The organism is Cytobacillus praedii (assembly GCF_001439605.1).
GTDB lineage: Bacteria > Bacillota > Bacilli > Bacillales > Cytobacillaceae > Cytobacillus > Cytobacillus praedii.
This window is the reverse complement of sequence record NZ_LMBX01000019.1, coordinates 1-57,671: the sequence shown is the minus strand read 5'-3', so window position 1 is coordinate 57,671 and position 57,671 is coordinate 1. Positions and strand designations below refer to the sequence as shown.

Sequence of the window (57,671 nt, the reverse complement as noted above, 5' to 3'; positions counted from 1 at the left end):
GAAAAAGTGGGATGCGCCCTACTTTCCTCTTAGTTTTATAGAATATGAAGATTTTAAAAAGGATTTTATCAAGATTCCAGACAATGAGCCCCTGCCAAGAATGGCAATAGAAGTCAATGGAAAATTGATTGGAATAGTAAGCTACTATTGGGAACACCGCGAATCGAATTGGCTGGAGGCAGGAATTGTAATCTATGACCCGCAGTATTGGAATGGCGGCTACGGAACAGATTCCTTATCCCTTTGGGTTGAGCACCTCTTTGCTTCGCTGCCGTTAGTAAGAGTTGGGATTACAACATGGTCAGGCAATAAAAGGATGATGCGCGCTGCTGAAAAAATTGGGATGCAGCTTGAAGCTCGCCTGAGAAAATGCCGTTTGTATAATGGGGAATACTATGATTCCATTCGGATGGGGATTTTGAGAGAGGAATGGGAAGAGCAAAACCGATTGATAAAGTAGATCGTTTTTACATTTCAAAAGAATTAATACATTAATTTTACATTTCCCTATGAAAATTGCATTTTTTACGGTCGCCAATTAGCTCTATTGGCGACCGTAATTTTGCTTTACCATGATTAGGTAACAGGCCAAATTTCCATTTTATCGGCCACTTACAATAATTTATAGGCCACTTTGCCTCATTTACAGGCCACTTCTCCATTTTGTGGGCCTCTTTGCCAAATTTACGGGCCACTCAGCATTTTTATAAAAAAAGAGACTTGCTCCAATTACGAGCGAGCCTACCAGCAATGAGCCATGCATCCTTCCAGCATAAGCTCTTTCTTTCCATTATGAAGCTTAACAATCGTCAGGCTTGTTCCATACATAAAAGGCGGGTCCCAGAGCCGATCAATCGGCGCATTTCGGCAGAGCAGATAAAGTGTTTTAAGAACAACCCCATGTGTAATGACAAGTACATTTCCTACCGGAGTTGTGTCTACTAATTCCTTTAAAAAGCTAGCAACCCTATCCATTACATCCATGAAACTTTCACCTTCTTGGTTTTCATACATGGAAGGATAGTTCCAATACAAATCGTACTGTGCCGGAAATAGTGCCTTAATTTCTTCCTCTGTTTTCCCTTGCCATTCCCCTAAAGCAATTTCCATTAATCTCTCATCTGTTTCTATTGGAATTTGCCTTTTCTCGCAAACATGCAATGCCGTATCTATCGTTCGCTTACTGGGAGAGGAAATAATCCGCTCGAAAACGGTATCCTTCAGCCTCTCACCCAATAACAGTGCATCATTCTTGCCCTTCTCCGTCAAATCCGAATCGAGACGCCCTTGCATTCTTTTTTCTGTATTCCATTCTGTTTCACCATGTCTAATGATATATAAATGTAGCATTTTAACCCCTTAACTCGTAAAAATAACTCCCCGCTATGGCCATCACTTCATCCTTTTTTCCCTCAGGATAAACTGCGATAAAGCAAGTTGATGGACCAGAGGACTTAAGCAGATTCAAGCTCGTATGAATCTCAGTCTCAGTAAATACTTTATTTAAAAATAAACCGTTCAATTCTGATAAAATGCCCTTCGATCCGACTGGCATGGTCACAACTTCCGGCAACGCACAAATTTGCTTAAACAATGACAGTGGGACAACTTCCTCTTCCCTCTCAACTAACTCATTTCCTACTAACGGAACACCAATTACAGCCAGCCTCGTTTGATCCGAGTAGATAGACTCACACATATTCTCCCTCGTTTTCCCGAGAACTGTAATCCCAATTGCTGACTGGTTTAAGGAAAAATTACTTTCTGTACTTCCGGTAATAGAAACTCCAGCTAGTTCAAGTTCAGCAAGCCCCTTCCTAATTCCATCTATTAATGCCTGCCATGCCTCTTCCCCGCAAAAGTTCTGTAGTGTAATAGCAAACGGATCCCCTCCTGCCGCCATACATTCCATAACCGCTACCCGAAAAGAGTAATAGGATACCATTTCATAAGAAACCCTTACAGCATCTTCCTCTTTCAGACCGATTGCCCCGCTATTATCACTCGCAATGACAACAGATTCTTCACTGTTAAAAGGAATATGCAGGACATCCCTCATTGGCTTGCACGCTCCTTAGAAATCATTATTTCAACAACTGGAGATAGCCGCGGAACAATGAGTAAGGCGATAATAGTGTTTATAACAGAGCCAATAAAAAGGGATGGGACAATTGATAAATAAAAGGCTTTACCCATTAAAAATAAAAATGGCAATGGCGCAGCAAAAGTATTTCCTAAAATAAAAAGAATTCCTGCCACCCACCTTTTCCCATTTCGATAAAAGAGTGAAAAGACGAAAGCTAAGAACGCCATTTCAACGGCTACTACAAAATGCAGCGGACCAAGCGGCATGCCGCCTAGAAGTGCAGACAGCAGATGCCCCACCCCGCCAACAATGGCTCCAGCTGGACTTCCTAAAAGGGCAGCAGCAAGCAAAGCCGGGAAAGCATCTAAGGCCACACTTCCGATGATAGCTGGAATCTTTATAGCTGCCCCAATAGCAGTCAGTGCAACGAGCAGGCTAATTAAAGCCATTTTCTTTGACTTCATTATTTATCCTCCTTGCGCTTCCCTTCACGAAAAACCTTTGCACTGCGGATGTACTCGACATCCTTTGTATTCAAACGGAAGTTAATTACTCTTGCAAGAGCAAAGAAATAATCAGATAAGCGATTAATGAATTTTAATGAGATCTCTGAAACCTCAGGATCTGCCTTCATTAGGGAAACAACTAATCTTTCCGCTCTTCTAGTAACAGTTCGTGCAATATGAATAGATGCAGATGCCGGCGTGCCGCCAGGTAAAATAAATCGTTCAACCTTTGGTGCCTCTTCAATAAAAGCATCAATTCTTGTCTCTAAATACTCCACCGCTTCCATCGTTAACTTCAGTTCACGATTTTTTGTTACATTCGCTAAGTCACCGCCGCAATCAAAAAGCTCGTGCTGGATTTTCTCCAAGTCTTCCAGTATATCTTGAAAAATTGCTGGATCTAATTGTGTCATCGCTTGCCCAACAAAGCAGTTTGCTTCATCAACAGTTCCGTATGCTTCTACCCGAATATCATCCTTGTCTACTCGTCCGCCAATAATGCTTGTTTTTCCTTTATCCCCAGTTCGTGTATAAATTTTCATTCATTCCATCCCCTTTTATTTTATTTTTTGACTGATCCCATACCAGATTATGTCTACCTTTTCTGCCATTTCAGCTATATCTTGGTAGACCCAGCCAGTCACATCCCGCCATTTACGTTCTTCGGCAAGCATAGGCACAATTCCTTTTGATAGATCCGAACCAATTAAAATTAATTCTCTATTCTCCGCTCTCTCCCATTGAGTCCAACTTCGCAATAGCATTCGCCATTTTTCCCTTACTTCATGAATGGCTAATTGACCGCTCCATTCCTGCACCCATTTCTCAATCCCTTCCAGGACCACAAAATCCAGCCAGTTTTCTGTATTCTCTGGAATTGAATGGCCATGATAGGCGGAAAGCCATAAGTGAGGAGCAGCGTTTAGCCTATAGTGTTCCTTCACCCATTTGGACTTGCCGTTAAAGGCACCTCCTGTAATAAAATGCATTGCTTCCCCCTCCTTAATCCATCCCTCGTCCAAATCAGCTCATATCCTTTGCCATGTGGAATGTGCCATTCCCAAAAGTCCTTCACATAAGGCGCATGCTTTGTTAAAAAGTATCGGATAACTCCGCCATGAGTCATCACTGCAGCCCTATGAGTATTCTCTTCCATTATTCTTTCAACTACCTTTTCCCAGCCGCTTTCCACTCTCCGTGAAAATTCTGCAAAGGACTCTCCTTTGGGTGGTTTAACTGTAAATGGAGCATCTAACCACTTCTGATAAAAGGAATCACCCTTCAAATCAGCATACGTTTTTCCTTCCCACTCCCCAAAGTGCATTTCTCTTAGTTCAGATAATTGGATTGGCTGACAGGTTGGGAACAGGATGTCTGCTGTTTTAAGACATCTATCTAAATCACTTGAAAACATAAGCTCATATTGTTCTGAAGGGCAAACTAGTTTCGCCTTTTCTATTGGGCAGAGCGGTGAATCTGTCCATCCAAGATAGGCATGACGTTTATTCGCTTCTGTTAGCCCATGGCGAAATAATGAAATAGCCACAGTATCATCCATAGCGCAAGCTCCATCCCTTCTACACTCGCACCAAGCACATCCCCTGTCATGCCGCCAAACCAGCTGATAACTTTTTTAGTTAGTATAAGCAGGACAAGTATGGATACGATCGTGAAAACAATTATTCCGACTATAATTTGATTGAATAACATGGCAGCAGCTGCAAAAAGTAGGATGACATATATCGGATAAATGAAAAGTGTTCTTTTATTCGAAGCATTTTTAAACAAAGTACCTAGCCCTTCTTTTTTAGCTGCTTTTACCTTTAAAAGTAAAACACCCATCACCATTTTGCTAAAAAAAGGGATTATTGCAATGAAGAAGAATGTTGCAGGTTGAACCTTCTGTGAAATTTCATATATAAAGAAGAATTTAGTGCTAAGCAGGACAATGATAGAAAGAACCCCGAATGCGCCTGTCCGCGGGTCCTTCATAATTTCTAGCCTTTTCTCACGATCTCTATATGAAAAAAAAGCATCGCTCGCATCCATCCAGCCATCAAGATGAATTCCTCCGGTAATAATGATTCCTGCAAGCCATAGCACCAATGCTGCAGTTAAAACAGAAAACGGAGTCCAATGAATAACCGCGTAAAACAAAAATGCATAAATTCCGCCTTGTATCAAACCTAGCAGCGGAAAGGTCTTAATCGCTTTTTCAAGATGATCTTTATCCATTGGCAGTTCGATTGGAATAGGAATGGAAGTGAAAAACTGAAAATTAATTAATAAACCTTTAAGCCATTTCATTTTCGTTTCTCCAGCTGAATATTATTTCCTTCAGCTTTTCCCAATTAAAATGTGCCACTAAGTGGTCGGCCAGTTCATCATACTTTTGATCCTTTAGCTTACTAATATGAACAGTTTCCTTTAATGGGATCCCCTTAGCTTGCCGCAGTCCATTCAGCCATCTATTTCTCCATTCATCATTATGAAAAAGGTGATGCAAATACGTACCGATGATTTTGCCATCATTCCCATAGTATCCTTCTTCATTACCATTGTTTAACAGGAGAAAACGATTTTTTTCCCCTTTATCCAGTTTCGTTTCACCTAAGTGAATTTCGTACCCTGTAATCTTCTGCTGTATGCCTGTTCTTGGGTGCAGGGCCCCCTCCGCTCTAACTGTAACCTTCTCTCTTAAAAAAGTAGTTGTTGCTGGGATTAGACCTAAGCCTTTTTCCTCCAAACCAGCAACTCCAGTATCAGAGCCCTCATGATCTAGCAATAACTGTCCAAGCATTTGATACCCGCCGCATATGCCAACAATATGCCCGCCTCCGTTCTCAAATGTGTGGAGCCAGTCATTTAGTCCTGCCTTCTTAAAAAAACGCAGGTCACGTATGGTGCTTTTTGTCCCTGGCAATATAACCGCATCTGGCTGACCAATTTCATCAAGATGGCTGACCCAACGGATTGAAACATCATCTTCATAGTAAAAGGGCTCAATATCACTATAATTTGAAATATATGGCGGCTTAAGGACGACAATATCAAGGAAATTCTTCCCCCTATTTCCCGAAGAGGCAGGCATTGATAGAGAATCTTCTCCATCAATCATATGATTATCGATATGAGGGATTACTCCAAGGACAGGGATTCCTGTTTTTTCCTCAAGCCATTGTACTCCATCCTCGAACAGTGAAAGGTCACCGCGAAACTTATTAATAACAATGCCCCTTACTCTTGCTCTTTCCTCTTCCGTTAGGAGTTCCAAAGTCCCAATGATACTGGCAAACACACCTCCCCGATCAATATCAGCAACTAAAACCACCGGAATATCAGCAAGATGTGCAACCTTCATATTCACAAGCTCTTTATCCTTTAAATTTATCTCTACCGGGCTCCCTGCACCTTCCATAACAATCACATCATATTCCTGATTTAAGTGGTGGAGGGCCGTTTGAATCGCCTTCAGTCCTTTTTCATAGAATAAATCGCGATATCCTCTTCCAGAAAATGTTTCAGTCGCTCTGCCGAATAAGACAACCTCAGACTGCTGATCCGATCTCGGCTTTAACAAAATGGGATTCATCCATACGGTCGCATTTATTTTTGCCGCCTCAGCTTGAATCCCTTGTGCCCGTCCAATTTCCTTCCCATCAATTGTTACATAAGAGTTATTGGACATATTTTGAGACTTAAACGGTGCGACTCGAATCCCTTCATTGGCAAAAGCCCTGCAAATCGCTGTCGCTATCAGGCTTTTCCCAACATCCGATGCCGTTCCTTGAATCATGACTCCCTTCATGTCCATCCACCCCTTTCATTCTTACCGGAATGCCTGCTTCCACAAGATAAGCCTCTTTGGCACTTGTCACTATATGCTGATGGAGCCTTCCAAGCATTCTTCCATATATAAAAACAAGCTCATTGTTACCGATCCTCTCATTAAGAACCTCATTACTTACTATAATAAGAGCTCGGCAGCTCTTCGCAATTTGTTCAACTCCCTCAATAATCGAACACATTATCTGTTCTTGAAAGAAAGATTCCTTCCAGAGGTCTTCGCTAGAAAAAAATTCGTTATTAAGTAATGTTGTTAAACAATCAAGAAGGACAACATCATTAGAAGTAAATACACTAGAAAGCCTCTTTAAACCCCTTGGCTGCTCCCATGTTTTCCAATTCAGCCCGCTCTTAGAGCGATCCTTTTGATGACGGACAATTCTTCTCTCCATCTCCGGGTCACTCGATTGCCCAGCGGCAATATAATGAAGATTTCCTGCTGTTTGATTCGCGATGGAAGCAGCAAGCCGCTCTGCAAACCTGCTCTTTCCGCTTCGAACACCCCCGCTTATAAAGATTAAAGATGACTGCTTCGCCATTCTTCAATCGCCTCCATCAATTGGCTATTATCTTTAGAACCTTTAATCGCAAACCTTAACCACTCGCCTCTAAGACCTGGAAAGTTCATTGTATGTCTAGGAATTATGCCTCTCTCAATTAAAAACTGAAATAACGGCAGCTGGTCATTTAAAGCCGGGTCCTTAAGCAAGTAGAAATTAACTTGGGAAGGAGAAACTTGAATGCCTCTTTCTTTATAAAATGCAAAAAGACGCTCACGCTCTTGTTTGATCATACCTCTCGTTTCATTCATATGCGATTCACTTTCAAGACACCATTCACCAGTCACTAACGCTAGTGCATTCATACTCCACTGAGGCTGAAAAGCCGATAATTCCTCAATCACTGATGGATCTGCCATTGCATACCCAAGGCGTAAGCCTGGAATCGCAAACATTTTTGTCATCGATCGAATAATAAGGAGGTTAGGAAAGGTATTTATGTATGGAACGATAGATTCATAATCAATGAGAAAATCATAAAAGGCTTCATCTACAATCAATAGACAATCATTTTTCTCACATGCTTTGATTAATTCAAACACCAGCATTTTGGGATAAAAAACACCAGTTGGATTACTTGGATTGCAAAAAAACAGCGCATCCGCCTTTTTCAGTTTAGAAGCTATTCCTTCCTGCCACTCCCAGCTGTCAGGCTCCAATTGATGGTAATCAATTGTACAGCCATTGATACGACAGGCTTCCTCATATTCCGAAAACGCAGGCTGTACAATGACAACTCTTTTCCCAGCCAGCATTCTGCCAATTAGCGAGATAATCTCAGCACCGCCGTTGCCAACTAATATCTGACTTGAATGTATTTCTTCTTTTTTGGCAAGTTTTTGTTTTAGCTGATTGCCCTTAGGATCTGGATAGTCACTCACCACATCATAAAGCTGATTCCAATTCTCTTTTAAAATCCCCGGCGGACCAAGAGGATTAATATTCGCACTAAAATCGATCCTTTGGTCAGGCAGCGGTATTTGTAATGCATCAAATAAATATTGCGGGTTAGCCCCATGTGCAGGCCATTTCAATGAGCATCCCTCCCAGCCAAAGAAGTAATAAAAAGATAGGCACTGTACGTGCAACAATACTATTCGCTTTAAGTATATGACTCTTCTCTAAATGAACAAGAGGATCACCCATCTTTGCCCGGTTAGAGACGATTCCTTTATAATAATTAATGCCTCCTAACTGAATGCCAAGGATTGCCGCAACAGCTGCTTCTCCCCAGCCGCTATTCGGACTTGGATGCCTTTTCGCATCCCGCCAAACAATTTTCCATGCCTCTCGGACCTTCATATATTCAGGCTGACTGCTGGCAAGCATACAGAGGGAAGTGATTCTGCTCGGAATCCAATTCACCGCATCATCTAGCCGAGCCGAAGCCCAGCCAAATTCCTGGTACTTTTCATTTCGATAACCAACAATGGAATCACACGTATTTATTGCCCGGTACATCAGTGCAAAAGGTGCCCCGCCAATCAGCGCCCAGAATAATGGCGCTGTAATCCCGTCACTTGTATTCTCAGCAACAGTCTCAATGGCTCCCCTGACGATTTCAGGCTCATCCAGCTGTTCTGTATCTCTCCCAACAATATAAGACAGCTTCAGTCTAGCCTCTTCCATATCTCCCTTTTTTAAAGGTGCATACACAGAAAGAGCTGCCTCTTTCAAGCTTTTCTGCGCAATAGCAGCAGAGATCAAAATTCCTTCTGCCACGATTCCAGCAAGCGGATGAACCAAATAACATAAACAAACGATTAGAAAGGAGATTCCGCCTACAGTAAGCAGAACTGTCAGCAGCATACCGATTCCTTTCCTTCTTCGAGAAGTTCCCTTGTTCCAGCTTTTCTCTAATTTATAAATCAAAGTACCAATCCAGCGAACCGGATGCGGCCAATTCTCTGGATCTCCGATTATCCGATCTACTATACAGGCAAATGTCAAAGCAAATAGATGGTAAGTAATCATTTCTTTATCCTTTTTCTAGACTTTTGGATGGCATTCAATGTGCATTCATAGACGCCTTTTCCAATCAATTTTCCTAGCGGTGTAATCGTCCCTGCATAGTCTTGTCTTTGCCCCTTTTGAATAGCCGCAATTAATATACTATCCGTTGAGGTTCCTGTAGCAATTGTCCCTGTTGCAGCATCCTTAACTTCTAGATCATGCATCGCCTTCGCCTTCGCTTCAGTAGCTGTCATAATGCTTTGAATGAAGGCTTCTTCTGAAAGTTCACCATTTACAAATACCCAGGTATTGATTGTTCCAGGTATCTTATTAAAGGTATGCTCCTCACTTCTTGCTGCATCAATAGCATTTCCTACTCCTGCTGTCACAACAATAAAGGCAGAAAAACCATCCGCCTGATAGAGTTGATAGCTAACATCCTCAGGATAAACGGCTGTCATCATCCCAACTGTTTCCCCAGGTTCAAAGTGATGAGATTTTAAATAGTTAACCATTTCTTTTCGATGATCACTGCAATCATAATCCTTATCTACATGCCTATTCACAAAAAACTGATGCCAGCCAGTTCCAGATCCAACCACTCCAGAAGACATCGTTCGAAGTGGAACCGGGCACTTAAGCGCAATATATTCCTTTGATACTTCTAATAAGGAATCATCAATTGTAAGACTCTCTTTTTCCTCAGAAATTTCTTCCGGGAGCAGCACCATTTGCGGTGCAGGTACTATCGGATGGGGATGCTTCTGAATCTTCGTCTGATACACCTCTCTAATTCGTTCCTCGCGGAGGACTTCATTTGGAGTATGGTTAATATTAATTTCACCATTTTCTAATAGCAGCAGCCGGTCACAATACAAGCCTGCTAAATTTAAATCATGAAAGATGGAGATGACGGTTAATCCCCTAACCTTGGTCCACTCCTTCAGCAAATCAAGCAATTCTTTCTGAAAGGAAAGATCAAGATGATTCGTGGGTTCATCAAGCAGCAAAATTTCCGGTTCCTGCGCAAGTGCTTGAGCAAGGTAAACACGCTGTCTTTCGCCGCCTGATAGCTCATGAATAGGATGATCTTCAAAATGAGCGACACCCGTTTGTTCCATTACCTGTCTCACCATTTTTTCATCATCACCGGACCATGTTTGAAACCAGCCCTTCTGATGTGCATATCTGCCAAGCGAAACCGTTTCCTTAACCGTATAAGAAAAGCTCTGAGATGTATGCTGAGGCAGAACAGCAACTACCTTCGCTAATTCCTTAGCCGTATACTCTTTAATTGGGATCCCTTTCAGTAGAATCGTTCCTTTGGAAAAAGGAAGAATCCCGCTGAGCATTTTTAACAATGTTGTTTTCCCGCTGCCATTAGGGCCTAAAATTCCGAACAATTCACCTTGCTCCAATTCAAAGGAAATATTTTTCAAGACTGAATCACCGGAGTATCCACCTGTTAATTGCTGTACACTTAGCATCATCTACCCTCTTCTTTCCTTTCTTCTATTCATCAATATAAGGCCAAATATAGGTGCTCCTATTAGTGCTGTAATTACACCAATCGGCAGTTCGGTAGGAGAAATAATTGTACGCGCCACTAGATCGGCAAGAATGAGAAAGCCTCCCCCTGTTAAAATAGAAAGCGGCAATAAATGCCTATGGTCTGGTCCCCATAACAACCTTGTTAAATGTGGGATAACCAGTCCAACAAACCCAATTGTCCCTGAAACCGCAACGGCAGCCCCTGTTAAGATAGAGCCCGCAATTAATATCGTCATTTTTCTTTTTTGGACATTTACCCCAATATGCTGTGCCCTCTCTTCTCCAAAAGACATCGCATTCAATTCTCTGCTGTTTATTAGCAAAAGCAGCGAACCAATAATAAAGAAAGGAAAGATAATTTTAATATACGCCCAGCCCCTCATGGAAACACTGCCAAGCAGCCAGCCGATAATTTGTCTTAATTCCTCACCTGTAAGCGCAATCATCAGGGAAATTAGCGAGCCTAAAAAAGAGCTAAATATAATACCTGTTAAGATAATTGTTTCCACTTTCATTGAGCGGTCAATTTGGCGAGCAAAAATTAATACAAGAAAAATAGTAATAAATGCGAAAAGAATACTAAATAATGGCAGGGTAAACATGCCTGCAACTGGAATGGAAATACTAAAAAACAATGTCAGTACCGCCCCAACTGATGCTCCTGAGGAAACTCCCAATGTATAAGGATCAGCAAGAGGGTTCCTTAATAAACCTTGAAAGGCGGCTCCCGCAATTGCAAGAGACGCCCCAACTAAGCCTGCTAAAATAACCCTTGGCAGACGAATATTTAAAACAATATTTGTATACATAGGATCTATATTTTCATTTGGTGCCATACGGAAAATTTCTGCACCGATAATTTTAATTATGTCTATCACCGGAACAGAAACTGTTCCTATTGATATCCCAAGCAGCACTGCAATGGTTAGAAATGCTGCGGCAATCAAGTAGGCAACGAACTTATTATTTAAATACTTCAGGGTAAACAGCTTTTGCAAGTTCCTCTACTCCTTCAACAAGCCTTGGGCCTGTGCGGGTAACCATATCAGAATCTACATCCACGACTTGCTTATTCTTCACAGCGGTAATATCCTGCCAGCCATCTCTGCTAGTTACATTTCCAACTGGGTCTTCTGTATAATATCCGTGAGTTGTGATGATTACATCCGGGTTTCTTTCAATAATTGCTTCTGGGTCCATTGGAAGCCAGCCATCTTCTGTTACAATGTTCTTCGCATGTATGGTCTGCAGCATGACATCCATGAACGTATTTTTACCAGGTGTAAAAATTTCCGGTGCAGGTGCTACTTCAACAAAAACGGTTTTCTGATCCTCTGTTTTTATTTCCTGCGCTTTTGCCTTTATTTCTTCAAGTTTTCCTTTCATCTCAGCAACAAGAGCTTCTGCTTTATCCTTTACTCCATTTGCTGTACCAATCATTTCAATGGATTGATAAACTTCATCAAAGTTCTTCGCATCATTTACAACTAGAACAGTAATTCCAGCATCTTTAAGCTGTTGGAGACCTTCTACTGAATTATGTGCACTTGATGCATGCGCTAGGACAAGATTTGGTTTTAGTGAAATTATTTTCTCTACATTAAATTCCATGCTTCCAATCTTTTCAATTTCATTTACTTCTTCAGGGTAGTTATCGTAATCATTCACTCCGACAACTTGTTCTCCTAATCCCAATCCAAACACAATCTCTGTATTACTTGGAATCAGAGAAACAATTTTTTCCGGTTTTTCTTCTATAACAACCTCATTATCAAGCGCATCTTTAATGGTCACTGGAAATGCTGACTCTTCCTTTGGCGCCTTTGTTTCCTCACCTGAGGCATTTTCATTTTCCTTTTGATTGTCTGAACTTGCCCCGCACCCAGCTAATAACCCAACTGCAAGCAAAAGTGCAAATAATAATGAATAAAGCTTCTTCATTCTATCTTTCCTCCTAAAATTAAAAAAACATCTCCACAATTGATATGGAGATGTTTGAATAGGCATATCTTCAAAAGAGGTATGAATCCAGTCAAACACCCCCTATCCTCGTAGGCTGTGGTGCAAAAAGATCAGGCAGGTCTCCTGGCTCATGGTCATTGCTTATCTGCTCCTTCCCATACATGATCGTACAGTGGTCATTGCAGTAAGCTCCCATTTACAGTGGCGGGACCGCGTTGGAATTACACCAACTTCCCTTTTAAGTCTTCAAAACATTGAAAGACACCTATCTTTAAATATGTATGAAATTTTCCGCTAATTTCGATTATACACGATATTTTTTGGTATTGGCGAATAAATTAATGATTTTGTCCAATAAAACCAAATGAACGTCGAATATAATAAAATTATGTCCAATATACTCGAGACAACGGCGAATATAATTGATCTTAGCGGCTTAAACATGAGTTAAACGGGTAATTCTTCTTCCTTATCGGCCGTAAACTTTCCATTCACGTGATTTTTTATCAAAAACAAGCTTGGCTTCACAAGGTTCTTTTACAATGTTCTCATATTCTTCATACATGTCGTCCATGTTCGAAAAATCACCAATGGTCCATATTGGTATTTCTATTCTTGTACGATTTTGCTCAATATCCTTAATGGAAAGCAGTGCTCCTTCTTTCATCAGAGGTTTCAACAGACGAAGAATATCACTTGAAATCAATGGATAAGACCTTTTCTTTTTCATCCCCAACAATGACTTTTCAACTTTAATCTGCCCCATTTTTTCTGGAATAGCTTCACCCAATAAAGAATAAAAATCACTGAAATCCCGGTAATATGTCTTATTATACCACCCATCATCATGTGCAAGATAAACATAACGATTGCTTAGATGATTATAAAAAGGCAGCTTTAAATGCTCTTTCAAATGACCAAGGTAAAGCAGTTCAGCTATCGCCTGACTAGGCAGTTCATTTAATGCCTCTTCCTCCTCAAAATCAATCCAGCAAAAGTCACCATACCCATAGACATCATCTTCCATAAGTTTTTTCAATTTTTCTTTTGGCACAAACTCATGCAAGGTATGCATATTAAAATCCCCATCTTCATAACCATGTTTCAGCAGCAGGAGATTATTTAACGTGGCAAACAACGACTGGGCAAACTGGGCAAACTCAATACCATAAGTAATTGTATAGTGTTCACGTTCATTTATATGAATATAAATAATATCACGAACCCCATGATTCCTCTTTTTCAATGGTGAAACCTCCGTACATTTAAGTAACTAATAATAATGATCATACCAAAGTTTAGCTTATTATAAATCTAATAATGAATATTTTTATTTATATTAACCATAACACATTTTATTCCGCGGTAAAATTTTTTATAATAAGCGTGGCATTATAATATAAATAAAGATCCGGCGGAAGGAGTGTGAGAAGTTTGATACAAAGCATGACTGAAAATCAGATTACTCTTCACATTATAAAAACATTAAAAGAGAATAAGAAAAAAGATTTTGAATTAATTCTCGATGAACTGCAGCCATATGATATCGCACATATTTACGAAAACCTGCCGGAAAAGCATAAAACTCGCTTTTTACTATTTATGAATATAGATCAGATTGCTGACTTACTCGAAGAGCTGAATAAGGATCGGCAGCTTGAAGTATTAAATAAACTAGGGATTGAAAAGACAGGGAAAGTCCTTGATTTAATGGACAACGATGACTTAGCTGTTCTCTTAGACGATTTATCACCAGAAAAAATCGCTTCTCTTCTTTCCGGGATGAAGAAAAGTGAATCAGACATTGTCCAGGATATTATGAAGTATCCCCCTGAAACAGCCGGACGATTAATGACAAACCGCTTTGTATGGATTAGGGATTACTATACTGTCATTGAAGCAGTTGGAAAACTGAAGTCCTTTGCTGAATTTGCGGAAACAATTAATTATTTATATGTGATCGACCAGGACAGGAAGCTTGTTGGGGTTGTTTCTTATCGAGATCTCCTCATTGCAGAACCAGATGAACCCATTCGAAATGTGATGTATGAGCGGGTGATTTCAGTAACTGTTACTACCGATCAGGAAGAAGTAGCTAGACTGGTTGAAAAATATGATTTTCTCGCTATTCCTGTTGTAAGCGACGAAAATGTCTTAATGGGGATTGCGACAGTAGATGATATTATCGATGTCGTCATCCAAGAAGCAAATGAAGATATTGAAAAACTCTCAGCTTCAGGTAAATCAATTGACTTTGAAACGAAGGCTTTTGTAGCAGCCTATCGAAGGCTGCCTTGGCTAATATTATTATTATTCATAGGAATTGTGTCCGGCAGTATTATTAGCGGGTATGAAGATACTCTGCAAAAGGTGGTTGCTCTTGCTTTCTTTATGCCAATGATTTCGGGAATGACAGGAAATACAGGTACTCAATCTCTAGCAGTTGTTGTCAGAGGGCTCGTTTCGAATGACATTAACAAACATGTCATTTTTAAACTCATTATGAGGGAGTTTCTTGTTAGTTTAATCATTGGAATTGTTTGTGGAGTTCTTATTTCTTTGATCGCATTTTTCTGGCAAGGAAGTGCTGTTTTAGGAGCAGTAGTTGGCAGCTCGCTGTTTCTGACATTAATCATCGGAACACTTGCAGGGACAATTATTCCAATCATTCTTTATCGTTTGAAGATTGACCCTGCAGTGGCATCTGGGCCGCTCATTACAACCTTGAATGATATTTTCTCACTTGTCACCTATTTTGGGATTGCCACAATGTTTATTAATCATTTGATGTAATTAATTTAGGAAACCATCTCCCTCCTTTTTACGTCTTATATTATGAGATTAATTTTACTGAAAAGGAAACCGAAATACATTGAAAGGCTATTTTTTCTTTGTTACGATGATAAGAAAAGCAGAAGTGCCTTGATCATCGCCGAACAAACTGGAAGGGCCGTGACTAAGATATAGGAAACACGAAGAGCGATAGCGCATTCGTGCTTGACTTATCGCAGGGAGGGGAACTGAAGTTTGATAGGCGATAGGCACTGGAGCTAGACAATTCTCGAGCAAAGGAATTGAACGGAAATAGGTGCATGGTAAATGAATAAGCCAAAAAAAGTTGCGGAACGATTTGATTGGACACTATGTCTGCTATTATTTTTATTTTTTCTTATTAGCTGTGTTGCTATCTACAGCGGCCAAGCATCAGGTCAATATGAAGGAAACTTTGTACTTGGACAAATCAAAAACTATGCTGTAGGTATTTTTATAGTGGCTGTTGTCATGTATTTTGACAGTGAACAAATTAAAAAACTGTCTTGGGTGTTTTATGGGTTAGGAATTTTACTCCTTATTGGGCTATTTGTCCTCCCAGATAGCATTGTTCCAGAGAAAAAGGGGGCATCCCTATGGTATGTCACTCCGTTAGGGCAAATTCAGCCATCAGAATTTGTTAAGGTCTTTTTAATTATCGCTTTAAGCAAGGTTGTCGTTAGTCATCATGAAAAATTTACAGCTAAAACGGTAAAAACGGATTTTCTCCTTCTTCTCAAACTTGGGATAGTTACACTCGTGCCTTTAGGGTTGATTATAGTTGATGATTTAGGTACAGCACTTGTCATCATTTCAATATTAGTCGGAATTATTATGGCTTCTGGCATCACTTGGAAGATTATCGTTCCGATGTTCGGAGTAGGAGGAGTTTTTGCTGGAGTCATTCTTTATTTAGTTATCTATGCCCCTAAAATTCTTGAAAAATATGTTGATACCTATCAACTTTTTCGGATTTACTCATGGCTTGACCCAGTAAGCCATAAACAAGGTGCAGGCCTGCAGCTCTATAATTCATTGCTCGCTATTGGTTCCGGGCTTATAACCGGAAAGGGATTTGGGGATAGACAGGTTTATATCCCTGACAGCCATACAGACTTTATCTTTAGTGTAATTGGCGAAGAGTACGGCTTTATTGGGGGCAGTATTGTCATTAGTTTATACTTCCTGCTTATTTATCACTTAACAAAAACAGCTCTTGATACGAAGGATCCCTTCAGTACGTATATTTGTGTAGGTATTATAAGTATGATTACCTTCCATGTTTTCCAAAATGTCGGGATGACTATACAAGTATTGCCGATCACAGGTATCCCTTTGCCTTTTATCAGCTATGGTGGGAGCTCCTTAATGGGCAATATGTTTGCCATGGGACTAATCTTCAGTATTAAGTATCATCAAAAATACTATATGTTTGAATCCGATGCAAACTATGTTGCTAAAAAAACAAGTTAATCCAAAAGGAGAAGGGACCCACCCTTCTCCTTTTGGATTTTTCATTTATTTTCAGCCATAAACCTTTTTTTGACCCTTACTTTTATCATCGATCTTATAAAAAAGATTCCAGCAAAAACCGCTAAAAGTATAAGACCGATATAGCTTAAATCCACTAGTTTCATTACAACACTGACTAATGTTGCTAAATATAATGCACCCAGCAATAAGCTTATTTCTCTGTTTTCATAATATTTAATTAGCCTAACACCAATTTGTGAACCAATTAAACCACCTGCTACTAATACAAAGCCAATTTTATAATCAATAGAAATTGTAAAAGCATAAGACATAAAACCCCACACAACAATTAACAACACAGCAAACATACTCGAGCTAACTGCTTCTTTAGGGGCAATCCCTAAAAAGGTAATAGTTAGGGGCACGATGATGAACCCTCCCCCCACTCCAAGTGTTGTTGAAATAAAACCAGCAAACAAACCGATTAAGATCATTTTAATAATGGAAGTTGAAGCTGGAGGAACCTTTACTTTTGCTTGATTTCTTTTTCCTTGCTTTAGCATCTTTAATGCAAAATAGGCAAGAAGAAAAATATAAAAAATAGGAATGGCTAATTCATCCCATCCTTTCGATTCCAGAAAAAAGACAAACGGCTTGGCAATTTGTGTAGCTGCCATCCCACTGATGCCTAAAATCATCCCTTCTTTCCAAAGAATACTTTTCATACGAATATGTGCTATGATGCTCGAAAGCGAAGTACCAATTGTAAATAATAAGCTTGTCGCAATTGCTTCAAGAGGAGAAAAGCCAATTAACATAAGCATTGGTGTTAAAATGAATCCTCCTCCTACACCAAAAAAGCCTGCTAATACACTGATGCATCCCCCTAATAAAAAAAATAAAAAAATTCCCATAAATACTCCTAACTTGATGCATTTTCTTCCTATTGTAAATTATTTTTCTCATACATGCTTTTAATATGAATGGAGAAGTAAGATTTTACTTGTATAAATAACTTATTTATAATAATTATAATTTAGTATTGATTTTAATTTTATACCTGTTATAATGTAATTAAGATAATAAGAGGAGGAATTAAGAATGGAAAAATTATATTCAGCATTAAATGTACAAGTTGCTAACTGGAGTGTCCTATATACAAAACTCCACCGTTATCACTGGTTTGTAAAAGGACCGCAGTTCTTTACATTACATGAGAAATTTGAGGAATTATACAACGAATCTGCAGGTGTTGTAGATGAAGTAGCTGAACGTCTTTTAGCAATCGGCGGCAAGCCAGCTGCCACTATGAAAGAGTACCTTAACATCGCAACCATCGAAGAAACAAAAGGTGAAACAAATGCAAACGAAATGGTTTCAAGCCTTATCGATGACTATAAACATCTAAAAACAGAAATAAAGGAACTTGCCAGCCTTACAGAACAATATGAAAATGATGTCATTAATGATCTCGCAGTTGGTTTGCTTGTCAAGCTTGATACACATATCTGGATGCTAAGTGCCTACTTAGGAGAATAATAGAAATAGCAGAAAAAGTCAGTGAATTTTGTCACTGACTTTTTCTTATGTTAAGGTAGAAAGGAATTAGCATCTTAGAAACATATAGTTAGAATTAAAGAATATAGATTATTAAATTAATATGAAAGGAGAAATAACTTATGCATTTTAAACAAACTGTTACTTGTGAGGATGAACTTCGCTCATTATTAGGCACCCCTAGTAAGACAGCAGCAAATAAAACGATTTACCATTTAGATGATCATTGTAAGGAGTTTATTTCTAAGGCTCCTATCGTGTTCATTTCTACATCAGATTCTTCAGGACATTGCGATACATCCCCGCGTGGAGATGATGCCGGTTTTGTACATTTCATCGATGATCACACCTTCATCATTCCAGAAAGACCTGGAAATAAACGAATGGATTCATTAAGAAACATCCTATCTAATCCATATATTGGCATCCTTTTTGTTATTCCAGGATTAGAGGAAACGTTAAGAATCAATGGGACGGCAAAGATTATAAGGGATACCGATATCCTTGAAGAAATGACTTCTCATGGAAAAACGCCCTTACTTGGCATCGCTGTACAAGTGGAAGAATGCTACATTCATTGTGCAAAAGCATTTAAACGCTCAAAACTATGGCAGCCAGATTCTTGGCCGCAAAAGTCCGATCTTCCCTATCCGCCGAAAATCCTTGCTGATCATATCAATATGCCTGATATTAACAGCGAAACGATAAAAGCAGCGCTAGAAGAAAGCTATACCAAGCGACTATATTAAATTAGAAAAGCGCAAGCGCCTTGATCATCGCCGTACAAACACGGAAGGGCTTCCTAATCCAGCTCCAGCTGCCGCCCCTAGCTTCTCTAGGGTCATAAGCTGTAGAAACGCCTTGCCCTTTAATCATAGTTTGCGGTAGCGAACCGATGTTGACGCACTCGTTGCGGAGGAGACCTGAAGTTTGCTAGGCGATAGGGCAGTTGCGCTAGACAATTCTCTAGCTTCAAGGTTTACTTTCTTATCTCAAAATAAAAAAGACCTGACTCCATACAAGTCAGGTCTTCTTATTACCTATTTTAATTCTGCTATAACTTCTTCGATTTTTGCAAGTTCAGATTGTAAACCGCCTCCACTTAAGTACCAAAGTGGACCATCTAAGTATACGATTCGATTGTTTTTGTAAGCATCTGTTTTCTTAACGATTTCATTTTCCATATCAGCCTTGATGTTAGATTCTCCACCTACTGCCGCAGTACGATCGATTACGAATAATACTTGTGGATTAAATTCTAAGATTGCTTCAAAACCGAAGTTAGAACCGTGAGAAGAAGATGCGATATCTTCTGTTACAGGTTTGAAGCCATAAATATCATAAATGTAGCCAAAACGAGAATTTGTTGAGAAACCAGATAATTTCCCTTCATTGTACATCGTAACTAATGAAGTTTCATAGTTGCCACCTAATGCTTTGATTTCTTCTAATGCTGAATCAAATTTACCTAAGTATTCTTCAGCTTCTTTTTCTTTACCGAACATTTTAGCTGCCATATCTACTGAAGTTAAAAAGGTGTTCCAATAATCTTCTTCAGATGTACCAACATATACTACAGGAGCAATTTCTTTTAATTCTTCATAGAATACAGATTGACGGCCAGAAATAAAAATTACATCCGGGTCAAGTTCAGCTAAGTCTTCAAATAGTGGTTCCTTTAAAGTACCAATGCTTACATACTTATCATCAGAATATGATTCCAATTGAGCTGGTAAAGCAGAGTCTTTAGCAACCCCTGCAATTCCTTCAACACCAAGTGCATCTAATGTATCTAAGAAGCCAAAGTCAAATACTGCGATTTTTTCTGGCATCTTCTCGAATGTAACATCTTCAAAGGTATACTTTTCACTGCTATCTCTGCCCTCAACTGAGGCAACTGTTGGAGAAATAGTCATTGGGTAAGCAGCACCTTGCTCCTCCGCTGCTGAATTATTTTCTTTCGCTTGATCTTCAGCTTGAGCAGTATCCTTCGTCTCTTCTTTTGAAGCTTCTTCTTTATTGCCGCAAGCTGTAAGCATTAGAGACAAAGCTAATAGTGCACTAGCAAACTTCCATTTTTTCATATTCGTTCTCCCCTTTTATGTATTAACACTTTCTTATCATTAATGATTATCATTATCACTGATAACAATTCTCATTATAGGGTCTTTACACACTCTCGTCAATACCATTCTATAAACTTTTTTGGAAAATTTTTATAATGATAAATATAGCTTTTTATTTACTAAAGATATTTTTCCAAAAAAACACCTAGAGAAAACAATTAATCTAGTAACCTTTCCTCTAGGCATGAACTTTATAATTTTATAATTATATGATGGGTTTACGCATGTGAATTAAAATAAACACAAATGCGGCATCCATTTTGTTCTTGAATAGGAATATCCATATCGTAAATTTCGCGCAATGCATCTGAATTAATAATCTCATGTGTTGGCCCGTTTTTGACTAGCTTACCATCCTTCAACGCGACAATACGATCTGAATAAACAGAAGCAAAGTTAATATCATGTAATACAATGACTACTGTTTTACCAAGTTCATCTACAAGCTTGCGTAAAATCTTCATAATTTGAACAGAATGCTTCATGTCTAAATTATTTAAAGGCTCATCAAGTAATACATAATCTGTATCTTGCGCAATAACCATCGCAATAAACGCACGCTGTTTCTGACCGCCAGATAATTCATCTAATAATTTATCTTGCATCTCTGTTAAGTTCATATATACTAGCGCTTGATCAACGAATTTTTCATCCTCTGCTGTCAGACGGCCTTTCGAATAAGGATAACGGCCAAAAGCAATAAGCTCACGCACCGTTAATCGTACATTCAAGTAATTTGATTGCTTCAAAATTGAAACTCTCTTCGCAAATTCAGATGATTTCCACTTTTTCACATTCCCTTGGTCCAGTAATACTTCCCCTGTATCTGCTTCTAATAATCGGCTCACCATTGAAAGAAGTGTAGATTTACCTGCCCCATTCGGTCCGATAAACGATGTGATCGTACCCGGTTCAATTGTGACAGATACGTCCTCTACAACAGGCTTTTTGCCAAATCGTTTCGTTAAACCCTTGATTTCAATCATCCTGCTGCCCTACTTTCCTTTAATAATAAGTAAATGAAGTAAATACCACCGACAAAGTTAATAATCACACTTAACGTTGTACGTAATTCAAATATATGTTCAACAAGGAACTGACCGCCTACTAATGCAATGATTGCAATTAAGCTTGCACCCAAAATCAATATAGAGTGCTTATAAGTAACTAAATATTGATAAGATAGATTCGCCACGATTAAGCCAAAGAACGTAATCGGACCAACTAAAGCAGTTGATGTCGCAATTAATACAGATGATAAAATTAATATTTTCATTACCATCCGGTCATAGTTAACACCAAGGTTCATCGCATTTTCTCGGCCGAGTGACATCACATCCAGCTTACCCATAATGCGATAACCGTAAATAAATGCTATCAGTAAAATACCAATTGAAATATATAATAAGTCAGCCTTTACGTTTGAGAAGGTCGCAAATAGGCGATTTTGCAGACTTAAATATTCAACCGGATCAATCAATACTTGTAAAAATGTTACTAAACTTCCTAAGAGCGTTCCTATAATCATCCCAATTAATAGAAGCAAATAAATAGGATGCTTATCCGCCCGGAAAAGGAAACGATATAAAATAAGTGCAAATAAAACCATTGCGAAAATTGCTGCACCAAAATTCAAATATTTATTTAACACCCATACCGACATAGAGCCTGCAAAGAAATAAATTAGCGTTTGTACAACTTCATACATCGAGTCAAGGCCCATCATAGAAGGTGTTAAGATACGGTTATGTGTAATAGTTTGGAACACGACCGTCGAATACGCGATCGCAATCGCTGTTACTACCATTGCAGTAACACGAATCATCCGCCTTGGAAAGGCGTAATCAAAACCGCCTTTTATATCATAAAATCCGTATAATAAAATACAAATAATTGCTAACACAGCTAAAAAAATCAGCTTTGTACTATTTTTTCGCATATGCTCTCCCCCTAAATAACATAATTAAGAAGATCGCACTACCGATTACTGCCACAGTCACATTAACCGGGATCTCATAAGGGTGAATAACAATGCGTCCTATAATGTCACATATTAATAGAAATACAATACCTAATACTGCTGTATGCGGAATCGTTTTGCGTAAATTATCACCTAAATAAAGAGAGACGATATTAGGTACAATTAAACCTAAAAACGGAATCACTCCGACAGTTAGGACGACAGTTGTAGAAATAATCGCTACAAGGATAAGACCTATATTCAGCACAAGTTTATAACTTAGGCCTAAGTTTTTTGCAAAATCTTCGCCCATACCTGCGACTGTAAATTTATTCGCATAAATATACGCTAAAATAACCGCCGGGACACTTACATACAACAGTTCATAACGGCCAGCAATCACTAATGTGAAGCTCCCCATTAACCAAGAAGAAATATTTTGGAGAAGATCTGCCTCGTATGCAAAAAACGTTGTAATAGATGACAAAATATTTCCGTACATAATCCCAATTAACGGAACAAAAATGACATCCTTAAATTTAATACGATCTAAAATTTGCATAAAAACAAATGTACCTGCTAAAGCAAATACGAAGCTGAAAATTATTTGCTGCGTATACGTTACATTTGTTAAGAACAGCATTGAGATTAAAATACCTAGTTTTGCGGCATCTAACGTACCAGCAGTCGTAGGCGATACAAATTTATTTCGGCTTAAAGACTGCATAATTAAACCTGCAATACTCATTCCTGCTCCCGCCAATATAATCGCCATTAAACGAGGTACTCGACTAATTAAGAAAATTTGTGTCTCATCCGAATGCCAATCGAGCAAGTCACTTACCTTAATATCAATCGCACCTATAAATAGCGATACAAATGACAGGACTATAGTTGCAATAATCAACATCCATAGTTTCATATGTAGCCCTCATAATATGTTTATTCTCAGCATGACAATAAAAAAATGATTATCATTCCAAGTGAAAAAATTCCAATGTATTCCCTAATTCTTTCCTAGGGTAATTTTAGAATCATTCTAATTAAGAATCATTCTCACTAAAGATCAAAAAAATATTGATAATGAATTTCACTATCAATCTAATTATAATTTAACTAAATTACTGGAAAAAAGTCAATAATTTATAATATATTCACTAAATGTTCATAAAACAATATTCCTAGGCGATTAAATATTGTGAGATTAATTGACCAATAGATGCTAATGTCTGCCTTCCATCCTTTGGAACTTTTAACTGATCAATTAGGACAGCAGCATATACACTTTTATTCTCGTATTCTATAATCGCACAATCATGCTCATTGCCAAATAATTCACCCGTTTTATTAGCAATCTTGAATGCATCTAAATCAATCTGATCAGAAAGCTTATTTTGAAATTGCTGATTTTCCATAATACTCCTAGCCTTACGCGCACTTTCCTTAGTTAAAATCCTATTTTGACCGATTTCCTTTAAGCAGGTAAGCATATCAGAAGCAGTTGTATAATTATCCAGCCCGTTTTTCAATGCAGTAAAATCCATCATTTTTCGATTGAGCTCCGTATGCTGCAAATTCAGCTCCCTCATGCCCTGATTAATTTGATCCATTCCGATCAGATCAATTAATAGATTTGTAGCTAAATTATCCGAAACAATGATCATTAACGTCATTACATCCATTACTTTTAATTTTAAATCACTTGATAATGCCTGCAGTACTCCTGCTCCACCTGCTTTTTCAACTGATGCAATCTGGATTGGCTGCTGCAAATTGAGGGTACCCCTGTCCGCCTGCCGAAAACATTCGATCAGGATTGGAACTTTAATTAGACTAGCCGAAGAAAACTTTCCTTCACTATTTATCTCAATCCGTTTATCCTCGGCTTCAATGATTAGACCCACTCTGCCTCTACACTTGGAAGCTTCCGTATACACGTTTTCCTTTAGCTCATCAAAATGTATCTTCTTCATTTTATTCCCATCACTTGTGTATATTTTGGACGGCCATCAATCCCTTCATTATACAAATGACAGGCCACAAAGTGATCCTCCTCTACTTCCTGCCATTCTGGCTTAACTGTTCGACACGCATCCATCACCATAGGACAGCGGGTTTTAAATACGCAGCCACTTGGGGGATTGATTGGACTTGGCAGCTCTCCTTTTAATATAATCCGTTCCCTCCTGTCCTCTACATCCGGATCAGGGATTGGAATTGCTGATAAAAGTGCCTGTGTATATGGATGAAGAGGATTTTTATAAAGGTTTGCACTTGCTGTTTGTTCAACAAGATTCCCTAGATACATGACCCCGATCCGATCGCTTATATGTTTGACCATCGATAAATCATGGGCAATAAATAGAAAGGTTAATCCCTTTCTTTTTTGTAAATTCTTAAGCAGATTAACAACTTGTGCTTGTACGGAAACATCAAGGGCAGAAATAGGCTCATCCGCAATAATAAATTCAGGATCAAGTGATAATGCACGCGCAATCCCAATCCTCTGTCTTTGGCCGCCGCTGAATTCGTGTGGGTAGCGATTGGCATGATCCCGATTTAATCCTACATCCTCTAATAATTGATATATCCGCTCCAACCGCTGCTTCTTATCTGGATATAGACCATGAACCTCCATTGGCTCAGAAATAATTTCTCTAACTGTTGAACGGGGATTTAACGAGGCATATGGGTCTTGAAATATCATTTGCATTTTTCGCTGAAAAGCAAATCGATCCTTGCCTGTCATTTGATGAACATTTTCTCCTTTATAAAGGACCTCTCCCTCAGTCCGGTCATACAATCCAATTATTGTTCGTCCTGCGGTAGACTTCCCGCATCCAGACTCACCAACAATTCCAAAAGTTTCTCCTTTCTTAATATAGAAAGAAATACCATCAACCGCCTTTAATAACCGCTCCTTCCCTAAAGAAAAATGCTTTTTTAGATTCTTTACTTCTAATAATGCATCCTTACCCATTCTATATCCTCCAATCATTTACCAAAAACGCCTTGCTGCACACAATTCCTTTTCATAAATCGTATCCTTTAACTCGATTATTTCAATGCACTTTCCTGTATTAGGCGAATGAATCAGTTTGCCTTCTCCATAATATATCCCGACATGATGAATACTTCCTTTTCCCTCTTCATACGCAAAGAACAAGAGATCCCCCGGCTCCATTTCATTTAATGCAATTCTCTTTCCCGCTTCAGCCTGGTCATGTGCATCACGTGGAATGATATAGCCATTTGCTTTACACATTGAATAGCTAAAACCTGAGCAGTCATAGCCAAAGCTGCTCATCCCGCCCCACAAGTAGGGCAATTGCAGGAATTTCTCCCCCTCCGATACAATATTTCTTCCGCTTCCCTTAGGAACTTTTTCTACAGAATCATAAATACTGACATCCTCCGCCCTCAGAAAACCCTCTCCCGCTGGTGTCTGAACTTGAATCCAGTCCCCTTCCCTGCTAATAAGCGGAAGGATTGTTTGATAGCTTAATGCAAACTGTGGTTTTCGGTAATAAGAATAAAGGGCTGCTCTTTTTTCGGAAATAACAGCGACTGGGCTTTCATCCATTGCCCAATCCTCCCGTAATATTAGTTGATTCTTAGGCATCCACCCTGGGTATCCTCTCTTATCTTTAGAGGAAGACTGACTCGGAACAATGACATGGACCCATTCTCCCTTCTCTTCGATCACCTGTAATTCTTCTCCGTATAATACTTGTGACTGCACTAGGTTTTTATTACAAAGTTCTAAACTAGTCTCGTACGTTAAGCCGCCTAGCCAGTCTTCAACATATACAGGATGGCTGATTGCATTCCTATCAATTTCTCTTGGTGAATCATACGAAGTCCACAAAGTTGCAACAGCAACATCAACTAGCCATTTAGGGTTTTTCTCCAATTGCAAGGCCTCCTTCAATGTTTACATTTCTAATTCCTAAGCCAGGCTCCTTCGGAAGAGTAATCCTTCTTCCACTGTATTTGATCCCGCCTTCGATCACTTCCCTGGCAAGCATTAAGGGAGCATCAAAGTCAAAACGTGTGATGTTCTTCTTACTGGCTGCAAAATGTGCAGCTGCGGAGATTCCAATTCGTGTTTCTATCATGCTGCCTACCATACATTCCATCCCGCAGACCTCTGCGAGCTGATTAATGATTTGGGCTTGATAGATACCGCCTGATTTCATTAATTTTATATTAATTAAATCAGCACTTTTCGACTTGATTACGTCAAATGCCTGCTTAGGAGTAAATACACTTTCATCTGCCATAATTTGTGTATCCACATTGTCTGTTACTTGCTTTAATCCTTCAATGTCCCATGCTTTCACAGGCTGTTCCACCAATTCAATATTTAGATCAAGACTTTCCATTTTTCGAATCGCCTGAATGGCTTCCTTTGGCTTCCAGCCTTGGTTGGCATCAAGCCGAATTTTTATTTCCCTGCCCACCCTGCTTCTAATTTCACGAATACGTTCAATATCAGTTTTAATATCATCCTTTCCTACTTTGACTTTTAAGACGTCAAATCCTTGCTGGACATAGGTAACTGCATCTTCGCCCATTTCCTCCGGTCCATTGACACTCACTGTAAAATCCGTTTCGATTTCATCTTTATGTCCGCCTAGAAATTGATATAATGGCAGCTTGCAAATCTTAGACAAACAATCATAAAGAGCCATATCGACCGCAGCCTTTGCACTTGAATTCCCTATCAATATCGATTGGATTCCTTGAAAAATTTCTTCATAGTTTCTTAAACTTTGGTTTTCTAAGAACGGTTTTAGCACATGATGTATAGCTGATTCTATGCTTGAAAGGCTCTCTCCTGTTATTACAATTGTTGGAGGAGCTTCCCCCCAGCCAATCGTACCGTCTTCACATGTAATTTTTACAATAATCGAATCAGCAGTATGAACAGTTCTCAATGCTGTTTTAAATGGCTTCATAAGTGGTATCGCTACCCTATACGTTTCAATTTTGTCTATTCTCATTTTCTCCCACCCTTTTTGAACACTTTCGCTTACTGGACTCCACTATCAATAATTAATCGCTTTTGAGATGTGTCCATTTCTGCATGAACACCTAAAGGAATTGAAATATGCGGGGAGCAATGACCAAATTTGAATCCCTTTAGAGCAGGTATATTTGCTAAATAAGTATAATGAGAGATTACTTCGTCAAGCTCGAGTGAAAGCTCTCTTTCAGGAACACAATTATTAAAATCTCCAATAATTAGGCCGGATGCTTCGGAAAGCTTTCCAGCCATATACAATTGATTAAGCATGCGATCGATAGAACGCGGTTCTTCATTTATATCCTCTATTAAAAGCAGCTTTCCTTTCGTATCAATCTCAAATGCTGTTCCAATCGTGCTAGCAATAAGAGATAAATTTCCTCCAGTGATCTCGCCGCCTACTTTTCCATCAATTAAAACTTCCAACTGGGAGAGGTCATTTGGATACTGAATCGAGGCTGGTTCAAACAATTGCTTAAAATATTCCTTAGATACAGGATCTGCATCGACCTTACCAATATCTGATGCAAGCATCGGCCCATGAAAGGTTATAAGCCCCGTCTGCTGCCGGATAGCCGTATGCAAAAAGGTAATATCGCTGTAGCCCCAGAATATTTTGGGGTGATTTTTAATCATCTTATAATCTATCTGTGAAGCGATTCGGCCAGTTCCATATCCCCCACCCGCACAAATAACAGCCTTTACTTCACTATCCATAAACATCGTATGTAAATCCTCTAGCCGATCCTTATCTTTTCCAGCCAAATAGCCATACTGGTCGTAAACATGCTTTCCAAGCTTTACCTTCAGTCCTAATTCCTCTAAAAATGCAAAGGAACGCAGTAAATTCTCCTGATTTGGCGGGCTAGCTGGTGCAATGATGCCAATCGTATCTCCTATCTTTAACCGCTGTGGCTTTACTCCCATGCTGTCACATCCTTCATTTTATTGATCTTTCTTTACATCCATATTCAGTGAGGGGGATAAATAAAGGTCGTCTAATGGTTTCTTTTTTTAAAAAGGGATGTTCAAGCGAACATCCCCAATCAAGATACAAGTTTTCTTAATTTTTATCTGCCCATTTCAGTTCCAAATAGCCAACTGGATGGCGTACGATACCTGTAACAGCCTCATTTTGTAAATACACTTGATTATAGAAATGAATTGGAATGATAGGCATTTCTTCAAAGAGAATCTTTTCTGCCTTATACATCATTTCGTAACGTCTCGTTTCATCCGCTTCATTTTTTGCATCTTTAATCAATTGATCATATTCCGCATTGCTCCAGCCTGTACGGTTCATCGAATGACCTGTCTGGAAGTTTTCCAGGAAGTTGATTGGGTCAGCATAATCAGCAAGGAAAGAGCTTCGAGAAAGCTGGAATTTTAGAGCTGTTTGCTCCTCAGCAAATACATTCCATTCCATATTTGCCAGCTTCACTTCAACACCTAGATTATCCTTAAACATCTGTTGAAGCGCTTCAGCAATTTTCTTATGCGTATCACTCGTACTATACGTTAATGTTACTTCTGGAAGCTTTTCATATCCTTCTTCTTCCATCCCTTTTGCAAGCAGAGCCTTTGCTTCTTCAATATCAGTTTTCACAAGATCTCCAGCTGTTTCGCGGAAGTCATTTCCTGCTGGATCATTAAAACCGTAAGCAACAAAACCGTAAGCAGGCTTTTCTTTATTTTTTGTTACAAAGTCTACAATTTGCTGTTGATCAACCGCCATTGCAAACGCCTTACGAATATTTACATTTTGGAAAGGCTCCAATGTTAAGTTAAATCGATAGAAGTAATCCCCTGCTTGATCACCAACCTGCACTTTCCCTTCTGAGAATAGCTGCTCGCTTAAATCAGCTGGTATATCAGAAACATCTAGATTGCCAGTTTGATACATTTGATATTCCGTATTTGTGTCATCCACAATCGCCCAATGGACTTTATCTAGCTTTACTGTACCCGCATCCCAGTACTGGTCATTCTTTTCCATTAAAAAGTGGCTGTCATGCTCCCATTCTGCTAAATTAAATGGGCCATTTCCAACGAAAGTTTCCGCCTCAGCAAACCACTGCGGATTCTCTGCTGCAACCTTCTCATTAATTGGAAAGAATGCCGGGTTAGTGATTACACTTAAAAAGTATGCCTGCGGACTGATTAATGTCACTTCAAACGTTTTTTCATCAACCGCTTTAACCTTTACATCATCTGCAGATCCCGCTCCGGTGTTAAATGCTTCTGCACCCTCGATAAAGTAGCCTAGGAAGGCAGCTGGAGAACCAGTTTCTGGATTTAATAGACGTTTCCATGCAAACACAAAGTCACCGGCCGTTACACTATCACCATTTGACCATTTGGCATTTTCCCGAATATGGAATGTATAGGTTTTCCCATCTTCAGACACATCCCATTTTTCCGCAGTCGCAGCTTCAGGTTCATGGTTTTGGCTTAAACGGGTTAAGCCTTCCATTAAATTATTTAATCCGCTCCATGAGACAGCATCGAAGCCAATTGGCGGATCAAACGAGGTTGGTTCCATTCCATTATTAAGATAAAGAATCTTTTCAGTCACTGCTTCTTCCTTTGTACCTTCTTCTTTATCAGTTGGTTTAGGCTCATTCCCTGTTTCCTGTTTGGCAGTACAGGCAGCCAGCACAAAAATCAATAAGCACGTTAACAACAAAGATACATACTTCTTCACGCCACTTCCCCCTCTTTTTTTATGTTTCTAGCATTTCTAATTTCAGCTATATGATAATGGCTGAAAAAAAGAACAAACTACTTGATACTAGCAAGCATTTTTATGGCGCGCTCATCCTGCAGCCAGCAATCTACATGATGTTCCTGACTTAGACGGGTCTTAAATGGGTATTTCCGATCACAAACTTCCATGGCATATGCACATCTAGCTGTAAAAGGACACCCTGTCGGAGGTGAAAACAAATCAGGAGGTGAACCGCCAATCGGCACAAGCTCTGTTTCTTCAATATCAAGACGCGGAACAGAATTTAATAACCCCTTTGTGTAAGGATGCTGAGGAGTATAAAAAATCTCCCTTCTCGATCCTGCTTCCACAATTTTTCCTGCATACATAACCACCACCCGATCCGCAACCTGTGCGACTACACCCAGATCATGGGTGATGAGAATAATGGATACGCCTGTTTTACTTTGTATTTCCTTAAATAAATCTAGTATTTGGGCTTGTATCGTGACATCCAAAGCTGTTGTTGGTTCATCAGCAATCAAAACTTCCGGCTGGCAGACGAGCGCCATCGCAATAACAATTCGCTGTCTCATCCCTCCGCTAAATTGGTGGGGATAATGCTTTAAACGTTCAACTGGGTTTGGAATCCCAACAAGATCCAGCATTTCAAGTGCTGTTTTTTTTGCTTCCTGCCTTGTAACTTGTTTATGCTGTAAAACCCCTTCAATGATTTGTTCGCCTATTGTGATTGTTGGGTTCAAAGCCGTCATCGGGTCTTGGAAAATCATCGATATGTCTGCCCCGCGGATATTTCTCATTTGCGGTTCTTTCACTGCTGTTAAATCCATCCCTTTAAAAAGTATGGAACCATGCGTAATTTTTCCAGGCGGGTTGGGAATCAGCCGCATAATACTTTGAGCGCTTACGCTTTTCCCGCAGCCTGATTCACCAACAATCGCTAATGTTTCCCCTTTATATAAATCAAAGGTAACGCCACGAACAGCCTTGACTTCTCCACCATAGGTTTTAAAAGAAACATGGAGATTTTTTACCTCAAGAATCTTTTCCATGCTGCTACCTCCTCAACTTCGGATCAAGCGCATCCTGCAGCCCATCCCCTAGTACATTAAATGAAAACATCGTCAGAGAAATGAAGAAGGCTGGAAAAAACAACCGCCACCAATGTCCTGATAGAATCGTAGACAATCCATCACTAGCCATGGAACCCCAGCTCGCCAAAGGGGGTTGGATTCCTAAGCCAAGGAAGCTTAAAAATGCTTCTGCAAAGATCGCTGAGGGGACTGTTAAAGTCATTTGGACAATAATTGGACCCATTGTATTTGGCAATAGGTTTTTCTTTATAATTCGAGAGGTTTTCGTCCCAAACGTTTTCGATGCAAGTACAAATTCGTAGTTTTTGATTTGAAGAACCTGTCCTCTAACAATTCGTGCCATCCCAACCCAGCCGGTAATAGATAGAGCAAATATGATTGTAAACAAGCCAGGGCCCATGACCACACTTATTAAAATAACGACAAGTAAATATGGGAGGCCATACAAAATTTCTACAAATCTCATCATGATATTGTCTGCTTTCCCGCCTTTATAACCAGCAATTCCTCCATAAACGACTCCAATAAGAAAATCGATTAATGCGGCAACAGTTCCGACAAACAGGGATATTCGTGCTCCAAGCCATGTCCTCGAAAAAACATCCCTGCCTAATTCATCCGTCCCAAACCAATGCTTACTGGAAGGAGGCAGATTTTGATTGACAAGCTTTTGCTCTGCAGCATCATGTGGTGAAATAATCGGTCCAAAAATGGCCATTACGATAAGGAGAATAAGAAATGTTAATCCTGCCATGGCTAACTTATTCTTCAGAAGGCGCCGCCATGCATCCTGCCAGTAGGATAAGCTTGGTCTTACAACCGCTTCTGCTTCCGTTTGATCCTTTACTTTTGGAACAAACCATTCATCAGGAATATTCGGTTCAATATGATGTTCATGCGGTTTCCTTAGTTCCATTAGCTTCCCTCCTTTTTATGCAGCTTGATCCGAGGGTCGAGGATGCCGTAAGCAATATCAACTAGAAACAGCATCATAATGAGAATCGCACTGTAAAATACCGTCGTTCCCATAATGACCGGGTAGTCGCGCTGGTTAATACTCTCTACAAAGTATTTTCCCATCCCCGGGATCGCAAAAATTTTCTCAATAACAAATGTCCCAGTTAAGATGCTTGCTGCCAGAGAACCAAGTACGGTTACGACTGGCAAAAGGGCATTCCTGAGGGCATGCTTAAAGATGATTTTCACTGGTGAGAGGCCTTTCGCCTTCGCTGTTCTTATATAATCCTGTGTAAGAACCTCAAGCATACTGGACCGGGTTAATCTTGCGATAATCGCCATCGGTCCTGTTGCGAGCGCTAATGTCGGAAGAATCATATGCTTTGGGCTCACCCATGTGGCTACAGGCAAAATTCCCCAATTTACAGCCACCTGCTGAATTAGAAGGGTAGCCATAACAAAGTTTGGGATGGATATGCCAAGCACTGCTATCGTCATCGCGGTATAATCAAGAATCCCATTATGACGAAGTGCAGCAATGATTCCAAGCGTAATTCCCGAAATAACCGCTACAATTAGAGTAACGATGCCCAGTTCGAAGGAAACCGGAAATCCCCTTCCAAGCATTTCATTAACTGTTTGAGATGATTTTTTTATGGATGGCCCAAAATCTAAAGTAACAACAGATTTCAAGTACAATCCATATTGAACAATTAGCGGTTCATCCAAATGATAGTATTTCTCCAAGTTTTTCTGAACGGTTTCATTTGTAGCTCTTTCCTCATTAAAAGGAGATCCTGGCACAGAGTGCATGAGGAAAAAGGTTAGTGTAATAATTAGCCAAAGAGTGACAAGCATGGCAATGAGGCGTTTTACAATGTAAGCTGTCATCAATTAACACTTCCTAACAGAATGATGTTCTCATCGCTAATTCAATCATCACAAGCATCGCTCGATACGCTTCTAAAATATCCTTCGCCTGGAAGCGCACAATCGTCGAATTTTCTTCTATTTCTGTACCAGGCATTAAATGAGCCCATTCTGCCTGCCCATAGTTGGCAAATTCAATTCTCAAAAGCGGATTATCCGGTGGAATCAGCGGTTTCACTAAATCTTTTTTCTTTAATGCGGCTAAAGTCTTTTCCTTTAGAAGTTCTCCTGCCTTAGCCGGCGTCAATGATTTAACAGCTGAACGAGTAATCGTTTCCTTTACAATGGCAGTTGTCACATTCGGGATAAGCTGTTCTGCTTCCAATGCTGCACGGTCGTCCCCTGCCACGAGAAGAACAGGTACACCATAGTACCCTGCGACATAAGCATTAAATCCCATTTCACCAATTGCCACATCATTGATATACATATTTCGGACACCAAAAATCATTGAATGGGACATCACACCTAACTTAGATGCCCTCGCATGATAGCCAATAAACATGGCACCTGAATAAGAAGAATCCAGCCCTTGGACCATAGAGTAAGGCTTTACATCTCCAACAATTACCTTTGCCTCCGGATGTAGCTTTTCTATTAATAGATTATTCATTTTTGAATGGCTGTCATTCACTAGAACCTCTTGACATCCTTCATTAAAGGCCGTAGAAATCACATGATTTGCCTCTTCAGTCATAATTAAACGACTTCGTTCGTAGTTATGTTTGGAAGAGTCAACATGTGTATGATCAGCAAGTCCTGTTATTCCCTCCATATCAACTGAAACATATAGCTTCATTTACATCCCCCCTGTTATTTCATATACTATTTTCCTAGATTCTATTCCTATATTTGTTGCAGTAAGAATCTATTAAATAAAAAAACCAGCTGTCAGAGAAAAACACTAATCTCTAACAGCTGGATTTCATCTGCGAACAACAGAAAAAGCAGCATATTATTTATTCTTTATTTGCAAGTATTTTATATGAGCATTTTTAAACGCAACCATTAATGCTTTTTGCGAGGATCCAAAATAGCGCTGCTCAATTTCCTCAGTTAACCTATCCACTTCCAAAATCGATTGTCCTGCAAATAATGAATGGACAAAACGAGTAGTCAAGTCAATAGTTGATGAGCATTCCGCGTCAATAATCTTATCTGTTTTCCTATCAATAACAAGACCTACGAAAAAGGCATTATACTGCTGCATGATAGGATTATTGGAAGAAGTTTTGCTATCCCCGACAACATAAACAGTGCCCTGCTGGTACATGAACGTGCCTCCTATAGAGCAAGGATATTACATGAGGTGTTCATGCGAAAAACATAAACATTCAATGTAATGCATAGCTCTTATTAGAATTGTAATATAACGGGGTAGGCTTGACAACTACTTTATTTGACTTTTCTAAATATTTTATTAATTTATTATTAAGAAGGGAGGCTTTCATCCATATATGCTAACCCTTGATTAAATAATTGCTCTGCAGTTATTAGCACTTCTCCTCCACCTTGGGCAAACAGATCATTTCCTCCGCCCTTTCCATTAATTAATAGCAAAAGTTTATTTGTTATTTCTTTCATACTTGGACTTGGGACCTTTCCTTTTGCACAAACAAATTGCAGCTTTTCTTCTGCATCATTCACGAAAAACACAACAGCCTCCTCTGATTGAGCCGTAACAAATCGAGCTAGCTTTTGTACCTCCTGAATCGGTCGATTATTAAATTGTTTACTTATCATTAATCCGTTGCCTGAAGATTTTCCGTTAGCAAGAAGGTCCTTTGCTTCATATGCGACAAGTTCATCTTTCAATTCCTCAATAGATTTTTCAAGCATCTTTTTGTCTTCGCTTAGCTTTTTCGCCGTATCTGCAAGACTTTCTGCAGGTGCATTCAATATACCAGTCAAACGTTTGATTTCCTTTTGCTTTTGGTGAAGCTGATTGAGCACACGGTCACCGCAAACAAAATGCACCCGGATCTTTTTCCGTTGTTTCTCCCAATCTAAAATTTTGATTGCCCTTACCTCTCCAGTTGAATGGGGATGAGTTCCGCCACAGCCGTTGTAATCAAAATCAGGAATAATCACAAGACGGATATTTTCATTTACTGAAAGCTCTTTTCTTAAACGATAGGAAGATAGCTCGTCCATAGTTACCCATTTCGTTTCAATGGCGCGGTTCTCAAGAATGATTCGATTGGCTAAACCCTCTGCTTCACTCGCTTGCTCGTCTGATAGCTCCTCAATATCCAGATCGATTGTTAGCACTTCATTCCCTAAATGAAAACTAACTGTAGCATAGCCAAACTGTTCTTCAAAAGCTGCAGACAAGATATGCTGACCAGCATGCTGCTGCATATGATCAAATCTTCTTTCCCAGTCAATTTCACCAGTTATTTCGCCAGGTTCACTGATCGGTTGGGCTAAATAGTGGCGGATCTCCCCATTTATTTCCTCAACATCAGTCACTTTTATTCCATTTAGCGTACCTGTATCATGAGGCTGCCCTCCACCTGTTGGGTAAAAGGCTGTTTCCTCTAAAATGGCATACACTCTTCCTTGTTCATCCTTTTGCTGATCCTTTAAATGAGTTCTAAATGATTTTATGTACGGATCTTGATAATATAATTTATTTTCCAAAGAATACATCCTCCAATTTACTAATCTTTTATTGCTTTATCTGCAATAAATATTTGAATTGCGAAGTTTATTTGGCAAACCTGAATTTGCGGAGATCCGCTTTTTTGAAAACCTGATGCTTTACTTGTAGATTCCTACCTTTTTTACAAATGCTATCTGCTGCCTCTTTCATAATATTTCTTCATCTCATCTTCAGGAACCATGCTGCCGCCAGTCCCCCAAACGATATGTGTAGCATTTATCAGAGAGTCTTCCAGCTTGTCATTCCCTCCTGCCTTCGCTTTCAATAGCTTTACAGGTCCTAAAAATCCTGCAAGAGCAGATGGTTCAAGATAGATTCCTTCCGTATCAGCTAGTATAGTCAGCAAAGTAAATAATTTATCATCATTTACTGTGTAGATCCCGCTAATTTCTTTTTCTAGGAACTTTCCAACAAAGCCCGATGGCCTGCCAACTGCAAGTCCATCTGCCTCTGTTTGATTATCTAAGCCAAAGTCTTGGACCGAAACCTGATCATGCAATCCTGTCATTAAGCCAAGGAGCATACTTGGCGAATGTGTAGGCTCCGCAAAAAAACAATGCACATGCTCTTTAAATACCTGCTTTAGTCCGAAGGTTATCCCTCCAGGTCCGCCTCCAACACCACAAGGGAGGTAGACAACTAGCGGATTTTCCTCATTAACCTGAATGTTCATATCCTCCAGCTGTTTCTTTAACCGAATGGCAGCCACAGAATATCCTAGAAAAAGATGACGGGAGCTTTCATCATCAATAAAATACATATGAGGATCCCCGGAAGCCTGTTTCCTGCCCTGTGCAACTGCCTCGCTGAAATCAGAATTATGCTCGACTACATTTACCCCTTTTGCTCTAAGCAAGTCCTTCTTCCACTTCTTTGCATCTGCTGACATATGAACATATACGTTAAAGCCTAGCTTTGCACTCATGATGCCGATGCTTAATCCCAAATTTCCTGTTGATCCAACTGCAATTGAATAACGGGAAAAGAAATCTTTAAATGCTTGTTCAGCGAAGATTGAATAGTCATCCTCCAAGGATATCATTTGATGCTTCAATGCTAGATCTTCCGCATACTTTAATACTTCATAAATACCGCCCCTTGCTTTAATAGATCCTGAGATCGGCAGATGACTATCACATTTCAGCAAAAGCCGGCCTGGTAAATCTAAATGATTAATTTGCTCCAGTTCCCTTTTCATTTGTGGAACGGAAATGAGAGGAGACTCGATCAATCCACTATTGCCTTCTGTTTCAGGAAAAACTTTTGCGATATAGGGCGCAAATCGGGATAGGCGCTTCTCGGCATCCACAATATCTTTAAATGTAAGTGAGGATGGTATAGACATTGTTTGGTACTTAGGATTTGTCCAAAAAACTTCCTGGAGATTTATTATTTCATTCATTAACGGGAGCTCTTTTTGCCATTCAACAAGTGTTCTTCCTAAAATAGCTTTCTCAGACAATATGGCCACCTCTATTCAAAAATGAAAATCTATTAATTCAAATTTGCCTGAAAGAAATTTATTTTTCAAGTAAGGATAGGTGAATAAGTTCAAGTTTTATACATGTATGCCGGCTTGAGCTTGTTATTGCGACCACCTATATATTTAGTGCATACAAAAACAAGCAAGCGATTAAATAGGTCGCTTGCTTGTTTTTCTTTATATTTTAAAACGATTGGCTAGTTTTTCCATTTGATTGGCTGTATGAACCAGCATTTGAATGGCTGCAGAGACTTCTTCCATGGACCCGGTTTGTTGCTCAGAGGAAAGAGCTACATCCTGCATTTGGCTGGATATCTCCTTTGAAATGGATGCGATATTGATAATTTGCTTATTTGCAGCACTTATCTCCTCCTGAATTTCAACTGTGGATGTAAGGACTTGCTCAACTTCTTCACTTAATCCTTTCGTTGAATCCTTTATTTCATTAAAAGAGCGGCCAGCATTTTTCACCTTTTCCATTCCAATTTGTACAATCTTATTTCCTTGCTCTGATAGTTGAACCGCTTCGGTGGTTTTGCTTTCAATCTCAAAAACAATTGATTTTATGCTTTCAATACTTTTTGATGTTTCTTCAGCTAATGTACGGATTTCCTCCGCAACAACAGAAAAGCCCTTCCCATGCTCGCCAGCCCTAGCACTTTCAATTGAAGCATTTAGAGCAAGCAGATTTGTCTGTTTAGACACATTCATGATTATATTCAATATTTCTTTTACTCTAATCGATTTATCCATTAGCTCATGCATCGTCTTTGAAACATTCGTTGAACTTAACCGAATATCGTCCATCTGTTTAATCGATTCCCCAATAATCACATTTCCATTTATTGCAAAATCAGAGACTTCTCGTGAATTTTCTGTAGTGATTTTTATTCTATCTGCAATCTCATTTGTTTGTGAAGCAATTTTTTGAAAGCTGGCTTGTATATGTTCTGCTTCTACTGCTTGATGATTAGCTGCCTCAGCAACGTTTTGAAAGGTAGTAGAAATTTCCTCAACAATATCTACCACTTCTGAAGTATTGGCGGATAGCTCTTCAGTCGATGATGCGACTTCTTTAGAGGTTGAAGCAGTTTGAATGAGGGCACTCTTTAAATTATCAACCATTATATTGAAGTTTTCATTCAGAATTCGTATTTCTCCAGTTGCTTTTATCGTGGCTGCCTCTTTGCTTAAATCACCTTCTGAAATTCTCTTCGTATATTCTGTCAGATGCTTTAATGGCAGAATTGTTTTTCTAACATACAGGATAATAATTGTTCCGGCTGCAAGCAATGAAATAATTCCAACGATAATGGTAGACGATACCATACTCCAAGTTCTTTCAGTTAGTATCTCTGCATCGAAATCAATCGCACTAATTGCAACAATTTCTCCATCCATATCATGATTTTTAAAAATAGGAGCATATCCGGTCAAGCGTTTCATCCCTGAATAGTCGTAAACATCTGAGAAAACTGGGGCACGCGTTTCGAGAAGTGCAGTTAAAATATCCTCATCAACAGGTGTCATATCTCCTGCTTTAATTCCTTGTTTGTTCGATTTTTCATCAGGAACGAGTACTTCCCCTTTGATAGACATAAGATACTGGTTTTCAAAAATTGGCTTATGCGCAATAGTCCAGTCAATTTTTTCACCAAGTTCTGCAGCCTGTGAAGGTGTTAGCGAGTTCAGACTGTCAATATCATTACTTGTTAAAAGACCAGTAGTAATATTCGCACAGCCAAACAGTTCAATGCCAGCTGATTCCTTAACCTTTAAATAGGTCATTCGATAGTTTGCAAACGAAATAACCGTTAAACTCACAAAGATAACAACAGATACAAGACCAATCAGCTTTGTTAGAATGGATCTTTTCAAAGTAACCCTCTTTTCCACATTTAACATAGTAAAAATTTCCTGCTCTGATTATAAATGATTCATTTTACCCAAACTGTAATAATAATCACTCCTTTTTAAAAACTTTGTATATTCCCATCACATTTTGTCGGATTTTCCGCTAATCGAAATAAAAAGACACGAGACTAATTTTTAGCCTCGTGTCTTTTGTGATCGCTTTATTTTTATTCAAATCGGTATACACAGCCTGTAACAAACTGTAGCCAAGCATATACACCTGTTTTGACAGTCTCTGCAACGATTGAATCCTTGCTTGGATCCAAGCAAACAAAATCAATATGCCGAACGGCAGAGTGTTTTCCTACTTCAAGCAGTACATCGAATAGCTCTATTGCGGAAAATCCTCCTGGTGTAGATGCTGGGACACCTGGTGCAACAGAAATATCAAGCACATCCATATCCACTGTGACATATATGCGATCCACCTGCTCGGCAAGTCTCTCCAATGCATCCTGAATCGTTTTTACTACACCATCTTTTCTTGCTTGCTTTAATGTCACCATTTGAATCTTGTGCTCTTTTGCATAATCAACTAATGGCTTGGCATTAAAATATCCATGTAACCCAACATTTATTACATTTTCTCCCTTGACTGCATTTCCATCTATCAATTGTCTAATTGGTGTTCCATTTGCCGGCCCTAATTCTCCTGGGTCTCTTACATCCAAATGCGTATCAAGCTGTAAAATTCCGATTGTTTCCTCAGGATAGGCATCCTTTACTCCTCTAACAGCGCAAGCAGTTGTGGAGTGATCACCGCCAATCATACATGTCAAAGCATTCGGATAGTCAGCGGCTAATGCCTTAGTTGATTCCTGAATTCGCCGGTGAGATAAAAGGATATCTGTCGTATGCATTACTACATCCCCTGCATCCCCCACCCGAATAGAGGTTAAATCGATATCCTCATCCAGATTATAAGTAGCATAGCCTTTCCACATTCTGCGGAATTCTGTGGGATAAAGAGATGCACCAGAGACACTGATTGATGAACGTGAAATCGGTGCCCCGTAAAGAATGAGGTCCGGTGATTCAGCGAATTTATCTAATGGCTGAACCCAGTGATGAACATATGTTGGTTGCTCTTCTGTTTGATTCCACGACCATTCAGGCTTTTGCAGCCAATTATTCTTCATAGTTATCCCACCACCTGAATGCCTTTTTTCCAAACCTTTTTGACATGATTAACACCGAATAAGTATTGTAATTCCTGATAATTTTTTACGTTCCATAGAACGATGTCCGCTTGTTTTCCAACCTCTAGTGAACCAACCAAATCCTGTCGGTTGATAGCACAGGCTGCATTATATGTCGCTGCTGTTAATGCTTCCGCAGGAGTTAGTCTCATCGAGATACAGGCCAAATTCATAACAAGCGGCATCGACGTTGTCGGTGAAGAGCCTGGATTGCAATCTGTAGAAATAGCTACTGCCACTCCCTCATCAACCATTTTCCTTCCAGCCGCTGCACCTTCACGCAAATAAAGAGCTGTTGCCGGGAGCAGACAAGCAATTGTTCCCGCTTCCGCCATTGCTTTAATTCCTTCATCCGATGCTTTTAATAAATGCTCAGCTGAAATTGCTCCAACCTTGGCTGCTAACTCAGCCCCACCGTATGGCTCAATTTCATCAGCATGAATTTTCGGAGTTAAACCCAGTTTCTTTCCGGCCTCTAAAATTCGCTCCGATTGCTCAGGTGTATAGACGCCTATTTCACAAAAAACATCGTTAAACTCAGCTAGCTTTTCTTCAGCGACTACTGGAAGCATGTCATTAATAATATGATCGACAAATTCATCTTCTTTGCCTTTAAATTCAGGAGGCACCGCGTGTGCACCCATAAAAGTAGGAACAAGATCAATGGCGTGAGTTTCTTGCAATCGCTTCATCATCCGCAATTGCTTAATTTCTGTCGCAAGGTTCATACCATACCCGCTTTTTCCCTCAACTGTCGTAACCCCATGCTGAAGAAAAGAATCAAGCCTGCGAGATGTCTGCTTAAACAGCTCCTCCTCTGTTGCTTCACGAGTCATACGGGTTGTAGCATGAATTCCTCCGCCGGCATTCATAATTTCCATATAGGTTGCACCTTCAAGACGCATTTCAAATTCACGCTCACGGCTTCCGCCATAAACAACATGTGTATGAGGATCAACCAAACCAGGAGTAACTAAATGTCCTGTCGCATCAATAATTTCTGCTTCATGAGCCTTTAAGGCATACTGTTTTTCTAACTCGATCGTTGTTCCCACAGCTAGAACTTTACCATCTTCAAGCCATAAACTGCCGTCTTCAATTAGCCCTAACTCAGACATCGTTTCTTTTGAACGCGGACCATTAATGTCGGAAGCAAGTGTGGCAAGCTGAGATATATGTTTAATCCAAATTGGCTTTTTCATTATTACTCATTTCCTTTATTCAGCATTGGGATGTTTACCCCTTTTTCACGAGCTGTTTTTTCTGCTAGATCATATCCTGCATCGACATGACGAACGATTCCCATACCTGGATCTGTTGTTAATACGCGTTCAAGACGTGCTCCTGCTTCCTTCGTTCCGTCAGCAACAATAACCATTCCCGCATGCATAGAGTAACCCATTCCGACACCGCCGCCATGATGCACAGATACCCATGTTGCTCCGCCAACTGCATTAATCATCGCATTCAAAATCGGCCAGTCAGCAACAACATCAGAACCATCCTTCATCGCTTCTGTTTCCCTGTTTGGAGAAGCTACTGAGCCAGAATCGAGGTGGTCACGGCCAATAACGATTGGTGCTTTCAATTCTCCGCTTGCCACCATATCATTAATGATTTTTCCAAAACGTGCCCTCTCCCCATAGCCAAGCCAGCAAATACGAGAAGGCAATCCCTGGAATTCAATTTTTTCTTGTGCCATACGAATCCAGTTGCATAAATGTTCATTGTCGCTAAATTCCCGTAAAATGACCTCGTCAGTTTTATAAATATCCATCGGGTCACCTGAAAGTGCTACCCAGCGGAAAGGTCCTTTCCCTTCACAGAATTGAGGGCGAATATACGCAGGCACAAATCCAGGGAAAGCAAAGGCATTTTCAACTCCTTCATCCTTGGCGACTTGACGGATATTATTGCCGTAATCAAATGTAACCGCACCTTTTTCCATCATATCAAGCATGGCTTCAACATGTTTTGCCATTGAAGCTTTTGAAAGCTTCACATATTCACTAGCATCCTTTTTCCTAAGCTCTGCCGCATCTTCTAGTGACATTTCAGAAGGAACATATCCATTTAGTGGATCGTGTGCAGATGTTTGATCTGTTAGGACATCTGGAATAAAGTTACGTGCGATCATTTCAGGCAGGATGTCTGAAGCATTTCCGATCAGACCGATAGATAGAGCCTTGCCAGAAAGCTTTGCTTCCTGAGCCAGACGAATCGCTTCGTCTAAAGAATCTGTTTTCACATCTGTATATCGCGTCTCAATTCGGCGATCAATCCGTGTTTCATCCACATCAATGCCAATACAAACTCCGCCATTCATCGTAACAGCAAGCGGCTGCGCTCCACCCATTCCGCCGAGGCCTGCTGTGACAGTGATTGTATGTTTAAGCGAACCATTGAAGTGCTGCTTAGCCAGCTCAGCGAAAGTTTCATAAGTTCCTTGCACAATTCCTTGCGAACCAATGTAAATCCAGCTCCCCGCTGTCATTTGTCCGTACATCATCAAGCCTTTTTTATCAAGTTCATGGAATGTCTCCCAATTCGCATAGGCAGGGACAATATTCGAATTCGCAAGCAGGACGCGTGGGGCATCTGCGTGTGATTTAAAGATCGCTACTGGTTTTCCAGATTGAACAAGCAGCGTTTCATCATTTTCCAATTCTTTCAATGATTTCACAATCGCATCAAAGCATTCCCAGTTGCGTGCAGCCTTCCCAATTCCTCCATAAACAACAAGATCTTCTGGGCGCTCAGCCACATCTGCGTCCAAATTGTTCATTAACATGCGAAGTGCAGCTTCCTGCAGCCATCCCTTCGTATTCAAATCTGTTCCACGGTAACGTACAACCTTTTCACTTGAAATCGTTTTCATATCTAATTCCCTCCCTTTTCTATATTTTTATTTTATAATGAAATTTCGGATAATTAATTATAAATTATGGCTATTTTTATAATATATTTCACAAAAAGATATCAAAACGTCTTTTTTTATGAAACGATTCATTTTCTTTTCAATTATATCGATAGATATGAAGGATCATATTCTCCGTTCTTTCGTGGCAACAGATTATTCTCTTTTTGAGGGAAACGGGATGTATAAGGCTTCATGGCAATTAACTCCACTTTTTTAAACTTCTTTAATATTTAAATATAATATAGAGCAGCACGAATACAGCTCACCTCGATAAAAAAATGATTATTCACCTCTTAACCCCTGTCCGAAATGCCAAGGGTGTACTGCCTACATACTGTTTAAATTTCGCATTGAAATACGTCTGATGGGCATAGCCGATTAATCGTGCCACTTCATCTAATGAAATATCTGTTTCTTGCAGCAATCGCTTTGCTTCACGAATTCTTACTTGATGAAGATGAGTGCGGAAGGTTTGTCCTGATTCAGCTGAAAAGCGTCTGCTTAGCGTACTTTTGTTCATGCGCAGTCCTTCAGCACATGCAGCTAAATTCCATCCAGCATCCCAATAATTCGATTCAATCATTTCCAGTACTTTCTCTACAAGTGTTCGGGGACCGTCTTGTATTTGCTCCTGAACCTGAAGAAGCAATTTTTGGATAAATGTTAGAAGCTCTTGAACAATTTGATAAATAACAGACTGATGAACAATTTGCTTAAAAACCTCATGATAACTTGCTTCAAGAGATAAACTTTGAAGATTATATGCTTTCATATGTCTGCGAATTTGAGCGAGTACACTCGTTAATCGGATTCTAACCATTTCTGGGTCTGGATAAGGACGGTCATAGGTTAGAAATTCGCGTTCAACCCATTCCCTTATTGCTTTTATATTCCTTGTTTCAAGCATCTCAATCCATTGGCGCTGTTCAAGAGGCGTAAGAAAGGGATCCATTTCTAAAGGGTCTAATTGCTTATTCTCCTCCAAAATAATATCGTAGCCCTCAAAAAAGACCCTTTTCGTTAATTGCCTTGTTTGCTGATACGTTTTCTTTAATGGCCCTTTTGAAGAATCTATGTTAATGAGTATAGCTAGCGGTTCATCCATTCGATCTTTCCACCTTGATAGGAAAGAATGATAAATCTCCCTAATCGATTCGATTCTTTCATTTTCCTGTACACATAAGATAAAATCAGATAATGCAAAAAGCTTATGCGTACCTGGAATGGAATATCGCTGTAGAGCATCATAGACAAGCGGCAGCGCCTCTGGGTTCGGTGTCAAAAAGGCAACCATTGTTATTGGATAGGATCTGTTCTTATCTAGCAAAAATAAATCTGGATAATCAATTGTATATGCAGCTACTTTATTTCCGGTCTGATTTGAGAAGAATTTATGGTCATTTCGTGTTTGATAACGGATTTGTTGAATGTGTTTTTTTAAATCCTCAGGTGATATCGGACGGAATATAACATCTTCGGCACGAAAACGGAGTGCCCGATAGGCTGTTTGAAAAATTCGCTCAGAGGATAGGCCTAACCAGCGAATTCTATAGCGCTGAAGCAGTTCACAGAATCCTTCGCTGTTCTTCGTCCAACTGTCCATATCTAAAATGACAAGGTCCGGCCGCTCATTTTGCACTGCTTCTGAAAACTCCTCCATTGAATCCCATACCATTAACTGAATACCAGGCAGATGCGATTCGATCATCCACCGAACTCCTTGAGCTTCTAATGTATCTTTTGCCATCACATGAATATTCAAATGTATCTCACCTCTATAGTTCAGCATAACTAATCAAACGTTTGTTTAATAGATATGTTCGCATTTTTTCTTAATCAATCGTTTGATTAAGGAGTATGTTCGTATTATCCACTACTCAATCCTATGATTAAGAAGCATGTTCGCAGTAAATCGGATATCAAATTAGAAAAAAGCACTTCACCTAGTGGTGAGTGCCTTTTTTCAATAACTTAATAGTTTACATATCTAAGAGGGTTTACAGAGTTCGATCTGCTTCCATTCCAAGGTCCATGATGGATCTCAAAGTGTAAATGCGGCCCAGTGGAATTACCTGTATTCCCCATATAGCCTAACAGCTGACCTTTTTCAACACTTGCTCCATTGGATACAGAAAGAGATTCCATATGACCGTAAACGGTTGTCATGACTTGTCCATCAATTACGTGTGTAATCATGACAACATTTCCGTAGCTGCGATCAAAATTTGCTTTGATCACCGAACCCGATGCAGCAGCAACAATTGGAACTGCCTCTGTTCGGCCACCTTTACCAATATCGATGCCTGAATGCAATCTTCCCCATCTTTGTCCATAATGGGATGTCAATCTGCCTGTTGCAGGATTCATAAATACTCCATTTGTAATTTCCGGAGCTGAACCAACCTTGTTTCCTTGTGCATTGGCTTGTTTTTTCCTTTGCTCTTCTAATTCACGCTGTCTCTTATTCCACGCTTCAATTTCACGTTTAATTGCCTTTTCCTGTGCTGCAAGAATCGCTGCTTCATCTTCAAATACAAGAAGTTCTTCATGCATGTCTTTTTCCTGCTCTTTTAACTCTTCTAACAGCTTATTCTTTTTAACTTGTTGACCATTAAGGGTCTTCTTCATCCCTTCAAGATCAGCCAATTTTTTGTTAAGTTCTTCTAATTGTTTCTGTGCTTCTGCTTCTTTTTTATCAAGCAATGCCTTATCTTCTTGGTGCATGCGAAGCAAATCGCGGTCTGCTTCCATGAATGAAGTAACCGCACTTACACGGTTAATAAAGTCACTAAAGCTTTGCGCACCTAATAATACGTCTAGGTAGTTAATGACGCCGCCATTTTCTTGAATTGAACGAATACGTTCCTTTAATAGCTCGTCTCTCTTTTTAATCTGTTCCTTTAGAACCGCAATCTCCTGTTGGAGTTTATTAATCTCCTCTTTAGCAGATGCAATTTGCGCTTCTTTTTCTTTAATTTTATTTTCCGTGTCTGCAATTGTAAGTTCTAATTTATCCAGTTCTTTCTGAACTGCTGATTTTTCTTCCCCAATTTGCACTAAGTCATCTTTCTTTTGACTAATCTCTGATTGAACGTTTGAACGTTTTTCTTGTATATCTTTCTTTTTTTCCTCTAGCTGCTTATTTGTTACTGCATAAGCAGTGCTTGACATAGGCATGAGTAAACTGCCACTGCCTAAAATGATACCTATTCCTAGAGCGAGAAATTTTCGTTTCAATTTGATCCATGTCTCCTCTCTATTACTATAAAATAATCTATGTACTTTAAGATTCTATTACTATAGAAAAGTAATCCTCATTTGTCTAGTTTTGGCGAAATTTTACGGATGATTTATGAGGTAGTATGTAGAATGTTGTATATTATTTTGGGAAAACGAGTCATATTTTGTTGTATATTCACATCTTTTATATTATAGCATTGTCATTTATAAATTTAATCCCCAAAATTATTACATTTATATTTCAGTAGAACCCAGCTCTTGTAAAAAAAGGTAATATTTCATAGAATGATTGTAAATCTTGATAGGAGGAGGATGCCTATGGTTATTAACCCCCGGAGTGAATCAAAAGAATTAAAGCTTTACCGAATGTTGAATAGGCGCATGGATTTATCAGATGAAGAGGTGCAGTATTATTGGAGCCTTGAAAAAGGGTTTGAGGGAGAAATTCAGTTTGATGCGTGGCTGAACGATCTGCCAGGTTCAGAGAATTGGCTGATCCTGAATGATTTATTGCTTGAATACAATCGTACTACTTTTCAAATAGATTCGCTGCTGCTAGCAGATGAAACTCTCTATTTTTTCGAGATAAAAAATTTTGAAGGAGATTTCTTTATTGATGAAAACGGAAGATGGCTTACTTTAACAAAGAAGGAAATAAAGAATCCCTTACTACAATTGGAACGAAGTAAATCCTTACTCAGGCAATTGCTTCAAAGCCTTGGATTGAAAGTAGCTATCAAATCTAAAATAATTTTCATTAACCCCCACTTTCAACTCTATCAAGCTCCTCTCTGTCAGCCTATTATATTTCCCACTCAGTTGAAACGATTTTCGAAACAGTTGCCAAAACCATTAATGATAAAAAATCAAAACATTAAGTTTGCTAATCAAATAGCCGCACTTCATATAGAAGAATCTCCTTACAAAAGATTACCTAAATATACTTACGACAATATTAAAAAGGGAATTAGTTGCGGTTCCTGTAAATCATTGAATGTTATTTACAAGATAGATACACTAATATGTATTAATTGTGCTTACAAAGAAGAAGTGGAGACTGGTGTTTTACGAAGTATAATCGAGTTTAAACTTCTTTACCCTGATAATAAAATAACCACGACTTCTATTCATGAATGGTGCAGAATAATTGAATCTAAGAAAACTATTCGACGAATCCTCTCAAAGCATTTTACACTTGTGCCTCAGGGAAGAACTTCTTATTATGCTGATCCTCATTTTATTTAAACTTTGTTTTCCCAAAGTATGATTTTCGTTACCATGACTTCAATTTTTCTCTAGTGAAGGGCACGTTTCTTGTTTTTCGTTACCATACCTTCATTTTTTCTCTGGTGGCGGGCACGTTTCTTTGTTTTTCGTTACCATGACTTCACTTTTTCTCTGGTGAAGGGCACGTTTCTCTACTTTTCGTTACCACACATTCACTTTTTCTCTGGTGACGGGCACGTTTCTTTGTTTTTCGTTACCATACCTTCACTTTTTCTCTGGTGAAGGGCACGTTTCTCTACTTTTCGTTACCACGACTTCTCTTTTTCTCTGATGACGGGCACGTTTCTTTGCCTTTCGTTACCATAACTTTTGTTAGCAAAAAACATTTCCTTGCCACTTTGATAATTCACTTTTTTAAAAAAACAAGCCGCTCAGCATCCCAAGCGGCTTGTTTCCGAGTTATTTACTTTTATCAATCTTCATCGTTCTTCTAAGGATTTCTATTTCCTGTTTAAGCCTCAGGTTTTCTTGTTGGATTGCTGTGATTTCATCCTGATTGTCTTTCTTAGTTGGAGGTAGGAGTGTTACCTTGTACCAGTTTTTTCCGTCTGAAGTTTCCTTTTGAAAGCTTTTATTAAATACGGCTTTAGGATAGGTCTTTTTAATATATTCTGTTTCTTCATTAGATAAGCGTAATTCTCTTATGTGTACGCCATCGCCAAAGGACTCTGACAAAAACGCCTCGAATTTCTCAACTTCATTCAGCTTCAAAACATACCCCTCCCTCAAAATGACTTCAATCAGCTTTTCGCTTTCTTCACAACTCCACCGGAATACTCAATCGACCTCTCGACAAGTACATCCATTGCATCTACACAGTATGGAATTACTTCATCACTTAGTTTCAAACATGACAGCTCTGTGCATGCTAGGATGACACAGCTGCAGCCTTCATTATGAATGAGGTCCTTTATAATGTTTTCAATTACATTCACATCAATGTCCAAATCACTCTTTACATTATAAATTGTATTCATAATTTGTTCTTGATAGACCTTGTTCGGTTTATACAGCTGCATATTATAAGCATTACATCCCTTTTCATAAATGCCGCTGCTTACCGTACCATTTGTTGCTAAGATTCCGATCTTGCTATTATCACCATATGATTGATGAATTTCTTTACACGTTTCATCAATCATATGGATAATATTGACTCCGGTCATTTCCTGCATCTTGTCATAGAAATAATGTGACGTATTGCATGGAATTGCAATATTTGCTACACCAGCACGTTCAAGCAGTTTTATATCTTCTTCAACCGCATCTAAAAAAGTATTTTCCTCTTTATTCAAAATCACACTTGTTCGATCAGGTAATGTAGCATGATTAAGAATAATCATATTAATATGATCTTGATCAGCGCCAGCTACTGTATTTTCAATTACTTTTTCAAAAAAAACAGATGTTGCCATCGGTCCCATTCCGCCGATAACACCTAAGCTCTTCTTTCCCATAACTCAACCTTCTCAATTAACAATTTTTATACTACGATCTATTCAAGTATTTCAATACGAAGTTCATTTTTTTCCCGAAGCAATTGCAAAGCAATCTCTGCTCCGTGATCCATTCCTTGGCAGCCAGCTAGAAGAACTAAATCCCCTTCTTCAGCCTTATTCAATGCACGGGCAATGGCATCTGGCAATTCATCATATAAATCAACTTGGATACGAGCTTCAGCCATTACCTTTTCAAAGACACGCTGTTCCTCATCTGTCACTTTATCCTTAGCAGTCACATGAGAAATGCTCTTCGTCGCAATGATTTCATTCAAACCAAGCTTCGCTGCCCATTCAACAATCGCTTCCGCATTTTCCTGGTTAACTGTTGGTCCGCGTTCCCCACGAATGGCATATACTATATGAAGCTTTTTGTAATCCATATACTTTAAGGTTTGCAGTGTTACGTTGATATTTCCTGTATTTGCAAAATGATCATCAATTATTTTAATATCTTCTTCATAAATAAATTCAAATCGTCTTTCTACACCAGCAAAGTTTTTCAATGTATACTGGATCGTTGACACAGCTACACCAGAAAGCAGCGCTACCGTAATCGCAACCATTGAATTGTACACAGAATGAAGACCAGGAACTGACAGCTCGATATCAAATTCTCCAGGGATGTATTCTGCCCCATTCGCTTTAAATGCTTTCAAAATCTCAACTGTAAACTTTGCTCTTCCCGTTGTTAAATCTAAATTTTTGCAATGGATATGCCCTTCTTTGCTATTTACGCCAAATGTAATCACCTTTGCTTTAGTTTGATTAACAAGTGATGCAGAATAAGGGTCATCCAGGTTTAAAACAGCAATGCTTCTTTCACTTGCATTTCGAATGAGACTGGATTTCGCTTCGAAATATTGTTCAAATGAACCGTGTGAATCAATATGTTCACGGCTGACATTGTTTAAACTCACAATATCATAATCAACTGTCTCCACTCGATGAGTCTCTAATGCAGCTGAAGATACCTCCATACAAACATGCGAAACATTTTTCTCAACCATTTGATTTAAGTAGTCTTGTAAATCCAATGATTCTGGTGTTGTTAGCTCCGCAGGGATTGACATATCATCAATTTTGATTGAAACCGTTCCGATTAATCCTGTTTTAAAGCCTTCATTTTCAAGAATGGCATTGATCATATAAGATGTAGTTGTTTTCCCATTTGTCGCTGTAACACCAATCATCTTCATTTTTTTCGAAGGATGATCATAGAAGGCATCCCCTAATTGTGCGAGAGCAATTCTGCTGTTCTTCACAACAAATTGCGGGATATCAAATGCCTCCTGCACTTCTTCCACGACCGCAGCGACTGCTCCATTAGCTACTGCCTGAGCAAGGTATTTGTGTCCATCCGTTTTATATCCGCGAACGCAAACAAAAAGATGTCCATTAGAAACCTTTTGTGAATGGTAAGAAACACCGTTAATCCTCATATCTTTGTCATTATAAACACGCTCAACCTTTATCGAACGTAGAAGTTCCTCTAACTGCATCGTTTACTACCTCTTTTCTGCATCTATCGATTATTTTCTTTTGAGCATCTTTCCAGCCGTTTTCTTGAAGTAGATCATCCCTGGCTTCGGATCTTGCCAATCCCAGATGGCATAGGCTTTTTTCTTGAATAGTGATTTAAACACTTCGCCTCTTGTCAGTTGACCCGTTCGAATATAACCCTTTATCGCTAACATATCCTCATAAGCGTACCAAAATACGCGATTTTTATCTTCTTTCACCGCTTTTGGCGGAAGTGGAGAACCAGTCAATTCGCGGTAAGTAATATAAGGGAAATTGATGCCGACCTTATACAACAGGTTGTTTAGGTTTGTAATTCTTGCATTAATTTCGATTAAATAATACTTCCCTGTTTCCGCATCCTTCTTAAACTCAATTTCGGCAAACCCTTTATAACCGATTTCTTCTAAAAATTTTGCTCCAATTTCATAAAGTTCAGGAACATATTTTTGCTCTGTATATACTGAAGCACCAAAATTAATTGGATATTGACGATGCTTTTGGCATGTTACCCAGTGCGTAACCTTTGCATCCTGATTTAGATACGCATCAAATGTATACATATGATCATCAAACCCAGGGATAATCCGCTGTACAATTACCTCTAAGCCAGCTTTTTCTGCTTTCGCCAGAGCCTCTTCTAACTCTTCTTTATTGTGAACCTTAAAAATCTTTCTTCTAAAAGTAGCTACAAAAGTAGGAGAATCGGTCGGCTTTACAATGCACGGATATTTAATGATCGAGTCGATTTTTTCAAAAAAGTTCTCCTCATTGACTCGAACCGTTTCAGGCACAAGCATTCCCTTTTCCACTGCCAGTGCATGAAGAGCTTCCTTATTCATGACTTGTGAATACAAACCTTTCTTGGTTTGAGGAATCAGATAGTTTTCCCTTAGTTCATCTAAATACTCATCAATTACTTCTACATATGAATCATGACAAGGGATAAGAACTGGCTTTTCATTTTGCTTGCTCGCATATTCGATTAAAAATTCCACAAAAGCTTTTGTTTCTTTTTTATAATGGGGAGCAATTAGACGCTCCGAACAATATTTCGATTCTGCACCATATGTATCAGCTCCAGCATAATCAACTGCAACTGTATGTATTCCATTTACACCCAGACATCGGATGGTACTCAAACCTATATAATAATTACAACCTAAAATAACTGCTTTATTCAACTTATTCATCTCCTCGAATATCTATTATAACGACATTCATCAATATATAGATATTGACACAGAAATACGTAACCATGCAAGAGATAATAAGGAATTTCAGACAAATAGCACAGGTATTTTATGGTTTTATTCACATTCCTTTCATAGACAAAATTAACTACATTTTCGGTCAATTTAAGAAAAGCACGAGTTCCTTAATCATCACTGTACAATCTGAAAAAGACCTGGAGTTCGTACGATGATCGTTCGATTGTGCTTGACGTCTCTTTGAATCAACATTTATACTTTTTTCTTTGAAAAAGAGCACACCCATTATGGATATGCCCTAACTTCCTGAAGAGGCAGCAGCCGCAGCAGCTGCAGTGGCTGCTGCAGCCGATGCCTGCTGTGCCTGAATCATCGCATGAATGGCTGTTGTCAGTTCCGCGGATGCGTCAATATAATCCTGCGAGACAAAGGTTGCTGCTACAGTAATAGCCATCTCTTTATACCATTTAAATTCTTTCATTTCTGATAGCTTAACAGCAATGCTGGCAGCTTCCTTTACTCTTCCTGTAAGTGCAATGACGCCAAGTGCAGGATAATGAATGTCCTTCACCTTTAAACCGCGCCGGATAAGCTCTTCTTTCGCATAGATTACGTCCCTCACTAATTCGTGCTGAAAATCCCCGCACATTACAAGCATATTAGCCAAGAATTGCAGATTGTTCCCCTTCCATAATCCCTTATCGTTCAGCCCGCGGTAATAACGCTCGGAAATCTCTATTAGTTCATTTACCCTTCCATCCCGTTTAGCTATTATCACAGCAGCTGGGTAATCATCATAAGAAGTAAGGAAACGGTGATGCTTTTTCATTTCTTCATATATAGCACTAATCCGTCTCGCATCCATATCATCATCTAATAAAAATGCTGCAATATATGTGAACGCAGATGAGCGCATATTTGCCTTACGCAATATTTGATAATTTTGATGTAAACGGCTAATTTCCACTTCTGGATGGCTATCCTTCGCCATAATCAGACCAGTCATTGGAAAATGTATTCCTCTTAGCGGTGAGAACATGGATGCACTGCTTTTAACAAGATCAGAGACTTTAATAAAGGCTTGACCATCGATTTTCTTCCCCTTTGCAGCGAATTGAGCAGCTGTCATAAGCACCAGGCGGCGATCCATCCAATTTCCAGCAGCCCTACGCAGTACCTCTATATTCTCCTCAAGTAATCTTTTCTCCAATGTTTATCACTCCGATCCCGCTATAGTTACTCTTATTTACGAAATGTCAGAAAAAAAGTTTCCTTATTTTGAATCTTTTTGCTGCACATTTTCGTCATAATGGATGTAACCCATTATTTCTCAGACATTTATAAATTGCATAGCAAATAGACATACTTACAGGTATACTTTTGTTTGCAAGGTAAGAAAATTGAATTCTTTGGTTAGAGGTGCTTTTGTATGCAAAAGTGGAATATGAATCTAAAAAACCATATTTCCTGCCCTTTTATACTCATTATGTTTGTATTATTAATCAAAATTACAGCATTTCAAATGATTATTTTTGATAACAAGTCTATTTTCCATATTGTTCTCATTGAGTTTCCCATGTGGGCACTCATGCTAACTGGTCTTCTTCTTATTTTCAAAAAGCGAAGATGGCTTTCTATCTGGCTTTTTAATCTCTGTTTGTCTGCGCTTTTTATCGTTATTATGTATTACACAAGGTATTTCTCAACAATTCCTTCCTATTATGATGTTAAACAAATATACCAATCAAATTCGGTAGGTGGGACAGTTGCCCTTCTAGGCAGCCCATTTGACTTTCTATTTTTCTTAGATGTTGTGCTAATCCTGCCGCTTATTTGGTTTATTACTAAAAAGTCTGAGTTAATTTCCTTTGCCTCAATTAAAAAATGGACTATTGCCTTTAGCTGCGCCGGACTAATTACAACAGTAATTGCGTTTTTCTATCCATTAGTGGATGTATCTTACTTTGCCAAGAAGCATGGGTATATTCAATCCCAATTTGTACAATTTTATGAACGCGGAATTGGCACTGCTCTTGCAAAGAACGACCATCTATCCGATAAAGAATTAGAGAATTTAAAGGGGAATGCTTTTGTTCCACCTTCAGAACATGATACATTCGGTCTCGCTAAGAATCGTCATGTATTTACAATCCAGGTGGAATCCTTGCAGGAATTTGTTATAAACAAATCAATTAACGGGCAAGAAATTACACCGAACTTAAATAGGCTTTTGAAGGACAGTGCCTATTTTGATCATGTTTATCAGCAGATCGGGGCTGGAAATACGTCAGATGCTGAATGGATTATGCACACTTCCCTTTACCCAGAGGGCATGGATCCAACCGTAAATGTCATTGATGGCAGTGATATCCCTTCCCTTGTACACACATTGGAACGAAATGGATATGGAACAGCCACTTATCATGCTGATGATATTACATATTGGAGCCGAGATAAGTTATATCCTGCTCTTGGATTTGACTATATTTATACTAGTGAGGAAATTCCAAACGAGAAGGAAATTGGGTTTGGACCAGCAGACGAAGTGTTGTTTAATTATGTAGAAAAACAGCTTCCTGATCAAATGGAAGATCATCCGCTCATGTACTCAAATATTATTACATTAACAAGCCACACCCCTTTTGAAATGCCAGATGAGTACGAATATCTTAACCTGCCAGATTCCTATAAGGATACGTATGTTGGGAATTACCTCCAATCGGTTCGATATACGGATGAACAGATTGGGAAGTTTATTCAATCATTGAAGGAACTAGGCATATATGATCAATCACTCATCCTCATTTACGGAGATCACTCAGGCTTACATGGGGCACCAGTGACAGAAAAGGATGAACAGCTGTTAAAAGAAATGCTTGGGCATGATTACAATTTACATGACCGTTTTGTTGTCCCTGTTATATTTAACGCCCCCGGAATCTTTAACGGGGAAACACACTCCCAGTTGGGCGGCCAAATTGATCTTATGCCTACATTATTAAACCTGCTGGGAATAGAGCATGATTCGCAAATGATTGGACATAATCTTTTTCAATACAAAAAAAATCTGCTCGGTATGCGCTATTACATGCCAGGCGGCTCATTTATCAGTGATAATACATTATACACAGCACCAAGCGCTAAACTGCCTGCGCTATTGTATAATCGGGAAACAATGAAGAAAACAAAAAACACAAAGAATATGCAGAAAAATATTGATAATACATTGCAAATTATGCAGTACTCTGACTATATTCGAAAAGAACAAGAGAAGCAATAACATACCAAATGCAGCCTTCATATGAAGGCTGTATTTAATTTTTCATGACTGAATACCCACTTCCAAACAAGTAAAAATATGGTATAATCATTACAGTTTCTTTCATTAACACGAACTTTATCTTTCTAACAAACTAGGCTTTATTGAACAAATAGATTACCAGAATCATTAGGAGGTCATTCGTATGCAACGATATCGAAGGAGAAATACAACTGCATTCACCGTCTTAGCCTACTTTACTTTCTTTGCAGGCGTGTTTCTTTTTTCCATCGGTTTATACAACGCCGATAATCTTCAGCTAAACGAAAAAGGCTATTACATTGCTGTTATGATTCTTGTTGCAGTTGGAGCCATCCTTACTCAGAAGGTTACAAGAGATAACGCTGAGGACAACGAAATCATCGCAGAGCAAGAAAGAAAACAAAACCTTAATAAGATTGATTAATTATGCAAGGAAGACACAAATTCAGGTGTCTTCCTTTTTTCTTTATTTATATTTTTTTATGCAATCGTTAAAACTAAGAACTTAATTTTCATTTAAATTTAATTAATTGTTGAACTATTTTCCATTTTATATCATAATATATATGAGCATATATTCATATAATAAATTAGGAGGTATCCTTTATGGGACATCACCACGGACATTCACATGGTCATAATCACTCACACGGACATACCGGCAATAAAAAAGCTTTATTTTTATCCTTTCTGCTCATTGCATCTTTTATGATTGTCGAAGTTGTTGGAGGTCTATTAACAAACAGCCTTGCACTCCTATCAGATGCTGGTCATATGCTGAGCGATGCTGCAGCATTAGGCTTGAGTTTGTTCGCAATTAAGCTAGGGGAAAGAAAAGCTTCCTCATCAAAAACATATGGGTACAAACGGTTTGAAATTATTGCAGCTGCTCTCAACGGGCTGACACTGATTGTTATCTCCGTTTATATTTTCTATGAAGCATTTCAGCGTTTTTGGAATCCGCCTGAAGTACTAAGTGGAGGAATGCTGATTATTTCAACCATTGGGTTACTTATTAATATCGTTGCAGCGTGGATATTAATGCGAGGAGATAAAGAGGAAAATCTAAATGTTCGCAGTGCTTTCCTTCATGTAATTGGCGATATGCTTGGCTCAGTTGGAGCGATCATTGCCGCTTTACTTATGATTTTCTTTGGTTGGGGAATCGCCGATCCTATCGCAAGTGTGATTGTTGCAATACTTATTCTAATAAGTGGTTGGAGAGTAATGAAAGAGTCTTTCCACATCTTAATGGAAGGTACACCAGCAAATCTTGAGATGGACAAAGTAAAATCATCATTATTAAAAATCCAAGGAGTGAAAGAAGTGCATGACATGCACATTTGGTCGATTACATCAGGGATGCCTATGCTAAGCTGCCATATGGTAATCGAGGGAGAAGGTGTTCATGATACCATCCTACACCGAGCACAAACAATCCTTCACGATGATTTTGAGATTGAGCATAGTACGATTCAAATTGAAAAAACAGAGCATGGCTGCCCGAATCATCATGGTAGCTGCAATTAATGGTGATTCGCATGCTCAATCGTTTGTCTTAAAATATCCATTACATGCTCGTCATCGCATGAATAGAATAAGGAAGTTCCTTCCCTTCTAAATTTCACCAAACGCAAGTTTTTTAGAAAACGAAGCTGGTGGGAAACCGTTGACTGCAGCAAAGACAGCTTTTCGGCAATATCATTTACAGAATGCTCGCCATCAAATAATAAATGCAAAATACGAATCCTTGTTGGATCTGACAACGCCTTAAAAGTTTGTGAAACGATAAAGAGCGTTTCTTCATCCAGTTCTGTTAAGTTAAAATGCTGATCTTTTTCCAAAGTGATCATCTCCCCTATCCTTATTATAACAATACTTGAACTGGAAAAAATCATGGGCTTAAGCAAAACCCATGATTTTTTTATGCTATTCACCAACAAAATAAGGATGCATTATACTTATCGATAGTTTCCAGTTTCAATAAAGAAAATTGGGCACAGTTTCCTCTGTTTTTAACATGATTTTGAGTATCGATAACAGCTATTGAGGATGGTTTTTGCTAGTTCCTCATGGTTTCGGGCGCCAACAGCAGCTATTGAGGACGGTTTTTACTCGTTCATCGTGGTTTCGGGAGCCTATAGCTGCTATTGAGGATGTTTTTTACTGGTTCATCGTGATTTCGGGAGTCTATCCCCCCTATTGAGGACAGTTTTTGCTCGTTCATCGAGTCAAGTCCGGATTATTGTGTAAAATCAAAAGCAATTGTTTTCAGCTTTACCTTTGAATATTCTCTGTCCAT

The 57,671-nt window shown here is 39.1% G+C and carries 55 protein-coding genes and 1 riboswitch (1 of these 56 running past the window's edge); of the genes, 9 read left to right on the top strand and 46 right to left on the bottom strand.

Features of this window, described 5'->3' with window-relative positions; all coding sequences use genetic code 11:
* Nucleotides 1-460, top strand: the 3' portion of a protein-coding gene (locus tag ASU02_RS18520; RefSeq protein ID WP_198317462.1) for a GNAT family N-acetyltransferase. The gene continues 104 nt to the left of window position 1, outside the view; 460 of the gene's 564 nt are visible here — the last part of the coding sequence; its start codon lies beyond the left edge, outside the window; its stop codon occupies nucleotides 458-460.
* 37 nt (nucleotides 461-497) lie between these two features.
* Here ASU02_RS18520 and ASU02_RS26495 read toward each other — a convergent pair whose 3' ends face one another.
* From ASU02_RS26495 to ASU02_RS18445, 16 genes are all read right to left on the bottom strand, one after another.
* Nucleotides 498-662 carry a hypothetical protein gene (locus ASU02_RS26495; protein ID WP_157684538.1) on the bottom strand — a complete coding sequence of 55 codons (165 nt, stop codon included), beginning with the start codon at nucleotides 660-662 and terminating at the stop codon, nucleotides 498-500.
* Nucleotides 663-741: 79 nt separating this feature from the next.
* Nucleotides 742-1,350 (bottom strand): histidine phosphatase family protein, encoded by a 609-nt coding sequence (locus ASU02_RS18515; protein ID WP_057766368.1) that lies wholly within the window; start codon nucleotides 1,348-1,350, stop codon nucleotides 742-744.
* A gap of 1 nt (nucleotide 1,351) precedes the next feature.
* Nucleotides 1,352-2,059 carry a hypothetical protein gene (locus tag ASU02_RS18510; protein WP_057766366.1) on the bottom strand — a complete coding sequence of 236 codons (708 nt, stop codon included), beginning with the start codon at nucleotides 2,057-2,059 and terminating at the stop codon, nucleotides 1,352-1,354.
* A complete protein-coding gene (locus ASU02_RS18505; protein WP_057766364.1) occupies nucleotides 2,056-2,550 on the bottom strand; it encodes an ECF transporter S component in 495 nt (164 codons plus the stop codon). Before ASU02_RS18505 ends, ASU02_RS18510 begins: the two co-directional genes overlap by 4 nt.
* Nucleotides 2,550-3,134: a cob(I)yrinic acid a,c-diamide adenosyltransferase gene (locus ASU02_RS18500; RefSeq protein WP_057766362.1), complete on the bottom strand. Its 585-nt coding sequence runs from the start codon at nucleotides 3,132-3,134 to the stop codon at nucleotides 2,550-2,552. The genes ASU02_RS18505 and ASU02_RS18500 overlap by 1 nt, the downstream gene beginning before the upstream one ends.
* A gap of 15 nt (nucleotides 3,135-3,149) precedes the next feature.
* Nucleotides 3,150-3,581, bottom strand: a complete 432-nt coding sequence (locus ASU02_RS18495; RefSeq protein WP_057766360.1) for a bifunctional adenosylcobinamide kinase/adenosylcobinamide-phosphate guanylyltransferase — start codon at nucleotides 3,579-3,581, stop codon at nucleotides 3,150-3,152.
* On the bottom strand, nucleotides 3,533-4,150 hold the full coding sequence (locus ASU02_RS18490; protein WP_057766358.1) for a histidine phosphatase family protein: 618 nt from the start codon (nucleotides 4,148-4,150) through the stop codon (nucleotides 3,533-3,535). The genes ASU02_RS18495 and ASU02_RS18490 overlap by 49 nt, the downstream gene beginning before the upstream one ends.
* Nucleotides 4,108-4,899 (bottom strand): adenosylcobinamide-GDP ribazoletransferase, encoded by a 792-nt coding sequence (gene cobS / locus ASU02_RS18485; protein ID WP_057766356.1) that lies wholly within the window; start codon nucleotides 4,897-4,899, stop codon nucleotides 4,108-4,110. The genes ASU02_RS18490 and cobS overlap by 43 nt, the downstream gene beginning before the upstream one ends.
* Nucleotides 4,886-6,400 carry a cobyric acid synthase gene (locus ASU02_RS18480; protein ID WP_057766354.1) on the bottom strand — a complete coding sequence of 505 codons (1,515 nt, stop codon included), beginning with the start codon at nucleotides 6,398-6,400 and terminating at the stop codon, nucleotides 4,886-4,888. Before ASU02_RS18480 ends, cobS begins: the two co-directional genes overlap by 14 nt.
* Nucleotides 6,315-6,977: a bifunctional adenosylcobinamide kinase/adenosylcobinamide-phosphate guanylyltransferase gene (locus ASU02_RS18475; RefSeq protein WP_057766352.1), complete on the bottom strand. Its 663-nt coding sequence runs from the start codon at nucleotides 6,975-6,977 to the stop codon at nucleotides 6,315-6,317. Before ASU02_RS18475 ends, ASU02_RS18480 begins: the two co-directional genes overlap by 86 nt.
* Nucleotides 6,956-8,032 carry a threonine-phosphate decarboxylase CobD gene (gene cobD / locus ASU02_RS18470; protein WP_057766350.1) on the bottom strand — a complete coding sequence of 359 codons (1,077 nt, stop codon included), beginning with the start codon at nucleotides 8,030-8,032 and terminating at the stop codon, nucleotides 6,956-6,958. Before cobD ends, ASU02_RS18475 begins: the two co-directional genes overlap by 22 nt.
* Nucleotides 8,007-8,972 carry an adenosylcobinamide-phosphate synthase CbiB gene (cbiB, locus tag ASU02_RS18465; protein WP_057766348.1) on the bottom strand — a complete coding sequence of 322 codons (966 nt, stop codon included), beginning with the start codon at nucleotides 8,970-8,972 and terminating at the stop codon, nucleotides 8,007-8,009. The genes cobD and cbiB overlap by 26 nt, the downstream gene beginning before the upstream one ends.
* Entirely contained in the window at nucleotides 8,969-10,438 is a 1,470-nt protein-coding gene (locus ASU02_RS18460) for an adenosylcobinamide amidohydrolase (RefSeq protein WP_057766424.1), read from the bottom strand. Before ASU02_RS18460 ends, cbiB begins: the two co-directional genes overlap by 4 nt.
* Nucleotides 10,439-10,441: 3 nt before the next feature.
* Complete coding sequence (locus ASU02_RS18455; protein ID WP_057766346.1) at nucleotides 10,442-11,500, bottom strand: FecCD family ABC transporter permease; 1,059 nt, start codon at nucleotides 11,498-11,500, stop codon at nucleotides 10,442-10,444.
* On the bottom strand, nucleotides 11,466-12,443 hold the full coding sequence (locus ASU02_RS18450) for an ABC transporter substrate-binding protein (RefSeq protein ID WP_057766344.1): 978 nt from the start codon (nucleotides 12,441-12,443) through the stop codon (nucleotides 11,466-11,468). Before ASU02_RS18450 ends, ASU02_RS18455 begins: the two co-directional genes overlap by 35 nt.
* 117 nt (nucleotides 12,444-12,560) lie before the next feature.
* A riboswitch (cobalamin riboswitch) is annotated at nucleotides 12,561-12,745 on the bottom strand.
* Between the two features lie 188 nt (nucleotides 12,746-12,933).
* On the bottom strand, nucleotides 12,934-13,710 hold the full coding sequence (locus ASU02_RS18445) for a hypothetical protein (protein WP_057766343.1): 777 nt from the start codon (nucleotides 13,708-13,710) through the stop codon (nucleotides 12,934-12,936).
* Between the two features lie 188 nt (nucleotides 13,711-13,898).
* Here ASU02_RS18445 and mgtE point away from each other — a divergent pair, with 188 nt between their 5' ends.
* Both mgtE and ASU02_RS18435 read left to right on the top strand, forming a co-directional pair.
* Nucleotides 13,899-15,257, top strand: coding sequence for a magnesium transporter (gene mgtE, locus ASU02_RS18440; RefSeq protein ID WP_095396740.1), 1,359 nt, complete (start codon nucleotides 13,899-13,901; stop codon nucleotides 15,255-15,257).
* Nucleotides 15,258-15,563: 306 nt separating this feature from the next.
* A complete protein-coding gene (locus ASU02_RS18435) occupies nucleotides 15,564-16,748 on the top strand; it encodes an FtsW/RodA/SpoVE family cell cycle protein (protein WP_057766341.1) in 1,185 nt (394 codons plus the stop codon).
* A 41-nt stretch (nucleotides 16,749-16,789) separates the two neighbouring features.
* Here ASU02_RS18435 and ASU02_RS18430 read toward each other — a convergent pair whose 3' ends face one another.
* Entirely contained in the window at nucleotides 16,790-17,662 is an 873-nt protein-coding gene (locus ASU02_RS18430; RefSeq protein ID WP_057766339.1) for a sulfite exporter TauE/SafE family protein, read from the bottom strand.
* Between the two features lie 187 nt (nucleotides 17,663-17,849).
* Between ASU02_RS18430 and ASU02_RS18425 the strand changes: the two genes are divergently transcribed.
* Nucleotides 17,850-18,287, top strand: a complete 438-nt coding sequence (locus tag ASU02_RS18425) for a Dps family protein (RefSeq protein ID WP_057766338.1) — start codon at nucleotides 17,850-17,852, stop codon at nucleotides 18,285-18,287.
* Between the two features lie 140 nt (nucleotides 18,288-18,427).
* Nucleotides 18,428-19,054, top strand: a complete 627-nt coding sequence (locus ASU02_RS18420) for a pyridoxamine 5'-phosphate oxidase family protein (protein ID WP_057766335.1) — start codon at nucleotides 18,428-18,430, stop codon at nucleotides 19,052-19,054.
* A 291-nt stretch (nucleotides 19,055-19,345) separates the two neighbouring features.
* On the opposite strand, the gene ASU02_RS18415 is transcribed toward ASU02_RS18420, so the two are convergent.
* The 23 genes from ASU02_RS18415 to ASU02_RS18305 form a co-directional block, all read right to left on the bottom strand.
* On the bottom strand, nucleotides 19,346-20,389 hold the full coding sequence (locus tag ASU02_RS18415; protein ID WP_057766333.1) for a siderophore ABC transporter substrate-binding protein: 1,044 nt from the start codon (nucleotides 20,387-20,389) through the stop codon (nucleotides 19,346-19,348).
* Between the two features lie 260 nt (nucleotides 20,390-20,649).
* Nucleotides 20,650-21,417, bottom strand: a complete 768-nt coding sequence (locus ASU02_RS18410; RefSeq protein WP_057766331.1) for an iron ABC transporter ATP-binding protein — start codon at nucleotides 21,415-21,417, stop codon at nucleotides 20,650-20,652.
* Nucleotides 21,414-22,370: an iron chelate uptake ABC transporter family permease subunit gene (locus ASU02_RS18405; RefSeq protein ID WP_057766329.1), complete on the bottom strand. Its 957-nt coding sequence runs from the start codon at nucleotides 22,368-22,370 to the stop codon at nucleotides 21,414-21,416. Before ASU02_RS18405 ends, ASU02_RS18410 begins: the two co-directional genes overlap by 4 nt.
* On the bottom strand, nucleotides 22,357-23,313 hold the full coding sequence (locus ASU02_RS18400; protein ID WP_057766327.1) for an ABC transporter permease: 957 nt from the start codon (nucleotides 23,311-23,313) through the stop codon (nucleotides 22,357-22,359). The genes ASU02_RS18405 and ASU02_RS18400 overlap by 14 nt, the downstream gene beginning before the upstream one ends.
* Nucleotides 23,314-23,572: 259 nt before the next feature.
* Nucleotides 23,573-24,364, bottom strand: coding sequence for a serine hydrolase (locus ASU02_RS18395; RefSeq protein ID WP_057766324.1), 792 nt, complete (start codon nucleotides 24,362-24,364; stop codon nucleotides 23,573-23,575).
* On the bottom strand, nucleotides 24,361-25,371 hold the full coding sequence (locus ASU02_RS18390; protein WP_057766323.1) for an ABC transporter ATP-binding protein: 1,011 nt from the start codon (nucleotides 25,369-25,371) through the stop codon (nucleotides 24,361-24,363). The genes ASU02_RS18395 and ASU02_RS18390 overlap by 4 nt, the downstream gene beginning before the upstream one ends.
* Nucleotides 25,372-25,389: 18 nt before the next feature.
* Nucleotides 25,390-26,304 carry a C40 family peptidase gene (locus ASU02_RS18385; RefSeq protein ID WP_057766321.1) on the bottom strand — a complete coding sequence of 305 codons (915 nt, stop codon included), beginning with the start codon at nucleotides 26,302-26,304 and terminating at the stop codon, nucleotides 25,390-25,392.
* A complete protein-coding gene (locus ASU02_RS18380; RefSeq protein ID WP_057766318.1) occupies nucleotides 26,288-27,397 on the bottom strand; it encodes a dipeptide epimerase in 1,110 nt (369 codons plus the stop codon). The genes ASU02_RS18385 and ASU02_RS18380 overlap by 17 nt, the downstream gene beginning before the upstream one ends.
* A 29-nt stretch (nucleotides 27,398-27,426) precedes the next feature.
* Entirely contained in the window at nucleotides 27,427-28,347 is a 921-nt protein-coding gene (locus tag ASU02_RS18375; RefSeq protein WP_057766316.1) for a S66 peptidase family protein, read from the bottom strand.
* A 136-nt stretch (nucleotides 28,348-28,483) separates the two neighbouring features.
* Nucleotides 28,484-30,124, bottom strand: coding sequence for a peptide ABC transporter substrate-binding protein (locus ASU02_RS18370; RefSeq protein ID WP_057766314.1), 1,641 nt, complete (start codon nucleotides 30,122-30,124; stop codon nucleotides 28,484-28,486).
* Nucleotides 30,125-30,201: 77 nt separating this feature from the next.
* Nucleotides 30,202-31,200: an ABC transporter ATP-binding protein gene (locus ASU02_RS18365; protein ID WP_057766312.1), complete on the bottom strand. Its 999-nt coding sequence runs from the start codon at nucleotides 31,198-31,200 to the stop codon at nucleotides 30,202-30,204.
* A 4-nt stretch (nucleotides 31,201-31,204) separates the two neighbouring features.
* Nucleotides 31,205-32,158: an ABC transporter permease gene (locus ASU02_RS18360; RefSeq protein WP_057766309.1), complete on the bottom strand. Its 954-nt coding sequence runs from the start codon at nucleotides 32,156-32,158 to the stop codon at nucleotides 31,205-31,207.
* Nucleotides 32,158-33,090 carry an ABC transporter permease gene (locus tag ASU02_RS18355; RefSeq protein WP_057766308.1) on the bottom strand — a complete coding sequence of 311 codons (933 nt, stop codon included), beginning with the start codon at nucleotides 33,088-33,090 and terminating at the stop codon, nucleotides 32,158-32,160. Before ASU02_RS18355 ends, ASU02_RS18360 begins: the two co-directional genes overlap by 1 nt.
* 13 nt (nucleotides 33,091-33,103) lie before the next feature.
* Nucleotides 33,104-33,928, bottom strand: a complete 825-nt coding sequence (locus ASU02_RS18350; protein WP_057766305.1) for a M55 family metallopeptidase — start codon at nucleotides 33,926-33,928, stop codon at nucleotides 33,104-33,106.
* A gap of 156 nt (nucleotides 33,929-34,084) precedes the next feature.
* Complete coding sequence (locus tag ASU02_RS18345; protein ID WP_057766303.1) at nucleotides 34,085-34,402, bottom strand: DUF3870 domain-containing protein; 318 nt, start codon at nucleotides 34,400-34,402, stop codon at nucleotides 34,085-34,087.
* A gap of 158 nt (nucleotides 34,403-34,560) precedes the next feature.
* Nucleotides 34,561-35,772: an alanyl-tRNA editing protein gene (locus tag ASU02_RS18340; protein WP_232426292.1), complete on the bottom strand. Its 1,212-nt coding sequence runs from the start codon at nucleotides 35,770-35,772 to the stop codon at nucleotides 34,561-34,563.
* Between the two features lie 152 nt (nucleotides 35,773-35,924).
* On the bottom strand, nucleotides 35,925-37,256 hold the full coding sequence (locus tag ASU02_RS18335) for a D-serine ammonia-lyase (RefSeq protein ID WP_095396739.1): 1,332 nt from the start codon (nucleotides 37,254-37,256) through the stop codon (nucleotides 35,925-35,927).
* A 198-nt stretch (nucleotides 37,257-37,454) separates the two neighbouring features.
* The gene (locus ASU02_RS18330) at nucleotides 37,455-39,155 is read right to left on the bottom strand and encodes a methyl-accepting chemotaxis protein (protein ID WP_165571547.1); all 1,701 of its coding nucleotides are present in this window, start codon (nucleotides 39,153-39,155) and stop codon (nucleotides 37,455-37,457) included.
* A 203-nt stretch (nucleotides 39,156-39,358) separates the two neighbouring features.
* Nucleotides 39,359-40,330: an agmatinase family protein gene (locus tag ASU02_RS18325; protein ID WP_057766297.1), complete on the bottom strand. Its 972-nt coding sequence runs from the start codon at nucleotides 40,328-40,330 to the stop codon at nucleotides 39,359-39,361.
* A 2-nt stretch (nucleotides 40,331-40,332) separates the two neighbouring features.
* Entirely contained in the window at nucleotides 40,333-41,592 is a 1,260-nt protein-coding gene (gene hutI / locus ASU02_RS18320; RefSeq protein ID WP_057766295.1) for an imidazolonepropionase, read from the bottom strand.
* A gap of 2 nt (nucleotides 41,593-41,594) precedes the next feature.
* The gene (gene hutU, locus ASU02_RS18315) at nucleotides 41,595-43,268 is read right to left on the bottom strand and encodes a urocanate hydratase (protein WP_057766294.1); all 1,674 of its coding nucleotides are present in this window, start codon (nucleotides 43,266-43,268) and stop codon (nucleotides 41,595-41,597) included.
* Nucleotides 43,269-43,596: 328 nt separating this feature from the next.
* A complete protein-coding gene (locus ASU02_RS18310; protein WP_057766291.1) occupies nucleotides 43,597-45,072 on the bottom strand; it encodes a response regulator transcription factor in 1,476 nt (491 codons plus the stop codon).
* 209 nt (nucleotides 45,073-45,281) lie between these two features.
* Nucleotides 45,282-46,547, bottom strand: a complete 1,266-nt coding sequence (locus ASU02_RS18305; RefSeq protein ID WP_057766289.1) for a murein hydrolase activator EnvC family protein — start codon at nucleotides 46,545-46,547, stop codon at nucleotides 45,282-45,284.
* A 321-nt stretch (nucleotides 46,548-46,868) separates the two neighbouring features.
* Between ASU02_RS18305 and ASU02_RS18300 the strand changes: the two genes are divergently transcribed.
* Complete coding sequence (locus tag ASU02_RS18300; protein WP_057766287.1) at nucleotides 46,869-47,795, top strand: nuclease-related domain-containing protein; 927 nt, start codon at nucleotides 46,869-46,871, stop codon at nucleotides 47,793-47,795.
* Nucleotides 47,796-48,236: 441 nt separating this feature from the next.
* On the opposite strand, the gene ASU02_RS18295 is transcribed toward ASU02_RS18300, so the two are convergent.
* The 5 genes from ASU02_RS18295 to ASU02_RS18275 form a co-directional block, all read right to left on the bottom strand.
* On the bottom strand, nucleotides 48,237-48,548 hold the full coding sequence (locus ASU02_RS18295; RefSeq protein WP_057766285.1) for a hypothetical protein: 312 nt from the start codon (nucleotides 48,546-48,548) through the stop codon (nucleotides 48,237-48,239).
* A 29-nt stretch (nucleotides 48,549-48,577) separates the two neighbouring features.
* On the bottom strand, nucleotides 48,578-49,294 hold the full coding sequence (gene cuyB, locus ASU02_RS18290) for a cysteate racemase (protein WP_057766283.1): 717 nt from the start codon (nucleotides 49,292-49,294) through the stop codon (nucleotides 48,578-48,580).
* A gap of 38 nt (nucleotides 49,295-49,332) precedes the next feature.
* On the bottom strand, nucleotides 49,333-50,838 hold the full coding sequence (locus ASU02_RS18285; protein ID WP_057766281.1) for a Mur ligase family protein: 1,506 nt from the start codon (nucleotides 50,836-50,838) through the stop codon (nucleotides 49,333-49,335).
* A 30-nt stretch (nucleotides 50,839-50,868) separates the two neighbouring features.
* The gene (locus tag ASU02_RS18280; protein ID WP_408607288.1) at nucleotides 50,869-52,041 is read right to left on the bottom strand and encodes a carboxylate--amine ligase; all 1,173 of its coding nucleotides are present in this window, start codon (nucleotides 52,039-52,041) and stop codon (nucleotides 50,869-50,871) included.
* Between the two features lie 325 nt (nucleotides 52,042-52,366).
* Entirely contained in the window at nucleotides 52,367-53,278 is a 912-nt protein-coding gene (locus ASU02_RS18275) for a DUF4003 family protein (RefSeq protein ID WP_057766278.1), read from the bottom strand.
* Between the two features lie 219 nt (nucleotides 53,279-53,497).
* Between ASU02_RS18275 and ASU02_RS18270 the strand changes: the two genes are divergently transcribed.
* From ASU02_RS18270 to ASU02_RS18260, 3 genes are all read left to right on the top strand, one after another.
* Nucleotides 53,498-55,348 (top strand): LTA synthase family protein, encoded by a 1,851-nt coding sequence (locus ASU02_RS18270; RefSeq protein ID WP_232426291.1) that lies wholly within the window; start codon nucleotides 53,498-53,500, stop codon nucleotides 55,346-55,348.
* Between the two features lie 184 nt (nucleotides 55,349-55,532).
* Nucleotides 55,533-55,793: a YiaA/YiaB family inner membrane protein gene (locus ASU02_RS18265; RefSeq protein ID WP_053477928.1), complete on the top strand. Its 261-nt coding sequence runs from the start codon at nucleotides 55,533-55,535 to the stop codon at nucleotides 55,791-55,793.
* Nucleotides 55,794-55,975: 182 nt separating this feature from the next.
* Nucleotides 55,976-56,899, top strand: coding sequence for a cation diffusion facilitator family transporter (locus ASU02_RS18260; RefSeq protein ID WP_057766276.1), 924 nt, complete (start codon nucleotides 55,976-55,978; stop codon nucleotides 56,897-56,899).
* On the opposite strand, the gene ASU02_RS18255 is transcribed toward ASU02_RS18260, so the two are convergent.
* A complete protein-coding gene (locus ASU02_RS18255; protein ID WP_057766274.1) occupies nucleotides 56,896-57,222 on the bottom strand; it encodes an ArsR/SmtB family transcription factor in 327 nt (108 codons plus the stop codon). The genes ASU02_RS18260 and ASU02_RS18255 overlap by 4 nt on opposite strands.
* Nucleotides 57,223-57,671: the final 449 nt, after the last annotated feature.

Coding starts and splice junctions, on each gene's coding strand:
- ASU02_RS18475 (WP_057766352.1), bottom strand. CDS start 6,977: ATGGCGAAGCAGTCATCTTTAATCTTTATAAGCGGGGGTGTTCGAAGC.
- ASU02_RS18400 (WP_057766327.1), bottom strand. CDS start 23,313: ATGAAACTATGGATGTTGATTATTGCAACTATAGTCCTGTCATTTGTA.
- ASU02_RS18405 (WP_057766329.1), bottom strand. CDS start 22,370: ATGCGAAAAAATAGTACAAAGCTGATTTTTTTAGCTGTGTTAGCAATT.
- ASU02_RS18345 (WP_057766303.1), bottom strand. CDS start 34,402: ATGTACCAGCAGGGCACTGTTTATGTTGTCGGGGATAGCAAAACTTCT.
- cbiB (WP_057766348.1), bottom strand. CDS start 8,972: ATGATTACTTACCATCTATTTGCTTTGACATTTGCCTGTATAGTAGAT.
- hutU (WP_057766294.1), bottom strand. CDS start 43,268: ATGAAAACGATTTCAAGTGAAAAGGTTGTACGTTACCGTGGAACAGAT.
- ASU02_RS18265 (WP_053477928.1), top strand. CDS start 55,533: ATGCAACGATATCGAAGGAGAAATACAACTGCATTCACCGTCTTAGCC.
- ASU02_RS18255 (WP_057766274.1), bottom strand. CDS start 57,222: ATGATCACTTTGGAAAAAGATCAGCATTTTAACTTAACAGAACTGGAT.
- ASU02_RS18500 (WP_057766362.1), bottom strand. CDS start 3,134: ATGAAAATTTATACACGAACTGGGGATAAAGGAAAAACAAGCATTATT.
- ASU02_RS18490 (WP_057766358.1), bottom strand. CDS start 4,150: ATGGATGATACTGTGGCTATTTCATTATTTCGCCATGGGCTAACAGAA.
- ASU02_RS18510 (WP_057766366.1), bottom strand. CDS start 2,059: ATGAGGGATGTCCTGCATATTCCTTTTAACAGTGAAGAATCTGTTGTC.
- ASU02_RS18395 (WP_057766324.1), bottom strand. CDS start 24,364: ATGAAGAAGATACATTTTGATGAGCTAAAGGAAAACGTGTATACGGAA.
- ASU02_RS18390 (WP_057766323.1), bottom strand. CDS start 25,371: ATGGGTAAGGATGCATTATTAGAAGTAAAGAATCTAAAAAAGCATTTT.
- cobS (WP_057766356.1), bottom strand. CDS start 4,899: ATGAAATGGCTTAAAGGTTTATTAATTAATTTTCAGTTTTTCACTTCC.
- ASU02_RS18365 (WP_057766312.1), bottom strand. CDS start 31,200: ATGGAAAAGATTCTTGAGGTAAAAAATCTCCATGTTTCTTTTAAAACC.
- ASU02_RS18450 (WP_057766344.1), bottom strand. CDS start 12,443: ATGAAGAAGCTTTATTCATTATTATTTGCACTTTTGCTTGCAGTTGGG.
- ASU02_RS18420 (WP_057766335.1), top strand. CDS start 18,428: ATGCATTTTAAACAAACTGTTACTTGTGAGGATGAACTTCGCTCATTA.
- ASU02_RS18515 (WP_057766368.1), bottom strand. CDS start 1,350: ATGCTACATTTATATATCATTAGACATGGTGAAACAGAATGGAATACA.
- ASU02_RS26495 (WP_157684538.1), bottom strand. CDS start 662: ATGGAGAAGTGGCCTGTAAATGAGGCAAAGTGGCCTATAAATTATTGT.
- ASU02_RS18480 (WP_057766354.1), bottom strand. CDS start 6,400: ATGAAGGGAGTCATGATTCAAGGAACGGCATCGGATGTTGGGAAAAGC.
- ASU02_RS18435 (WP_057766341.1), top strand. CDS start 15,564: ATGAATAAGCCAAAAAAAGTTGCGGAACGATTTGATTGGACACTATGT.
- cuyB (WP_057766283.1), bottom strand. CDS start 49,294: ATGGGAAAGAAGAGCTTAGGTGTTATCGGCGGAATGGGACCGATGGCA.
- ASU02_RS18360 (WP_057766309.1), bottom strand. CDS start 32,158: ATGGAACTAAGGAAACCGCATGAACATCATATTGAACCGAATATTCCT.
- ASU02_RS18260 (WP_057766276.1), top strand. CDS start 55,976: ATGGGACATCACCACGGACATTCACATGGTCATAATCACTCACACGGA.
- ASU02_RS18505 (WP_057766364.1), bottom strand. CDS start 2,550: ATGAAGTCAAAGAAAATGGCTTTAATTAGCCTGCTCGTTGCACTGACT.
- ASU02_RS18460 (WP_057766424.1), bottom strand. CDS start 10,438: ATGCTAAGTGTACAGCAATTAACAGGTGGATACTCCGGTGATTCAGTC.
- ASU02_RS18270 (WP_232426291.1), top strand. CDS start 53,498: ATGCAAAAGTGGAATATGAATCTAAAAAACCATATTTCCTGCCCTTTT.
- ASU02_RS18350 (WP_057766305.1), bottom strand. CDS start 33,928: ATGAAGCTATATGTTTCAGTTGATATGGAGGGAATAACAGGACTTGCT.
- ASU02_RS18355 (WP_057766308.1), bottom strand. CDS start 33,090: ATGACAGCTTACATTGTAAAACGCCTCATTGCCATGCTTGTCACTCTT.
- ASU02_RS18410 (WP_057766331.1), bottom strand. CDS start 21,417: ATGATTGAAATCAAGGGTTTAACGAAACGATTTGGCAAAAAGCCTGTT.
- ASU02_RS18325 (WP_057766297.1), bottom strand. CDS start 40,330: ATGAAGAATAATTGGCTGCAAAAGCCTGAATGGTCGTGGAATCAAACA.
- ASU02_RS18300 (WP_057766287.1), top strand. CDS start 46,869: ATGGTTATTAACCCCCGGAGTGAATCAAAAGAATTAAAGCTTTACCGA.
- hutI (WP_057766295.1), bottom strand. CDS start 41,592: ATGAAAAAGCCAATTTGGATTAAACATATATCTCAGCTTGCCACACTT.
- ASU02_RS18285 (WP_057766281.1), bottom strand. CDS start 50,838: ATGCAGTTAGAGGAACTTCTACGTTCGATAAAGGTTGAGCGTGTTTAT.
- ASU02_RS18495 (WP_057766360.1), bottom strand. CDS start 3,581: ATGCATTTTATTACAGGAGGTGCCTTTAACGGCAAGTCCAAATGGGTG.
- ASU02_RS18425 (WP_057766338.1), top strand. CDS start 17,850: ATGGAAAAATTATATTCAGCATTAAATGTACAAGTTGCTAACTGGAGT.
- ASU02_RS18375 (WP_057766316.1), bottom strand. CDS start 28,347: ATGGGAGTAAAGCCACAGCGGTTAAAGATAGGAGATACGATTGGCATC.
- ASU02_RS18380 (WP_057766318.1), bottom strand. CDS start 27,397: ATGAGAATAGACAAAATTGAAACGTATAGGGTAGCGATACCACTTATG.
- ASU02_RS18430 (WP_057766339.1), bottom strand. CDS start 17,662: ATGGGAATTTTTTTATTTTTTTTATTAGGGGGATGCATCAGTGTATTA.
- ASU02_RS18415 (WP_057766333.1), bottom strand. CDS start 20,389: ATGAAAAAATGGAAGTTTGCTAGTGCACTATTAGCTTTGTCTCTAATG.